A 55,673-nucleotide genomic window follows, 5' to 3' on the forward strand; every position below is an offset into this window, starting at 1 on the left:
CCATGGCTGCCGAGAGTGTGTGCATCGAGATCGGAGGAGCCCATGACGGCCGAAACTCCACCTGAGCAAATCCCAGAAGCAGCCTGACTTTTCTGGCCCCTGCTCCAACTTTTCAACCCAACCGTGAGCGCCTCGTCTGTGACGACACTGATGTGCGTCTGATCAGTCGACACACCTCTGCACCGTTCGTCAAGGTGCCCCGTAGGAGTCCCGCCTCACACCTGGACCAAATGGCCCCAGGGTTGCCACAAGCCAGACGCTTCAACCTTCCTCTTTCAGTCCCATTGCCAAGGAGATCCCCAAAGGCAACACGTACTGACTAGGTCGACTGCAATGCATAAACGAGCGAGCTAGGCCGTCTCTCCACCGGGAGGGGCGGCCTTCCTCTTTGTCGGTGATTGGGGTAGTCGTTGCTGTCAGTGATGTCGATGCTGGATCGCTGTTGATCGGTCAGTTTGGTTCTTCATTCACAAGAAAAAGCCTCCTCTTAGGAGTGGTCTTTCTGATTTTGTTAGCCTCAATTACTTTGGCTGTTTAGAGATCCAATAATCAGGAGCATCCTCTTGTTGGATGCAATACAATGATTGTGCTTACTCCCTTCTATTGCTTTTAACAGAGCCCGGTGGACATGTTCGAGAGCTGGTTAGGCAGCTTTCTCGTCTGCTAGGGCTGCAATAAGCAGCGCACGGCACTGGGCGGGTCGCAAATTGAACTCATTTATCAGCAGGTGCTTAATCGCGCCATGTTTTCTTCTCGTGCGCGCCAGCTCACGGGCACGTTGCATTTGTTCTAAGGAAAAGGTCATTTGTCCTACGGTTGCAAGTAAGCGGTAGTGAGTGACAAGCCCTTCAGCGCGTGATGACTTCAATTAGGGGATTTTGGTGACAATCAGGTCATGTCTCTTCTCAAGCAGTCTCTGGACATCCCGCATTCCTCTGACTACATGGCAGACGCCTGTGTGATCGCAGACTCTGTAGTACTCAAAGCCTTCTGGCGCGCTGGTCAGCTTGGTCGATCTCATCGCATTCATTCTGCTTTGGCCTGTGTTTCCTCTTCTTCCATGGCACGAAGGAAACGTTTGTGTTGAGGTGACTCAAGACCATCAATCTGAGTGCTCGGCCTTTCCAGAGATTTGACCTTGGCCTTGCGGTCTGGCTTGTCCAACCCAATCAACAGGGGATGCATTCCTCTTCTGCTCATTGTTGAGACCTCCTGTGCAGATCTCGCGTTGTGGTCTTTCGGCCCTCCCGCGTGGGACGAATCTCTCATCCATATGAGAAGCCTGATACCCCCATGCGGGGGTATTGGCATCTGTCAATCAGGAATTGATTGACCAGGCCGGTGGTGCCGTTAGAAGCTCCGCTGGTCGTCGAGCAAAAGCCCTGGACTTGAGACGACCAGAGCTTTTCCTTATCTTTCGTTAGCGCTTAAGGCATAAGCGTTATTAACGCCTTCCCCAGCAGTGCAATAACTCCTTGCTCCAGTAGTCGAGATGGGCTTCGGCGCTGGCCATGTCGTCGCAGTAAACACGGCTGCCGCTCAACTCGGCTAGGTGGCGGGGGTTGCTATCACCCACCAGCATATGAATTGTCCCGCCTAGAGTTGTTCTACGAACAAGTGAAGGAGCAAGAGACATGCTCACCTCCAATTTATTCAAAAGTGAAAATAAGACGATGGCTTGTAAGAGTCAAGCTTGTCATGAATGAAAATAAAGTATCTAGGTATTTATCCTCCAAGCTCGTTTCCCAAGTTTGGGTTAAGTACCTAGTCCCAAAAAAGAGACTTCCGTTCTAGGACGAAGTCAGTTCCAAATGAGAGGTTGTATGAAAGGTTTCCTGAAGTGGTTTGGAGATGCTTTCGCCCATGCCATGGGCGCGATTGATGCAGAGGAGAAGAGCTATGTTCCTCCCCCAATTGGCACGACTCCTTACCGAGACCAGCCGATGAAGAGGGGCCATGGTTACTAGGTCTATGAATTATTAGGTCTGAGCATTCCCGATGCCATTTCAGGGCATTGGATTGATGGAGATCAGACTTCCCTCCTGTTTTCTTTGATGCAGGAGGGTTTTTTGTGGGTAGGTTGAGCTGCTATTTGCTTTTCGCTCAGCAAATCGTTTTCAATTTCGACGATTTTGCCTCGTAAGGCAATGAGCGTTAAGACCGATTGCCTGATGCGTGTCCGCTGACGAGAGTGAGACCACTGAGATCGGAGGCGTCAATGAGAGACGACGGTCCAACCGAGCAGGTTTTAGAAGTCGCCTGACCTTTCGAGCATCTGCTCCACGAGTTTTCTCACCACCCATGGGCTTGCCCTAAATCTCGGCACCATCACTGCCGGGGGGCACTCATCATTGAGTCAGAAAGTCCATCACCTGGAACCTTGGCCCCAGGAGCTTGAAAGGCCCGACACTTCGCCTCTCGCCAGCAATGGCATGCGGCATGGCCCCTGTTCAGCAATCACAGGGGTGTCGGAAGCGAGCCATAGGAGAGGTCACCCCATTCCTGTCGTAGATGGGCTGGCCTCTCATCCCCCGATCGCATCGCGGGGTCAAGAATGAATGAACGAGCGAGCTGAGCCGTCTTTTCAGGGGGAGAGCGGCTGCCCCTGCCTCAATGCATTCCAGGAGAACCATGCAAACCCAATCGAAGTCTCTAAGCCAACAGCGCCTGCAGATGTCTGTGGGTGCAGCGATGGAATGCCGCATCCGCAATGACAGACAAAGCTATTTCGCTTTGGCCCGTGAGTTGGCCCGTGCACAATTCGTCCTTGCTGACTCGGAGTTGAGCTGTCGTCTTTGGCAAGACATCGCCGACCGGGAGTTGGATGTAGCGAGGCTTCTTCATCTGCTCTATGGCGGCTGGGATGTTGAAGACGATGAAGAGATGCTTGAAGCAGACCAGCATTTCCTGTCTCTCAAGGTGGCTTGATTGTCGGATACAGCTCGATTTAGCTGTTCTTCAACTCATTCAAAACAACATCAACAGGCCGTCTTCCTCTCATGGAGAACGGTCTTTTTATTGTCGCTTGTTGTCTGACTGCAACGTACCTCGGTTAATCAAGGCATCAAATCATCCTTGCACGCGTAGCTGAAGCCCCATTCGCAGAACATTCATTCGCTGTCAGTGCACTACTTGGGGAATGATAATCATTCAGGAGTTAATCCTCAGGCATTACTCATTTGTTTTTGATTAACCTAAGGAAGGGGGTGGGACCTTGTCCTTTAGTGTTTCCATAATGTCTGAGGGATGTGATGAACACGATTCCAGACTCCGTCAGCTTCAGTCAGCTCTGCAGCTTTCTCAAGGCAAAGGTATCGCAAGATGATTTCGCCCAAGAAGTTGCTCTGGATTGGGAGGATCGCTTAAGCGAAATTCTTTTTGAGTTTGAAAGTTCTTTGGACGACTCCACCCAGAACAAAACAGCCGACCAGCTCATGGCTCTTGGATCATTTCGAACCTATTTGATGCTGAGCCTGAGAGCCCTTAAATCCTCAGGGCTCTGAGTTTTAGAAGCCCTTTGCTGCCTAAAAGACTGTTGGGAGCAGAGGGACAGTAGACCTAAACCTCATGGCAATCGTAGAGACTTAGCGTCTTGTAGTTTGCACATCCAGAAAATCCCGGGCTGTTCAACAGGCTCGGATGAGTCGTTAAGGGATAGAGCCGTAATCCAATCCCAATCTGTAGCCTGATTTCGTGGGAAGATCACCAAGCCCAGGGATCAAATTGATCCCAGTGTGTTTTGGAGGGTCAATGTCTACCCTCCAGTCGCCGAAATAGCAAACATCTGCGCTTTCGCAGATCAAGGTTGGACAATCGCCGTGGGCGAGGGGCAAAATATGAATTGACATGATCATCCTCCTTTACTCGTCAAAAATTTTGCAAGCTGAAGCGTTTGGATCTATTGAGCAGCGATTTTTCCAGTAATCCTCTCTGCGATTGCGAAAGTGCCTCTCGGCCAGCTGCCAGGAGGGAGAGGGCTTTAAATTGTTAGGCCTCAAATAAACTGGTTTGATACGTTCAAGTGAGCACTGCTTAGGGCTAAAAGACATGCCGCTCCTTATCTTCTTTTCCGTATTTATCATCAAGAATGAAAAAAAGAAATAGGTACTTAACCAACCTCAATCATCTGGTCTTTTTCTCGTCCGTTGCTCTGTTGATGAGCAGAAAAGCTGATACCAAAAATTATCTTCCTAAGTAGACAGGAAACAGCTACTGATGAAGCGATGAAAAGACAGACTCCAGCACACCAGCTCAGGCGACGGATTAGTAGAGATGCCGAATTTGCCAAAGGGCTGCGTGCATTAACCAGCACCACTGAAGCTGCCTGGTACTGCAACCTCAACGGAATCGCTATTTCCGCAAAAGAGTTGTTCTTTGAGCGAGGTCGACTTTGCTCAGATGGAATTCCAACCTGGTCGGCTTAATCAGTCTCACTGAGTTGGCTGTAGGGGGGATGGGCGAGTAGCCATCCCTCACTGGCTTGGGTGGGTAAGCAAAGCCAAAGCTTCTTATTCCCGTTTCCGAGATTTTCTTGCTGCCAGTTTTGGAGGAGTTGTTCAACGGGGACGCCATGGCATCGGATCAAGATGAAGCCTTCATGCGGCGGGCGATTCAGGTGATGAGGGATGCCGGTGTGGTGTACAAAACCGGTGGACCCTTTGGCGCGGTGATCGTCAAGGACGCCCAAGTGATCGCCGCCGCAGGCAACAGCGTGATTCAGGACAAGGACCCCAGTGCCCATGCTGAGGTCAATGCCATTCGCCAGGCCTGCCACACTCTCGAGAACTGGGATCTCAGTCGTTGCGTGATGTATTCGAGCTGTGAATGTTGTCCGATGTGTTACTCCATCGCCTATTGGGCCAACATTCGCCAGGTCTTCTATGCAGCATCTTGAAGCGATTACGAGGATCTCTTCTCGGATCGGGCGATCAACGACGATATCCGCAGACCGGTGCCGGACAAGGAGATTCGTATGCAGCAGATCCTTCAGAGCGAAGCCCAGGCGGTGTGGGCCGAGTTTCGTCAGTTGCCTGACGGTGCTCGTTACTGAATCACCGATCCACTCAGAAGAAAAACCCCAGGAGTGAAGTGAAGTCTCCCAGGGTTGCTTTGGCTTCGAACACGGGAGACGGGGTCCAAGACGTCTCCCTCTTGCCAATCAACTCCTTTGAAGCACAACTCGATACCCCCATCTGGGGCTGTCATCGCAGCCAAGGGGATTGATCTGCCCTGCCGCAGTGGCTTTCTTGAAGGCAAACCTCACGATCCTGCAGTTTGTTTTCCGCAGACGTCGATTTCCATTCCCATTTCGAAGGCCATGGTCACTTCTTTGAATGTCGAGTTATAGACCCTGTACGTTCCCATGGTTTCTGTTGATTTCGTCATGGCTGAGACATAGGCGTCGAACTCATTCTTGAAACAGTATTGATCGACCCATCGACCATGAGCAACTTGCTTGTGAACACAGAACATCTCACTCACCCCAAGTACATTCACCAAAATGATTCAACTGTCACTGTGCCAGTTGAATCAGGACGGATTCACATCTGGCTGAGTTCAGGGTGTCTTTTTTTGACAGTGTGGCCTGCTAGGCATTTTTGTTTGTAACCACTCGATGCAGTCATGGAGGATTGTCTTAGAACTGAATTAGCCAATGGATGCCTATGGATGTTTATTCTTTGTTGCTGATTATCTGTGTCATTTACCTGCTTCTTGTTGACACGACTGGAGGTCATGGTTGGCATCGATAATTTGCTGATGTGTTATCGAGTTTGATCTGAGATTCGGGCGCTTCGTGGGTCGAGGCGCTTTTTTCTCTCGATCAGTGTTTGGAGCAACCCTCGCTTCAGCCAGCGTCAGGAGCGCAGAGCATCCCGACGGGTGGTATTAGGCAGCTGGTGTGACCATCCAGCAATGTGCGGGAATGGTTTGCCTGTCTTGAGAGGGATAATCGCCCTTTGAGGCGGGGAGGCATGGCGTTTTGAAAACCCATAACCGAGCACGCAGCCCACACGCTCATGAACACTGAATGAACCACGTTAAGCATTTTCAACGCTCTAAGAAGTCTCTGGCTTTGGCGCGCCACGGCACTGCCCCCATTTAGGAGCATTCGTGCGTAACCACCTTCAGGAATCCAGCCTCTTGTCGAGGCCATGCATGACCTGATCACCAGTGCGACAAATCTTGTTCCAACGGAATGGAGTTTCTGCAATCAACCAGTTACAGCAAAGCGACAGAATTGCTTGTTGATTCGCTGATTCTATGTAACAAACCTGCCTTTTCCCTTGGATCCGAAGATCATCGGATCTAGACCGGAAGTACCTCTTTGAGGAGGAGCAGATGTTTGAACCACTTGTGGCCCAACTGCTCATTGGTCTCTACATCCTGATGGTCAAGCTTGAGGCTGCTATAAAAGATGCATCCAGACAAAATAGTAAGGGATCATGATTGAACCTGTTGTTTTTTCATTTATCTGGTTGATTATTTTCCTTCTTATTGTTATCCACGATGCCGATCAACAAGAAGGCAGAAAACACCATCAGTGAACCTGAGGCAAACGAGTTGTTGTGTTCAGCGCTGGGTGGACCCCGGGCTTAATTTGTCATGGATCATCGAACAAAACGTTAACGTCCTGGCCCAGGTAAAAGCTCCTTGTTCGACTAGGAATTATCCCCGGTGCTTGATGTAACAGTCTCCTTGGTAGGTGAGGTGAATTTGTTTAATCGGAAGTGACCCAACCTGCCGGCATGTGTTGTAGTGCTCCTGCCTGTACGTGAGCTCCAAACAAGTCTTTGGCTTTGTTGTGGGCGCTTTGTAGGTGTGACCTCGATAGAGCAGATCATTCATGGGGATGTTCCTCGAAAAAGAAGGAGACTGTTGTTTAGACAGCTCAAGGGTCTTCCTTTCATATCAAGAGAAGCGTTCTGAAGCCTCTTTCGGTGTTGAAGATAAAAGCCCTGTTTGTTCGATTCAGGGCTTTGGCTCGCCGGCGAGTGGAGTTACCAGCAACCCCACCGGCATACCCATCCTCCAATACGATCACGACGGCGAAGGGCTTCAAACCCATTGGCTCGACTGTGCGCATGTACGAGGGCCTGATGCCGGAGGGCCACGACCGCAACGTTTATGGCCTGGCCTGCCTCGAGCTCGGTTGAATCGTGGAATCGAACAACCACTCCCTGAATTCCTGAGTCAACGCATAGCTGTCTTCATAGCGTTGCTCTTGATCAAGGGCAGCAATCCTGTGCATCACATTGCTCACAATTTTAGCCCTGATGGCATTAGCTTCGGTTGACATCATTTCTCTTTAGCTATCGGTCACTGACGAAAACTCGGCCTGGATCATCAATATCAACCGCTCGGGTGATTTGTATTGTCGAGGCAAGGAGCGGTGCAACAGGCGCAAACGATCCCAACAAAGTGTTCGCTCAAGTTCAGCACTTGTTTTCCCCTGCTTGATCAGTAGCTTCAAGGCCTTGCAGTACAGCGGATATTTGGCTTCGAGCTCTCCGATGCTGAGGTTGGATGTGCTCATGGAACCTTCACGCTGCCGAGCAGAACTGTGCAATAAACGAGGCTGTTTCATCGCCTCCCAAATGGGGACAATTTCTCTGTCCCCGGATGGGGGTAGCTCAATAATTCAGCCAGCGCGTTAGATGACTTCGATTGCAATTTTGAGCGTGGAATCAATTGAAACCCACATTGCCAAGGACCGTGAGGAACTGGCCAAGGCTCAAGCCAGAGGTGATGACGCCAAGGCGCGTCACTACGCCACCGAGCTTGAGGGACTCGAGACCTACCAAGGCCACCATCCAGGAGAGCACAAGGACCCCACCTCCCTAGAGGTGCATTGCGACCTGAATCCCGACGCTCCCGAATGCCGCGTCTATGACGACTGACGACGGTCGTAACCAGATGGGCAAGTGGCCCGCAAGGATGGATCAAAGATGCAGGCAAGCGCATGGATCTGACCCCATATCTGCTGAGCGTACCCAAATCTGCCGACGAAGAGCCCCTGCTTTCCGTTGTCATCAACGGAAGCATTGCTTTGGCAATGAAGGGGCGCTTCTTCCTTCGCTGCTTCTGCGAGAGTTTTAGCGAACGATCTCGCATCGGATGTGCTGTTACGGATGAACAGTCCTGCCTGAGTTACCTCAGAAAGACTTCATTTGAGCTGCTTCTCTGCACAGATCTACTTGAAAAAGGCAATGGTTTTGAGTTGGCGTGCAAAGCCCAAGAGCTTCAACCCGGCCTGAAGGTCGTGGTGCTGGCGTTAAGCGATGCCATTCCCGTGGAATACGACAACGCACCCTGGCTTGAAGCCGTGGTTGCCGAAGCCGACATCATCGAAGACCGCAAACCTCTAGAGGCGGCTGTGCTGGCGGTGATGGGACATCACTCCTATCGCAGCCCATCACTGCGCTCCGATGAACTTCCCTATCTCAGCTGCCCGAGACTGACACCTCGCGAATACGAAGTTCTCGACCGCCTCGCCCGCGGAATGTCCGACCGTGAAATTGCGGAAGATCTCATCGTCACCGAAGAAACCGCACGCACCTACACCAAACGGCTCCTGCGAACCCTCGAAGTGAACAACCGGGTTCAGGCGGTGCTGAAAGGAATGCGCTGCGGCATGGTTCAGATCTGAGCCTATGAATCACCCCAAATGGGGGTAGAGAGCAAGTCCCCAAAGAGGCATGAATGGATGGCGATAAGTGATATCGCGAAGAGATGGCTGCAATCACCTTCACCCATGAACCATCCCTCGCAGAATTGCGGGAAACGGAATCGGTATACACCCGCGCCATGGAATACTTGGTGGCGGATGGAGTGAAAGAAGGCGAAGCCAGCAAGAGCGTCTGCTGGCAACGCCTGTACCGACTGCATCAGGCTCTTCCAGACCGTTACGGCAATCCGCGCGCGCTGTTCCTTTCACTGCAGGCACATCAGCGAAGCCAGAAGGCGGCGTAGTTGTCTTCACTGAATCAGACCATGGACAGTGAACATCAGCCGTTCAGTCGGGTGGAACGGTTACTGGAAGCTCACCCCTGGTTGCTCAGGCCCAGGCCTGGAAACTGCTCAGCATTAAATACGTGCTGATGGGCTCAGACCTTATCATCCACAATCCCGATCACCTCGCACTGATCATGCAGGAGTGGACCGATCATCTTGTGGAGATGGATGACGCCGCACTGCGGCAAATGTGTGACTGGATCGATCGAAGCTGTCTGGAGGGTGAGCAGGGCGAGCTCTGACTCTCACCAAAGCAGCATGCGATGAACATCACCCACCAGGAAATTTCTCGGCACAGCTCGTGCGTTCTGCATTCGCTGCAATGCCGCTAGCGGCAGTCTCATGTGCGTTGTCGTTGTCCTAAGCCCAGTGGACAGCGGGTGACGCAGATTGACAACCGCTCGGGCGAGGCCGTTGACCGATCAGGAAGGTCGGCCCATCTCTTCGGCGGTGATTGGGTCAGTCGTTTCTTGCCGTGTCGTCCATGCCAGAACGCCCTTGATCGGACCCTTATTAAGATCTGCAGTCACAACAAAAAGCCCCCTCCGAGGAGGGGGCTTTCCGATTCAGTTGACCTGAATCGTTTTGCTGTTCAGATATGAACAGGTTGATTCCAGATCAACCGATGGCGGGAGCTTGCAGAGCCACAGGAGTGGACTCAGCAGCAGCCAGGTCGAGGGGGAAGTTGTGAGCATTGCGCTCGTGCATCACTTCCATGCCGAGGTTGGCGCGGTTCAGCACATCAGCCCAGGTGTTCAGGACGCGGCCCTGACCATCAAGGATGGACTGGTTGAAGTTGAAACCGTTCAGGTTGAAAGCCATGGTGCTGACGCCCAGGGCAGTGAACCAGATGCCGACCACAGGCCAGGCAGCCAGGAAGAAGTGAAGGCTGCGGCTGTTGTTGAAGGAGGCGTATTGGAAGATCAGGCGACCGAAGTAACCGTGGGCAGCCACGATGTTGTAGGTCTCTTCCTCTTGGCCGAACTTGTAGCCGTAGTTCTGGGACTCGCTCTCGGTGGTTTCACGCACCAGGGAGGAGGTCACCAGTGAACCGTGCATGGCGGAGAACAGGGAGCCACCGAACACACCTGCGACGCCCATCATGTGGAAGGGGTGCATCAGGATGTTGTGCTCTGCCTGGAACACCAGCATGAAGTTGAAGGTGCCAGAGATGCCGAGGGGCATGCCGTCAGAGAAGGAACCCTGACCGAAGGGGTACACCAGGAACACGGCGGAGGCAGCAGCCACAGGTGCGCTGTAAGCAACGCAGATCCAGGGGCGCATGCCGAGGCGGTAGGAAAGTTCCCACTCGCGACCCATGTAGCAGAAGATGCCGATCAGGAAGTGGAAGACAACCAGCTGGTAAGGACCGCCGTTGTACAGCCACTCATCGAGAGAAGCAGCTTCCCAGATGGGATAGAAGTGCAGGCCGATGGCGTTCGAGGAAGGAACAACAGCACCAGAGATGATGTTGTTTCCGTAGATCAGGGAGCCGGCGACGGGCTCACGGATGCCGTCGATGTCGACGGGGGGTGCTGCGATGAAGGCAACGATGAAACAGGTGGTGGCAGCCAGCAGGGTGGGGATCATCAGCACACCGAACCAGCCCACATACAGGCGGTTGTTGGTGGAGGTGACCCACTCGCAGAAGGACTGCCAGCCATTGGCGCCGGAGCGCTGCTGAATGGTGGTGGTCATGAGTACGGGGGAGAAAGCGTCAGGGAAAACCCGTCGGCGGTAAAGAAAGTCGGTTAACCGACCTTCACAATGTAAAGGGACTTTGCACAATGTGAATGCCGACCTACCCCCTGTGCACAACAGCGCTACTCATCCCTGCGATCAGCCCCGCTGATCAATAGCCATTTTGGGAGCGCAGAGCCTCGGCTTGGCGGCTGCTGCCACTTGGCTCTCAGGTGCAGGAATAGGTCTGAGGGGCTTATCCCAGTGTTGTCCCTGGGATTTTGTGCAACTGGGTGTGTTAATGAGCAACTCGCGGTAATGCGGAGGGTCGATTTAGTTCGCCTCCTATGCGATGAGGGGCCAGCTGTGACGAACAATCGAGGTCACTTCGTTTGTGGTTGCGTCAACCACCATGTAGGTACACATCAGCGCCTTCGACTTTGTGCGGGCACACAGGTAAGCCCTGAATTCCGTTTGGAAGTAGAGCTCCTTGGCCCAACGGTCGGGAGCTTCTTGCTTGATGACGTTATACACGGCTATTGCCTGGACCCTTGCTCTAGCAATGTCTTTGATGCGTCATTGCAAATCACGGAATTGCCGCTCTTTATGCACCAGCACTTATCCAACGAGTCGGTCATCTTCAGCCAGGATCGCTTTCCCTTTTGAAATCCTCAGCACCTCACCTGAGTTACCGAGACTTTCGTACATGACTCGATAGAGCCCGAAAGTATTCAGCGATTTGGTCCGGGCGTTGGTGAAAGCCTTGAACTCAGTCTCGAAGCACTGCTCCTGAAACCAAATGTCGGGCCCATCGCTTCGTTCAACGCAGAACATCATCTGTATCCCTTGGGGCTCTCAGCCTGGTGAGGGCAGAGCTGCTCGCTTGCTATCTCCAAATGAGCTTCGGGATCATGTTTTCAGTTGGCGACCAGTGAGCAAGGGAGCCAGTCAGCCTTAGGAGCCCAGCTCGTCAATGGCACTGATGTTTTTGGCTGAGCATGTGCATTGATCACCCTGACGAAATCGCTGTTCACATGGAAGACGGCAGGAATCCTGACTGGAGTGAAGCTGGCAACACTGGCAGCCGTACTTGGCCTTGCTCGTGCGGGGCTTCTTCCCCAGTGGTTTCCGCATTGGGGGTAGCCCGCTTCAGGATCTCAGCCCAATCCTTTTGGCAGGTTCGGAGCTGCCTCAGAGGCAAAAAGAAACCCCCGCCGCGGGCAGGGGCTTGGGATCTTCTGATTAAGCCTTGCTCACTTGGCGTAGGAAACGCCGCGGTAGGTCAGAGCAGGCTTGTCGGAAGCGCCAGCCACTTTTTGCAGGTCGTACTTCTGGCCGCGATAGGTCAGGGTCATTTGTGGTTCCTCAGAAATCCAGGTCCCCGTTCCTTGGCCTGGTGATCTGCGCCTCGCAGAAGCGAGGTGAACGTTGTTGGTAGCGGTTGCTACAGAGCTGTTATAGGGGGGGGGCGCCAGCCCCTTTCTCGTTCAGGCGGATACATAGCGCTTTTTGGGCTGTATTCCGCTCAGCTTTCTCGCTCCATTTCCAGGCAAGGTGAGCCCAGATCGATTGCAGCTCCGCCGCACCACCAGCTCTGCCAGTGCGGTGCGATTCTGTCGCAACCGTCCTGATCACGGCTGAACCGCATCACCTACCGCCGAATCTCAGGCAGGGTGATCCGCTGCAGCTCAATAGAGCCGATCACCTGAGCCAAAGCCACCACCCTCTCGTGGGGACGTGACTCTGTTGGGGTCATAGCCCTCATTGCCTTCATTGCGCCAGCGCATAATTTGCGACTGCATCAACTGGCTGGAGGCTTTGACTTGCAACCTCCAGCTGCAATGGGTTAGCAGCTGAAGCTACTGGAAACGGTGGCCCCGTCCTTGATGTGTAACTAAGGCCACAGTTTGTGTTGTTGAGTCCAGGACATTGCACTGCTTGGACCACGGCGTTTTCGAAATTCGTGCAGGGTTAATTAGTTCTACATTTTTTGGAGTGTGTTGTGGGCTATTCCTACCGTGATTATCCGAGCGAAGAGATTGAGATCCTTCAGTTAATGCTTTGCCGGGACGAGTTTGTTCAAGATCCCAGTGCTCGCAAGCATTGTGAACCTCTTTTGGATAAACTAGAAGTAGATGTAAAAGAGCTTTCTGATCTCGTCGCTCAGTTGGCTGCTTAGTTCCTATGAGCGATGGTTGTTTGGCACGGCATTGAAGAATTAGGGATAAGCATCCGGGGTGATTGGTGTGTCGATCGACCGCCGCTGTGTAAAGCAGCGTTAACCGTGAGCCACAAGCCATCACCTCGTTGTGGGAAGGCATGAGTGAAAACACAAAAGAGATTCCGGTCTGGGTCGGCGGAGAGTCAGGGCAGCGGAAGCGGTACTTGAAATCGCTGGAGAAGGACCTGGCAGCTGAGCTGGGTCCTGATTGGCGGAACGTGATAGAGCTGGCGAAGGACAGCTAACGCCTGCGCCTTGCTTTGACTTTTAAGGCTCGCTTGTTGCGCTATACGGCGAGATAGTCACCGAGACCTAAGCCAACCAGAAGAAGAAAATGGCTCATCTTTTGTGGGTCTTGCTCGCATCTGCATCTTGACGAAAATTGCAAGCTCCGGATTTAGCCATTTCCGGATCTGCAGAGCAAAGACGTCTCATCAGCTCATTCTGATCGTGCTCCGACAATGAGCCGTCAGTAGACCACTTCAAGCAAGTTCTACCGATACACGTTCGCGGAATGACGGACTGAGCCATAAAGCCCTCCTGTCTCGATTGTTGCAATCTCCCATCCGACACAAGCCCTTTGATACCCCTGCCTGGGGACAAAAGAAAAAAACTGGAGAGTGACGGCTCCAGGGGGGGCTCGAGGCAAAGTCGAAAACCCTGTCGTCTCAGGTCCAGGGCTTTCGCTCGATGACCGAAGGAGGTGCTGACACCCCTTTGATGTGTTGCTCATGCTCTCCGCTGCTCCAGTGCTGTGGGTAGGCAGCCGGGGCTTGAAGCTCCGAGATTGGGTTGTTGAGTTCTCTCGCTGGGTCCCCGGACCGAAGATCCTCTCCACAGTTGACCATCACCTACGCCTTCTGGTGAGGGAAAAGTGAATCTCTTGAATCACTACTGATGCTTCGCTCGGGAGAGGCCGTTGATCTAGCAGGAGGATCGGCCCATCCCCTTGGTTGCGTTTCTGTTGTTGGTGAGCTGGTGTCAACCGGCTTGGCGGGTGGTTCTCTTTTGCACCGTGGTGGGTGGTTTGACCCTGGCCTGAGCCATGCCTCTGCAGAATCACTGCATTGATGGGGAGTGTGGTGGCTGGAGCTGGTGTGAATCCTGCTGATCAGCGCTGGGGTTTCTGGCCGCTGCTGCCTCTTTACTCCCCTGTTCTGCAATGGATTTGAAGGGCTTATCTCTAAAATGTCCCTGGAATTTTGTGCAACTGGGTGTGTTTATAAGCAACTCGAGATAATGCAGAGAATCGATTTAGTTCGTCTCTTATGTGATGAGGGGGCTGCCGTGACGAACGATCGAGGTCACTTCGTTAGTGGTTGCGTCAACCACCATGTAGGTACACATCAGCGCCTTCGACTTTGTGCGGGCACACAAATAAGCCTTGAATTCAGTTTGGAAATAGAGCTCTTTGACCCAACGGTCGGGAGCTTCTTGCTTGACGACGTTGTACACGGCTCTTACCTGGACCCTTTCTATAGCAATGCCTTCGATGCGTCATTCCGAACCACAGAATTTCTGCTGCTTAGGCACCAGAACTTATCCAACGAGTCGGTCATCTTCAGCCAAGATCGCCTTCCCTTTTGAAATCCTCAGCACCTCACTTGAGTTGCCGGGGCTTTCGTACATGACTCGATAGAGCCCGAAAGTATTCAGCGATTTGGCACGGGCGTTGGTGAACGCTTTGAACTCAGTCTCAAAGCACTGCTCCTGAAACCAAATCTCGGGGCCATCACTTCGTTCAACGCAGAACATAATCTGAATCCATTCAGGCTCTCAGCTTGGTGAGGGCAGAGCTGTTTGCTTGCTATCTCCAAATGAGTTTCGGGATCATGTCTTCAGTTGGCGACCAGTGAGCAAGGGACCCAGTCAGCCTTAGGAGCCCAGCTCGTCAATGGCGCATGATGTTCTGTGGCTGAGTATGTGCTCTGATCAGCCGGTGATTGCCTCAGCTTTTGTGGACCTTGCTCAGATCTGCATCTTGACAAGTGTTGCAAACTCCGGATTTGGCCATTTCCGGATCTGCTGAGCAAAGACGTCTCATCAGCTCATTCTGATCGTGCTTCGACAATGAGCCGTCAGATGACCACTTCAAGCAAGTTCTACCGATGCAATTTCGCTGAATGACGGACGGAGCCATAAAGCCCTCCTGGCTTAATTGTTGCAATCTCCCATCCGGCACAAGCGATTTGATACCCCTGCCTAGGGACAAAAGAAAAAAACCTGGAGCTGTCACTCTCCAGGGTTCGGCTTCCCTTAGTCACAGGAGGAAAGCCTTGGCTGCAGCACCAAGGCCCTCGTTCGATGACCGAAGGAGGTACTCACGCCCCTTCGATCTGTTCAGTTGACTCCTTTTTGGCGTATGCCAATACCCCCGCATAGGGGTATCGGGCATCTCAAATACCTGAGAAGTTCATCTCACGCGGAAGGGCCGAGAGACCACAACGCGAGATCTGAATAGGAGGTCTCAGCAATGGCCGGAAGCGATATGCATCCCCTGTTGATGTGGTGGGAAGAGGAACGTCGCAAAGTCGAGAACAAAGCTCTGGAAAGGATCGACGCTCAGATGACTGGCCTTGAGTCACCTCAACGTAAGCGTTTCCTTCGTGCTGAGGCAGAAGAGGAAACACAAGCGAAAGCCGGATGAATGAGATGAGGCCGACCAAGCTCACCATTACTTGAGGCTTGGGAGGCGATGCAGAAGACGGGCTGGAGGCGCTTCCCGCCGCCGGCGCGATGACCAGAAGTGTTTCCGCGGTCAGCGACGCAATGGCCACTACTACCCTCGCTAAGAAGGGACCAGCACAACTGCACTTACGTGAGCTCAGAAGTAGCGTCGCCCATCGCTAGTGGTCTCCTCGGTGTAGTTCCTACCATGCATTTCGTTCCGGACATGATGCTATTGCCTCGCCGGTTTCTACAGACGTTTTCAGCCCTGGAGATATTCAGCGTCATCCTCCCGCAGCAAAAAAGACCCCCGAGGTGCATTCCCTCAGAGGTCCCATCCCTCTCGTTGTGACCTCTTTATCTTCCTCCAGGTGTTCTCCCATAAGGAGTAGGAGAACCGTCAACAGTTGTACGGTTCGCCTCCTTACAAGATGCGAAGTACCGAATGACTCCCAGGGTCACCATCAAGACGACACCTGCGTTCCAGATCGTCGAAGAAGAAGGCATTCGCATCAACACACTCCAATGAAGAAGGGGGCGTTGATCGCCCCCTTTGCCTCGGACCAAATGGGGCATCGCACTTCACTCATCCATCAGGTCTTATCGGGGTCTGAACTTTTTCTATGACTGCCTGCATGCCATGTCTATGGGGAGACCCCCCAAGCATTGATACCCAATGAGGAGTGATGAAGTCACCGCATCAATCACTCTCATCCGTCCTATGGAGAAGAGATGAATAGGTGGAGGCGCCAGCGTGGCAACGTTCCTAACACTCTTGATCCTGACCGGTTTTTCCTGCCTGATTGCGGCATACATCCATGAGGGAAGGCACTCTCAGCACAGGCGCCTCAGAGGCAGATAAGTAAAGGCGGCAGGGAATGCCGCCACTGAAGGGGACGAATGCGTCGAAAACGCTGGACTCGCCAGCAGTTCCACCATCTCCAAGCAAGACGGGGTGTCGAGAGCACTTTTTACAAACTGCCAAAAAAGTGGGGGTGTTCCCTAAGCACCCCCGCGTTCGACGCATCGCCCCCTTTCACCAAAAAGGAAGCAACTAGAGAATGACGCGAGGGATGACAACACAACGTCGCCATAACGACCGCACGACTACTTGGGTCACGGGACACACAAAAAAGGAGGGTTCCCTACTCCCTCCCAAGAAGACGCATTCACCCCTCCAGAGAGGGTTTATAGAACTTTCACAACCCTGGAGTGCTGCCGCCATCCGTAGAAGCGCGCATTTAAAAGGCGGGTGGGGAACCCGCCTGAAGGTCGTTGAGACCTGGTTTGTCGTCCTAATCGGTCTCTGACCTCATCCCTGTTCTAAAGCGATTCAGAGCAGCGGGGCATGAGAGGAACTACGCAGAGGAACGCCCTGGTTAAGCGTCCAGGCACCCAGGGCGTTCGCTCGACGACCGACAGAAGAAGTGACGGCTCCTGCCGATGGGATCAATCAACTCCTGTTGATCGCCTACAGATACCCCCATCTGGGATCCGGCCTTCGCTCCGAAGTGACTGTGATCTGTGCAATGCACGTTGAAAGCAATCTCAGTGATTTCAGCCTTGAAGGCAATGAGCGTTAACTCGGATAGCAATTAACCGCTGACGGGTGGAAAGTATGTCCATCGAGATCGGAGGAGCCCATGACGGCCGACACTCCACCTGAGCAAACAGCAGAAGCAGCCTGACTTTTCTGGCCCCTGCTCCAACTTTTCAACCCAAACGTGAGCACTTCGTCTGTGACGACATTGATGGTCGTCTGATCAGTCGATTCTCCTCTGCACCGTTCGTAGGTGCCCCGCAGGAGACCTGCATCACACCTGGACCCAATGGCCCCAGGGTTGCCAACAGCCAGACGCTTCGACCCTCTTTCTTTCCTGAAGTGACGGGTTGAATCATGCACAAACGAGCGAGCTAGGCCGTCTCTTCCACCTGGGAGGGGCGGCCTTCCTCTTTGAGATCAGGCCAATCGTCCCCAAATTGGGAATAGGCCAAAGGACGACTTCAGAAGTAGAAATGCATAATCAATTCAAGCGTCATGAAGCTCGATCTCGCTAACGCCCAAGCCATGGGAAGCCTCATTGTTGAGGGTGTGCACAAGCCGTTCCGTGCACTCGCCTGCGCGCTTCGTCCTTCTGTTATCCGAATTGGTAAGAAGAAGAAGATCGAGGCCTAGAGGTAGTCCAGGGGGTTTGCGCCCTACGCCTATTTAAAAAACAAAAAGCACCGCTGGATTCAGCGGTGCTTTTTGCTGAAAATCCTTGAACTTTTGCTCAATCAGCTGACACCAGCAGCGGAGACAGCGGGCTGCATCAATCCTCCTCCACCATTATTCGAATCGTCGTCGTCAGAATTACCAGCAGGCTGAGCAAGTGCATAGATCGCAATAGCGACAGAACAAACGATGCTGCTCAGTAGCTCGAGGGGAAAGGCAGTCGAACCAGTTGCGACAAAATCTCCCATTCCTGAGCCTGCTTAACTTTTCTAAATATAGCTGCAATACAGCTTTACGTCATAAGAGGTGCCCCTCGATCTCTGCCTAATCAACAAGGGATGACGTCGCCTCAAGCTCAAACAGAGATCACCAAAAAGCCAAGACAACAAAAAGCCCCCACCTTGCGGTGAGGGCTTTCCGATTCAGTTGACCTGAATCGTTTTGCTGTTCAGATATGAACAGGTTGATTCCAGATCAACCGATGGCGGGAGCTTGCAGAGCCACAGGAGTGGACTCAGCAGCAGCCAGGTCGAGGGGGAAGTTGTGAGCATTGCGCTCGTGCATCACTTCCATGCCGAGGTTGGCGCGGTTCAGCACATCAGCCCAGGTGTTCAGGACGCGGCCCTGACCATCAAGGATGGACTGGTTGAAGTTGAAACCGTTCAGGTTGAAAGCCATGGTGCTGACGCCCAGGGCAGTGAACCAGATGCCGACCACAGGCCAGGCAGCCAGGAAGAAGTGAAGGCTGCGGCTGTTGTTGAAGGAGGCGTATTGGAAGATCAGGCGACCGAAGTAACCGTGGGCAGCCACGATGTTGTAGGTCTCTTCCTCTTGGCCGAACTTGTAGCCGTAGTTCTGGGACTCGCTCTCGGTGGTTTCACGCACCAGGGAGGAGGTCACCAGTGAACCGTGCATGGCGGAGAACAGGGAGCCACCGAACACACCTGCGACGCCCATCATGTGGAAGGGGTGCATCAGGATGTTGTGCTCTGCCTGGAACACCAGCATGAAGTTGAAGGTGCCAGAGATGCCGAGGGGCATGCCGTCAGAGAAGGAACCCTGACCGAAGGGGTACACCAGGAACACGGCGGAGGCAGCAGCCACAGGTGCGCTGTAAGCAACGCAGATCCAGGGGCGCATGCCGAGGCGGTAGGAAAGTTCCCACTCGCGACCCATGTAGCAGAAGATGCCGATCAGGAAGTGGAAGACAACCAGCTGGTAAGGACCGCCGTTGTACAGCCACTCATCGAGAGAAGCAGCTTCCCAGATGGGATAGAAGTGCAGGCCGATGGCGTTCGAGGAAGGAACAACAGCACCAGAGATGATGTTGTTTCCGTAGATCAGGGAGCCGGCGACGGGCTCACGGATGCCGTCGATGTCGACGGGGGGTGCTGCGATGAAGGCAACGATGAAACAGGTGGTGGCAGCCAGCAGGGTGGGGATCATCAGCACACCGAACCAGCCCACATACAGGCGGTTGTTGGTGGAGGTGACCCACTCGCAGAAGGACTGCCAGCCATTGGCGCCGGAGCGCTGCTGAATGGTGGTGGTCATGAGTACGGAAAGAAGCCGGTGGGACGAATCCCGGTGGCAGATAAGAAAGGTCGGTTAACCCAACAGCGGTAATGTAAAGGAAGTTTGCGGCACCGGCACGACACCCGGCCCGAGCACTCCTGATGAGATCGATAGGTCCGGCTTATCAGTTGTCTGACGATGAGCGTTCAGCAGGCGATTTGCGTGTTGTGTGCATCCGACTCCGACTGCTTGCCGTGATGGGCATAGCGATGTGGGAAGAAGTGATCGGCCTGATGAATGACCTGATCCATTCCTCTGCAGAATCACTGCATTGATGGTGAGTGTGGTGGCTGGAGCTGGTGTGAATCCTGCGGATCAGCGCTGGGGTTTCTGGCCGCCGCTGCCAATTAGCTCCCAGTTACAGGAACAGGCCTGAGGGGCTTGTCCCTGAGTTGTCCCTCATTTTTTGTGCAATTGGGCTGAATGATGTGCAACTGAGAGCTAACCGAACAACTCCGGCTGACAAGCCAGGAGTTCATTGAGCGCCACGTAATTAATGGTGGTGCTGCTGTGCTGGCAGCTATGCCTTTGGCTGCAAGCGTGCCCGAAATCGGCTGTGCCCTAAATCAATTCGTCCCACTCCGCTGGGTAGAGCCTTGTCTTGGTTGCGGTTAGGCCAGGCGTGTCCTCTACGAGGTGCTGGGCTTCCCACATGCCTTTGACTACACGGCATACGCCTTCGTCGTCGCAGACCCGGTAGTACTCGAGGCCAGTTGGAGTGTTGGTGAGTTTGGTTGGTCCCATTTCATCTATTCCTGCTGCTCTAAGAGCTAGGCGATAAATCGAGTCCTGCCTGAGCAAGGCGAGACAAAGCCTTCAGCTCGTCACAAAACCTTGGGTGGCTTAACGATGCGGGTTGCGACAGGTAAAGCTGCTCGCTCTAGCGAGGGTCAACCGCACTTCAATCGTCGGCTTTGCCCATTGCAGTTCACTAGTACTAGTGCTTACCTGTTGGGGCGCGACGAGAGAATTGGATGTCTGTTGATCATTCGGTCGTCACAGAGCGGCCAAGTCGCGACCCACTGTTCCTGCATGTCAAAGCAGGCATGACCGTGATCGTTGAAGAGAACGGTGATTGGTGGATGGCTGACGTGATTCACGTCATTGGCAGCGTCAAAAACCCAAAGCACCCAAGTTTTTTCCAGGTGGCAGACGTGGAAACACGTGTTGTCCGTTGGATCAAAGCTGATCTGGTGACTCATGTCGTCCCCAGAATCCACGAACCAGTCGCGGCTTAGCTGTCCCCATGAAGGGGTATCAAAAGGCTTGTGCCGGATGGGAGATTGCGACAATCGCGACAGGAGGGCTTTATGCCTCCGTCCGTCATTCAGCAAACTTGTATTGGTAGAACTTGCTTGAAGTGGTCTTCTGACGGCTCATTGTCGGAGCAGGATCAGAATGAGCTGATGAGACGTCTTTGCTCTGCAGATCCAGAAATGGCTAAATCCGGAGTTTGCAATGTTCTTCAGGATGAAGATCTAAGCAAGACCCACAAAAGGTGAGGCGATCTATGGCTCTCGATCAACTAAAAGCTTTTCTCTTGCATCTGCAGGCCGACGAAGCCGTGAAGCAGTCGGTGCTGGCGGCCTCAACGGCTGACGATGTGGCCAAAATCGCTTCTGGAATGGGTTATTACTTCAGCGGGGACGAATTGCTGCGGTTCTCCGGCAACAAAGTGGGCCGGGTGACAGTGTCCAAGCAGGAGACGCCTGGCGAATACAACTGATTAGGAGGCAGTCGCCAGGTCAGTCAGGACATAGGGTTTGGTGGTTTTGCACGCATCTATTTCAAACCTGAGCGAGCATTTATCTGCGGCAGTCTTGACTAGTTCTTGGCGTGTTGCCTAACTGTCCCCATGCAGGGGTGTTGGCACGCGCCAAACAGGAGTTGATTGATCCCATCGGCAGAATCCACCGTTACTTCTGTCGGTCGTCGAGCGAGGGCCTTGGTGCTGCAGCCAAGGCTTTCCTCCTGTGACTAAGGGAAACCAAGCCCTGGACTGGATACTTCAGGGTTTTTTCTTTTGTCCCTATGCGGGGGTATTGGCGCGATCCAAACAGGAGTTAATTGATCGCATCGGCGGGAGTCGTCATCCTTCTGCCGTTAATCGAGGGAAGGCCTTGTTACTGAGCGGCAAGGCTTTCTTTCAGGACAGTAGACATTCTGGAGCCGCCCCTCTCCAGGGGGGGCTTTGGCCTGGTGACTCAGATCGTTCCGAGGGTCCAAGCCTTGGCCTCAGCCTTTTGCGGGCTGCGTCAGCTTGTAGAGGTTCAGGGCTACGAGAGCCACCCCGAAGCTGCAAAAGAAGACGATCAGGTCTTGGCTGGAGATGGACATGAGGACCCAAAAGCGAGTTCGTGACGGAATGTAACGAATTCTTGTAAGATGGCGGTATGGGTCAAATCAAAAAAGTTCCAGCAGGCTTCGCCTTTTGGGGTGGCGGCGTGATCGTTGCGGTCATGTTTTTGGCTGTCTTTGTTGGCGGTGCCAACGCTGGTGACTGCCCTCGCAGCAAGTCAGCTGAAGCAACCTCTGTTGAGACCCATCACAAGTCGAACGAAAAAGCTGAGGTCGAAGCCTGACGATGTCTATCGACGCCCGATGCCGTGAACAGCGGTCAGTCGCTGATCGCATGTTCATGGACTTCAAATACACCCGCCCTGGCTCGAAAGAGCAGCTACAGGCCTTAAGCACTCTGAGCTTTCTCATAGGGATGTGGGCCGATTTCCTCACTGCCGAGGAAAAGAGAATGGATCGAGTGTTGGTCCTAGAAGTCGGTCACTCATAGGGACTGGACGGCGATCACGCTGGGTGTTCCACCCTCCAACTGAATCGATGACCCACATCGTTCGCACGGGTGCCTTGGTGTTTGGCGTCGCGAATGTGGTGCTCTCTTTGCTGGAGTAATCGCTGGTGCCCAACGGTTGGATTGACCTGCAGCAGTTTCTCGTGGGTGGTCCTCTTCTGCTCCGGGGTGTGTGGTTTGACTCTGTTCTGATCCACTCCTCTGCAGAATCACTGCATTGATGGGGAGTGTGGTGGCTGGAGCTGGTGTGAATCCTGCTGATCAGCGCTGGGGTTTCTGGCCGCTGCTGCCGCTCTACCCCTATGGCCGGCGAGCCACGCATGCCGAAGAGCTGATTCCCGGTGAGGTCTGGAGCTTTGAGCAGCTTCAGGGGGTGTATTACGTGGCCGTGCCGATTCGACTCACGGTGGTGAAGGTGCCGGGTGGGTTGATGCTGGTGAATCCTTTGCCTCCCACCCGGGAGCTGCTGAAGAAACTCGAGGCTCTGGAGGCTGTCCATGGCCCCGTGCAGACCATCGTGATGCCGACGGCCTCAGGGTTGGAGCACAAACTGCCTTTAGCGCCCCTGGCCCGCGCTTTCCCGAAGGCCGATCTGTGGGTGTGTCCGGGCCAGTGGAGTTTCCCCGTGCAATTACCCCTCAGCTGGTTGGGGGTACCGGAACGCCGCACCCGGGTTCTGCTCGACGACGGGGTGCCCCACCCAGAGATCTGCGATTGGTTGTCGCTCGGTCCACTGGATCTCGGTGTGGGTCGGTTCCAGGAGATCAGCTGTTTTCACCGTCCTTCCGGGGCCCTTCTGGTGACCGATGCACTCGTGGGGATCAGCGCTGAGCCTCCCGCGGTGTTCGATGCAGACCCCACCCCGCTGTTGTTCCATGCCCGCGAGCGGGGCGATGAACCTTTTCTGGATTCAGTTGAAGCACGCCGTCGCGGTTGGGCCCGGCTTGTGCTGTTCGCCTCTTACCTGAGGCCGGAACCGCTGGACGTTCCTTCGTTACTTCAGGTGCTGCGCCAGTCCTTTCGTCCGGGTTTGCGTTCCCCCCGTGGGCACTTCGGGCTGTATCCCTTCTCCTGGAAGGACGGCTGGCATCAGGCAGCATCGGCTTTGATGGGGGATTCGGCCCCGCGTCTGCAGGTGGCTCCTGTCTTGGAGCGGTTGGTGCTGCCGCGGGCCCGCCAAGCCTTGCTCCTTTGGTTGGATGAATTGGCCAGCCTTGGGGCCATGCGTTGGCTGGTGCCAGCGCACTACAGCGCTCCTCTCGCGTTCACACCCGAGGTGGTCGCTGCTTTCAAAGAGGAGCTCGTGCAGAGGCCCTGGGCTCCAGATCAGGGCAACTGGGATTTTCTTGCTGAAATCGACAAAACACTGGTGCGGTACCGGCTGGTGCCGCGCAATCCGTTCACAGATTGAGTTCTTCGTCAGGGCCGATCGCCATGTCATCGTCGCCGAACATCGCGTCCTCCAGCTCCTTGCGTTGCTCCATCTGACGCAGGAAGTACCCCGTCATCATTGCCGAGGCGAGCATGTTCGCCAGGTTGTCGCGATGGGCGGTGACCTTCACCTCGAACTGTTCGCTGGGAAGCATTCCCAGAAGCCCCTGCACGTTGTGACGGATCACATCTTGGATGTCGTTGCTCGCGGATTTCGCGACGCGCTGGAGAACATCGGGTGATTGATCCTGCAGGTACTGAATCAGTCCGTTAACGGGTTGTCCGTCTTGGCTGTCCGTGGTCAGGAACTCAGGATTGAACATCCCGCCGCTCTCCGTCAGGACCCTGAACTTATCGCAGCTGTGTGCTGCGTCACAGTTGAATCCGGTTGTGAGAACCGAATCGGACCGAACCGTGTGAGCGGCCAGTACCGCCAGACAGCCGTTCCGATCACCAGATTGTCCGGCAGGGAGCCCCACAAGTGGGAATCAAGACTGGCATTGCGGTTGTCACCCATCACCCACAACGCTCCATCCGGCACGGTGACGCTCGGCATGGCGTAGTCGATCGCTTCATCCAGCCAGGGCTCGTTCACCACGCTGTTGTTGCGCAGAAGCTGTCCATCGCGGACCTCGAGCTGATCGCCTGGCAAACCCACAACCCGTTTGATCAGCGCGGCATTCGGGTCGTAGCCCGCCGCCACGAGCTGGGGGGGAACGGCGAAGACCACGATGCTGTTCAGGGGCAGCGCCTGGTGCGTGGCGCGATCGAACCGCGGCCTCAGCTTCTCCACCAGAATTCGATCTTGAAGCTGCAGTGTTGGCAGCATCGATCCCGATGGAATCCAACGGGGTTCCAGCACTTGCCATCGCAGCAGCAGTGCCAGAACAACCCACAGGAGTAGGGAGGTCCAGCCACTGCGGCGTGAGTCGGACTGATCGGGTTGGCTGGGCATCGAGGGTAAAAACCCAGGGGCAGACGCTGCACGAGGATCGCATCAGCGCCGCCGACCGGTCTGAGCCACGCCATCGCCAATCTCAGGGCCGCTGTCAGTCTCTTGGCCCATCTGCAGCAGCAGGGACTTCAGCAGGTTGTTCTCTGCCCTGGCAGCCGCTCCGCTCCTCTGGCCCTGGCGGCCGGTGGCTTGGCCAGGCGTGCTGGGCTGACGCTCGTGACCGCGATCGATGAGCGCTCAGCTGGTTTTCATGCCCTCGGGCTTGCCCTGGCGTCCGGTCGTGCCACAGCGGTGATCACCACCTCCGGCACAGCCGTCGCCAATCTGTTGCCTTCCGCCGTCGAGGCTGATCGTTCCTGCATTCCTCTGCTGCTGCTTACGGCCGATCGGCCGTCACGCCTGAAGGACTGCGGCGCCAACCAAACCGTGAATCAGGAGGATTTTCTCAGCTCTGTTTGCCGCGCGTTTCTGACCACCCCCGGCGATGGGCTGCATCTCCAGGACGATGCTCAGCTGCAGACCCTGGCAGCGACACTCTGGGAGAAGGCGATGGGATCGGCAGGGCCCGTGCACCTGAATGTGCCGTTCGAGGAACCACTCCATCCCAGTGGGGCTGAGCAGCAGGTGTTCTGGTCGGCATGGCAACCCCGCTCTGGCAGTGGTGAGGAGGCGCTCAGGCTGCAGACGCTTCCCACACCATGGGGTGGTCCAGTTCTGGATTGGTCGCATCCGGGCGTGGTGGTGGCGGGACCCTGGCGTGGTCAGGCGGCAGACCTCCCGGCCTACCAAGGGGCGTTGCAGGCGTTGGCCTTCACCACCGGCTGGCCTGTTCTGGTGGATCCTCTGGCCGCCGCACCCCGGGATCTACCGGGCATGATCCGCCACTGGGACCTGATGCTGCCGGCCGGTTTGCCCAAGCCGGAGGCATCGCTTCAGGTGCTGCGTCTTGGCCCTCTCCCGGCCAGCCGCCGGCTTGAAGCCTGGTTGCGCACGCTGGGGCCCGGCCAATGGCTCATCAGCGAAGGAGACGGCCGATGCCTCGACCCTCTTGGCCTGGCCAGCCAGTGCAGCCAGGGGCTCTCCAGCTGGTGGCACGGCGTCTCTCCCCAGCACGTGTGCTCTGAAGAACGTCCCAGCGCCTTGCTCAAGGCCTGGCGTGCTCTGGATGCGGCCGTGGAGCGTGCGCTTGCCCAGCAGTTGCCCCAAGTCGGCCCCGTCAGTGAACCGGCCTTGATGCGGTGTCTGCCTCAGCTGTTGCCTCCAGCGATGCCGGTGATGCTGGCTGCCAGCAGTCCCGTTCGGGACTGGCAGGCCTTTGCAGCTGCTGATACCGGCCATCGCCGTTGCTTCAGTTTCCGCGGATCCTCTGGCATCGATGGGACCCTCTCTCTGGCCGTTGGACTTGCACGGGATCTCGGCCCCCTGGCTCTGCTCACGGGCGATCTCGCACTCCTGCACGACAGCAATGGCTGGCTGCTGGCGGCGGCCTCAGCACCGCCCTTGCTGGTGCTGTTGATTGACAACGGCGGCGGCGGCATCTTCGGGCAGCTGCCGATTCCTGCCGGTTCGGCGGCTGAGTTCGACCATCTCTTCGCCATGCCTCAGGCAGTGGATCCGCTGGCGTTGGCCAGGGCCCATGGCGTGCCCTCCCGTCAGCTGGCCTGCCTCGAGGATCTTCCCCATGCCCTGGAGTGGGGACTGGACCAGAGGCGACCGGTGCTGCTGCGGGTCTGCACGGACCGAATTGCTGATGCAGCCTTGCGGCAGACGTTGCGGCGAGAGGTGGAGCAGGTGCTCCGCTGTGATCAAGGCAGTACAAAAGAACACTGATCCCCACCGTCTCCATGGCCGATCCGACCTCCAGATCCGTGCTTCCTGGTGATCCGGGAGTGGTGTGGCAGCCCTGGGGGGATTACAGCGATGTGTTGCTGCATCGAGCCCAGTCGGGCATTGCGCGGGTGGCCATCAATCGCCCGCACAAGCGCAACGCCTTCCGGCCTCGCACGGTGGTGGAACTCTGTGATGCCTTCACGCGCATCCGCGACGACAGCAGCATCGGTGTGGTGCTGTTCACCGGTGTCGGTCCTGCGGACGACGGTGGCTACGCCTTCTGCGCCGGCGGTGACCAGAGTGTGCGCGGTGATGGCGGCTATCTCGATGAGGACGGGCTGCCCAGGCTGAATGTGCTCGATCTGCAGCGGATCATCCGCAGCCTGCCCAAGGTGGTGATCGCCCTGGTGGCTGGGTATGCCATCGGTGGTGGACAGGTGCTGCATCTGCTCTGTGATCTCAGCCTTGCTGCAGAGAATGCCGTGTTCGGTCAAACCGGCCCGCGGGTCGGCAGCTTTGATGGCGGTTTCGGTGCGGGGTATCTGGCCCGGGTCGTGGGTCAGCGCAAGGCCAGGGAAATCTGGTTTCTCTGCCGTCGCTACGGAGCGGAGCAGGCCCTGCAGATGGGACTGGTCAATGCCATCGTTCCGCTGCACAAGCTTGAAGCCGAAGGCGTGCGTTGGGCTCAGGAGGTGCTGCAGCACAGCCCCACGGCGATCCGCTGCCTCAAGGCGTCCTTCAATGCTGAAACTGATGGCCTGGCGGGCATTCAGGAATTGGCGGGTCAGGCCACCCATCTCTTCTACCGAACGGAGGAGGGGCAGGAGGGGCGTAACGCTTTCCTTGAGAAGCGGGACCCTGATTTTTCAGCCTCCCCCTGGCTCCCCTAGCTAAAAAAGTTGCATCGTTCACTTCGTTTCGGCGCCGCGATGCTCCAGCGCATCCTTCCAGCAACCATCGGATTGCTTGCCCTGGCTGCGCTTCCGCCGCTGCCCTGGCTGCGGCCTGTGCATGCTGCGGATGTTCCCAAGGCTGAGGCGACTGAGGCTCCAACGCAACGGGAACCGGATCCGATTCCTCCGCTCGCGGCACCGGTCAGCGATGCCGTTTCGATGGCCCGTGTCCCAGCGGATCTCCTGCAGCGTGTGGGTCTGCAGCTCGTGCTTGATCGTCAGCACCGGCAGCTACTCGTGCTCCACGATGGTTTGCTCACGCGTCGGTTCCCTGCGGCCGTGGGCACGGTCGGCTGGGAAACCCCTTCCGGACGGTTCCGGGTGATGCAGATGGTGAAGGAGCCGGTGTGGACGCACCCTGTCAGCGGCGAATTGCTGGGCCCCGAGGTGGCTAACAATCCTTTGGGATCGCGATGGATTGGTTTTCATCGCGATTGCAAAGGCCGTAAAGGCTGGGATGGTGAGCAGTACCTCGATATTGATGGCTGCACAGTGGCGGGGTTTCACGGCACCCCTTACCGCTGGACGGTGGGACGTGCGGTATCCCATGGGTGTGTGCGTCTCTACGAGGAGAACGTTCAGGAGATCTTTGAGATGGTGCGGATCGGTACTCCAGTGACAGTGCTTCCCTGACTGAACTCAACCCAACTGATTGCGCTTAAAGTCGCGCCTCACAATCGGTTGAACTGACCATGCGCGTGCTCTTTGCTGCCGCTGAATGTGCACCGATGGTGAAGGTGGGCGGCATGGGCGATGTGGTCGGCTCACTTCCGCCCGCCCTGTCGGAGCTTGGTCACGATGTGCGTCTGATCTTGCCCGGCTACGGCAAGCTCTGGAGCTCTCTGGATATCCCTGCAGAACCGATCTGGCGGGCCCAGACCATGGGCACGGAATTTGCTGTCTTTGAGACACGACACCCTACAAATGGTTTGCCGCTCTACCTCGTGGGTCACCCTGTTTTCGATCCCGAGCGGATCTACGGCGGCGAAGACGAAGACTGGCGGTTCACCTTCTTTGCCAGCGCGACGGCGGAATTTGCCTGGAATGTTTGGAAGCCCCAGGTTCTTCACTGCCACGACTGGCACACCGGCATGATTCCGGTGTGGATGCATCAGGATCCTGAGATCAGCACGGTGTTCACGATCCACAACCTCAAGTACCAGGGTCCCTGGCGCTGGAAGCTGGATCGCATCACTTGGTGCCCCTGGTACATGCAGGGAGATCACACCATGGCGGCAGCACTGCTCTACGCCGACCGGGTGAACGCTGTGTCGCCCACCTACGCGCAGGAAATCCGCACCTCTGAATACGGCGAGAAGCTTGAGGGCCTGCTCAATTACATCTCCGGCAAGCTGCGCGGCATTCTCAACGGCATCGATCTCGAGGCCTGGAATCCTGCAACGGATAAGGCTTTGCCTGCGACCTTCAGCCCCTCCAATTTTGCTGGGAAAGCCACCTGCAAGCTTTTGCTGCAGGAACGGATGGGTCTGGCTGTGAACCCCGACACCTTCCTGCTGGGCATGGTGAGTCGTCTGGTGGATCAAAAGGGTGTGGATCTGCTGCTTCAGGTGGCCGACCGTCTTCTGGCCTACACCGACACGCAGATTGTCGTTTTGGGAACCGGGGATCGCGGACTCGAATCCGGCCTTTGGCAACTCGCTTCACGCCATCCAGGTCGCGTTGCGGTGTTCCTCACCTATGACGACGCCCTGTCTCGTTTGATCTACGCAGGCAGTGATGCCTTCCTGATGCCCAGCCGCTTCGAACCCTGCGGTATCAGCCAGCTCTATGCCATGCGCTACGGGAGCGTGCCTGTGGTGCGCAAAGTGGGTGGCTTGGTCGACACCGTTCCGCCCCACGATCCCCGCCACAAGACCGGGACGGGCTTCTGCTTTGACCGGTTCGAACCTGTGGATTTCTACACCGCTTTGGTTCGGGCCTGGGAGGCCTTCCGTCATCAGGAGAGTTGGACGGAGCTTCAGCGGCGGGGGATGGAGCAGGACTACAGCTGGGCCCGTTCAGCACTGGAGTACGACCTCATGTACCGCGACGTCTGCGGCCTCAAGGAGCCCAGTCCTGATGCCGCTGCGGTGGAGCAGTTCTCCCAGGGTCAGGAGGCCGATCCCTCCCGTCACGGTGCAGCCCCTCCGGCTCTCTCCTCCTCCGACGATGGCCCGATCGAGAACAGCGAGTCGTCCGGTTCTTCAAGGCCGGTACGCTCCAGCCGCAACCCTCTTGCCAGGCTGCTCGGTAAACAGCGACGCTGAGTGTGGATGGCTGATCCTCAGGCGGAACCCCAGGACAAACGTTCGCTTCCAGCTCCTTACCAGAGTCCTTGGGAGGCCTTGAGCCGTGATGTTCCCGCTGCATTCGCCGACCTCCGTCTTCGGTTTCAGGAACTCTGGCGGCGCAACCGTGAGGGAGATCTCTCCACCCCGGGGTTCTGGCCCCAGGATCTGGCACCGCTGTTCTGGCCGCTGCTTCTTGCCCTTGGCACCGCAGTGTTGCTTCTGGGTGTGATCCAACTCAGAGGAGCGCTCACGCCCGTGGCGGATCCAGAGCCACAAGGCGTCGAGCGCATCGTCACCACTCCGCTGCCCGAGGCCAGACCTCTGGCAGCGATTCCGGAGCCCGTGCCGTCTGAGCCTGTTGCTGCTGAACCTATTGCTGCTGAACCGGTGGCCGCCGAGCCGGAGCTCCCGCTGTTGCAGGTCACCCCCCTCCTGAAACTTCTCGCTGAGGTGGATCGTGATTCCGCTATGCCGGAGGGTCTGCTGCTCACGGCTCAACCGCTTCCGGAGCGCAATGGGGCTGTGCTGACGCTTGATGCGAAACAGTGGAGGGAACTGCCGCCGTCCCAACGCCTCAATCGCACGGAAGCCTGGTGGGAACAGCTTCAGGAGGAGGGTTACGACGATCTCACCCTGGAAGATACCGACCACCATCTGCTGGCACGGCCATCCCGCGTCGGGAACGGCATGATCATGTTCGATCCGCAGACAACACCGTGACGCTGCAGCTTTCCCAGCTGGTGCAGCTCTGGGGGCAGCCCCTCTGGGCAGGTGGTCCTCGACCAGACCTTTCCGAGGCCGTCGGACCGGTCTGCACCGATAGCCGGACCCTGGAGCCTGGGTCCTTCTTCATTCCGCTGCGAGGGGAACGTTTTGATGGGCATCGCTTTCTCGCGAATGCTGTGGAGAGGGGAGCCCAGGCCGCTTTCGTGGCCAGGGATTGTGCCCATGCTGTGCCCGACGGTTTGCTGCACTGGCGAGTGGAGGACACGCTTTTGGCCTATCAGCAGCTCGCCACCCTCCATCGCCGGCAGCTGAGCGCTGCCGTGGTGGCGGTGACCGGATCAGCCGGAAAGACCACCACCCGCGAATTGATCCGCTCAGCGTTGGCTCCCCTGGGCGATGTTCAAGCCAGCGACAGCAACAACAACAACGACATAGGCGTTCCCCTCACCCTTCTGGGTGCTCATCGCGAGCATGCGGCCGTGGTTGTGGAGATGGGAATGCGCGGAGCCGGTGAGATTGAGCGTCTTTCGCGCTGTGCTGAACCGCAGATTGCAGTGATCACGAACATCGGCACCGCTCATATCGGCCGGTTGGGGAGTCGGGCGGCCATCGCCTCAGCCAAATGCGAGATCACTGCGGCTTTATCGCCCCTCGGGATTGTGGTGATCCCAGCTGGTGATGCTCTTCTTGAGGATGCACTGTCGCGGTGCTGGACAGGACGCATTCTGCGTGTGGCTCTCGATGGGGATGAGCCTGAGAATGGCCCTGAGGTCAGTGGGCTGACCTCAGGAGACCTTCCTACCCCCGATCTTGTGGGTCATTTTCTGCCGGAGGATCAGTCGCTGGCATTCAACGGCCTGCGCTTTCACTGTCCTCTCGAGGGACGACACAATGCCCGCAACTTCATGTTGGCCCTGGCGGTCGCCCAAGAACTCAAGGTCTCTCTGCAAACCATTCAGGCCTTGGATGTGCAGGTGCCAGGAGGTCGGAACCGGCGACTGTCCTTTGGGGGAATCGCCCTGCTCGATGAGACCTACAACGCATCACCGGAAGCGGTGTTTGCCGCTTTGGAATTACTTGCTCATCAACCGGGACGTCGTTATGCGGTTTTAGGAACCATGCTGGAACTTGGCAGTCGCAGCGTTGATCTGCACCGGAGGGTGGCACAGAAGGCCGTCGATCTGCAGCTTGATGGATTGGTGGTCGTCGCGGGCGGTGAGGAAGGCGAAGCGATGGAGGTCGCTGCAGGCTCCCTCAGTCGTTTTGAACGGGTTGAGACCCCTGAACAGGCGGTCCTTCCTCTGGCGGGATGGCTGAAGCCTGGAGACACAGTGCTTCTCAAGGCCAGCCGTGGTGTGGAGCTGGAACGCCTGATTCCTTCCCTGGAGAACACACTGATCGGGTGATCAGGCGGCAACCAGGCTGGAGTGGCCTTCTTCGCAGCGGATCAGATCGATGGCGTTGGGATGGTCTTTGATGTACTTGATCATCTCCATGGCCAGCACTCGAGCCTCAAAGGCATCGCCGGCGTAGTAGCACCCTTCAATGCGATTGCTGTTGGCATCGCGGTAGCGCACAGTGTAACGCTTTCGGTCGTACATGAATCCAGAGGATTGATACCACCAACCTCACGCATGAATGGCCTTTTGCCATCATCGCGAAGTGAAGAGAATCTGGTGATTTGAATAAGTTTCTTGGGGGTTAATTCTTCCTTGATCTTTCCTTCTCAAGGGCGCAATTTGATGGTGATCCGCTGACCATTGCATCAGAACAATCCAGTTTCTTTCAGGAGTTCCAGCCCTCTTTCACCCATTGTTTGGCACGGCCCAGGGCGAGGGAACCATCAGGGACATCCTTGGTGATGGTGGAACCAGCACCGATCGTCACATCGTTGCCGATGGTGATAGGGGCGACCATGACGGAGTTGGCTCCGGTTTTGCTTCGGTCTCCAATCACGGTGCGGTGCTTGTTGACACCGTCGTAATTCGCCGTGATGGTGCCCGCACCCACATTCACATCAGCTCCAAGCTCAGCATCACCGATGTAACTCAGGTGATTCACCTTGCTGCCTGCGGCCAGGGTGCTCTTCTTCACTTCAACGAAGTTGCCGATGCGGCACCCTTCACCGATGTCAGCCGCCGGCCTGAGATGAGCAAAGGGACCAATGGCCACATCCCGGGCCACCTTGGCGCCGCGGACCACTGAATGCAGCACGCTCACATTTTCGGCCAGCTCGGAATCCTCCAGCAGGCTTCCAGGTCCGAGGCGGCAGTTGTCGCCAATGCTGCAAACACCACGCAGGTGGGTCTGGGGTTCGATCACAACGTCGCGTCCAAACCGGCATGACTCACTCAATGTGCAGCTGGATGGATCCACGAAGGTCACACCCTGATCCATCCAATGGTCGCGAAGACGCTGTTGGAGGAGGGTTTCGCACTGGGCCAGCTGACGACGGTTGTTGATTCCGTTCACTTCATCGGCGTCGGCCACCTCCACATGCATGGCGCGCTCCAGCATGGAGACGGTATCTGTGAGATACAGCTCACCCTGATCGTTGTCGGTGCTGAGGTTGGGCAGTACGGCCAGGAGCTTGTCCCAGTTGAAGCAGTAAATCCCAGCGTTGGTGAGGGAATTGCGTCGCTGCGCTTCATTGCAGTCACGATGTTCAACAATGGCGCTCACTCGCCCGTCGTCATCGGCGAAGACGCGGCCGTAACCGGTTGGATCCTCAAGGCGGGCGGTGAGCAGTGTCACGTCGGCACCGCTGTCGCGGTGCGTTTCCACCAGCTGCTCAATGGTTGCGGCCCGAAGCAAGGGAACGTCTCCATTGAGAACCAGCAATTCTCCGGTAAAGCTCTGGAGGGGAGCGATCAATTGCTGAACGGCATGGCCGGTTCCGTTCTGCGGTTGCTGGAGAACGAATTCCAGGCCTTCAACGTGATTCAGCTGCTCTTCCACGCGTTCGGCTTGATGCCCCACGATCAGGATTCGGCGTTCTGGTGCCAGCGTTCGCGCACTGGCCAGAACCCGTTCCACCAGCGTGGCTCCTGCCAGGGGCTGCAGCACCTTTGGCAGAACACTCTTCATTCGAGTGCCTTTTCCTGCGGCCAGAACGGCAACGGCGAGCATGGTCTGCAGAACGAACCCGAGGGAATCTACCGGGATCAGCGGGTGGGGTCCTGCCGCCAGCGCCGCTGCCAGGCGTTGGTCGCCTCGAGGTTGCAATGCTCCTGCTCCAAGCTCCGTCGCCGCAGGATCGCAGCGCTGTCGTCAGTGCTGAGGGGGTCACGGAAAGGCACGGCGGCGCGGGTGTGGAGGTGCTCTTCCTCCATGGTCGAGAGTGCTCTCCAGCCCGGTCCTGCACTGGCGATTGCCGCCTCAGGACGAACGGCCAGCGTGCCGCTGCTCCAGCCTGGTCGTTCACCGGGAGCTGGCAGGAGTGAGAACAGCTTCAGACCGCTCCGTTGCAGTGTGGCTCTCACCGCGGCGGAACGGCTGTAGGTCAGGAGTCTCCCCTGCGGTTTCAGGCGGTGCGCCAGAGCTCCCAGGAATTCCTCACTCCACAGTTCCGGACAGCGCTGGGGCGAGAAGGCGTCCAACAGAACCAGATCGAAGCGAACGTGCTCAGGAATCTCCTGGAGCATGGATCGGGCATCCCCCCAGAGCTGGATCCCCTGGCTGTTGGGCTCCTCCCATCCGTTGTGGTTGCGGATCGCTTCAAGCTTCGCCAGCACAGGGGTTGGCCAGAGGGATTGGAAACTCGCCTGGTCCAAGGCTTGTTCCAAGGGGCGGCGGTCCAACTCAAGTCCCCACCACTGCAGCTTCGGCCCAGCCGTTGGTAGGGCCTCCAGCACAGCGGCCGTGTTGTAGCCGAGCCCCAGGCAGACATCCAGGATCTTCAATTCAGAATCGGTGCTGAAGCGCTGCAGTTCAGCGGGTTGGACGAACTTCGCCCGGGCCTCATTCAGGGCACCCGCCGAGTTGTGAAAGGCCTCCCCGAAGTGATCGCTGAGCAGGCTGAAACTCCCGTCTGCAGTCGGGTAGGCGTGCAGCGCTCCGAGGTCAGGTTCGCAGTCGTGCAAGGTCATCCCAGAACGATGGGTAAGACACTGCTGCTGCTTCGCTTCGCTCGAGCGTGGAGTCACCACTTGCCAGCAGCGATGCCACCGCCAGGCTCATGGCCACGCGGTGATCCGTTTCACTGTCCAGGGCGGTCCCGCGCAGGGAACGGCCACCACGAATCACAAGCCCATCGGGGTGTTCATCGATGTCAGCGCCCATGGCTTTGAGTTGTCGGGCCATCACCGCCAGACGATCCGTTTCCTTTACCCGCAGCTCGGCGGCTCCGCTGATGTGGCTTTCGCCGTCGCAAAAACAGGCCGCCACCGTGAGGATCGGCACTTCATCCACCAGCCTCGGCATGATCTCTTCACCGAAGCGGAAGGGTTGCAGCGGTCCGTAGGTCACGTGCAGATCGCCGACGGGTTCTCCGGCGACATCACGGGGGTTGAGCACCTCGATCTTCGCGCCCATCTGCTCCAGCACATCCAGAACGCCCGTCCGAGTGGGATTCAACCCCACGTTTTCCACGGTGAGGTCAGCGCCGGGGACCAGGGCACCGGCCACCAGCCAGAAGGCTGCTGAACTGATGTCTCCAGGCACCACCACGTGCTGTCCTTTCAGTCGAGCTCCTGGTCGCACCATGATGTGGCGCCCCATTTCACCGCCCACGGTGAGATCGGCTCCAAATGCTTTCAGCATCCGTTCGCTGTGGTCGCGGGACGGCGCCGGCTCAATCACCGTGGTGGTTCCCTCGGCGGTGAGGGCTGCCAGCAGCAAGGCTGATTTCACCTGGGCACTGGCCACGGGCGTTCCCACCACAGCCCCCCGCAGCCGGCGCCCCTGCACCGCCAGAGGGGCATAGTTGCCATCGCCCCGACCCCGGACTTCGGCGCCGAGGATGGCCAGGGGATGACCGACACGCTGCATGGGGCGTCGACGCAGTGAGTCATCTCCAGTGAGGATGAAGTGTCGGTCGTGGCGGCCTGCAAGCAGCCCGAGCATCAGGCGCATGGTCGTGCCTGAATTGCCGCAGTCGAGCACGGTGTCCGGCTCCTGCAGTCCATCGAGTCCGACGCCCTGAACACGGATCAGGGCACCCTCGGCAATGGGGCTGATCTCTGCTCCCATTGCCCTCAGGCAGGCGGCGGTGCTGATTGGGTCTTCCGCAGGGAGAAGGCCCTCGATCGTTGTTTCCCCGTCGGCGATGGCTCCGAAGAGCAGGGCCCTGTGGGAGATCGACTTGTCTCCAGGGACACGTACACGCCCACTGAGTCCCCCTCCTGCCTTGAGATCACGAGGGGGCTTTGGCGCTGACGTCACTAGGTGGTGAGGTGGACTCTTTCGTTGATCCTATTGGCCCGCTTTGCCCAATTGATAAAAATATACTTGATATTACGTTTCAATTTTTTGATTGGATTGTTATCGATAAATCTGTGATTTTAACTGTCTATATATGATACGCTTTCACTATTTCAGTGATTGTTGTTTGATTGATGACTGTTAAATGATTGATGCGGTGAACAAGTTGTTGCTATTCATTATTCATCAGCGGAGTGAATTTGGTTACTTCTTAACCGGTTTTATTAGAAGTATATTAAACATATACTCATTATTCATAAGTTAGTGCCTTGGGACAAGAGGCGCTTGTCCAGCAGTAAAGTTGTGACTTTGCACTGGGCCCAAAACTTCACCCTCAGGAGTGAGACCTATTAATATTTAATTGGTTGTTTAAAGATCAATGTGCGAGCTGCCGGCAAGAAGTATTGGTCTTTTGTTTAAATGATAATCGTAAATGATTAATCCGGTAGTTGGCAGCACTAAAAGATTTTATTGTTTGTCACCAAAAAACCAATCTTTTATAATTATTATCAATAGATAATCTTTAAACTTGCTAAAGCTGAAATTATAAGCAAGGAAGCAGGAGCATGCTTAAAACTTATTAAAAGTTTCTCGATAAGTAATTGCAAAAGGCTGAAAGTTTCTATGCATAGGAAATCCAGGAGGCATTTGGTGATACGCGTGTGACATTGACAAAAGATTAGAAGTTAGAAAGTTAAAAGTGTGTAATTAAGCAATTATTGATAATATCAGGCATGTCCACATTTGCATTTTCCACCCTTCCATTTGGAACATTTTGATTTTTTGCACCCCTTTTTTCTGGAGTGATGTGTAATGGCTGCGAATTTTCTTTTTATTAGATCAACTCCTGTTAGGTCTTGAGCAGGGCCTAATGCACTCATCAAAAGCACCAATTAATTTTTAGATCAGGTTGAACTTTAGCCTATTCATTCTGCATATGCGCATCATTTGATACTTGACATAAGCTCAAACAGTACTCATGCTGAAGGAATAATTTTTTAAATAATGGTTGGTTTTCCTTCCTCATCCACTCCTGAAATTGCCACCCAAGGTCCTTCAGGTCGGGTGATTGCTGAATCAATGTCTCAGGAGCTTGTTGCTGCCATACAACAACACATCAATCTAGAGCTAGAAGCATCGATGACTTATTTGTCGATGTCGATTTGGTGTGCTGAAAGAGAACTCACTGGATTTCATAAGTTTTTTAGTGAAGAATCTGTCGAGGAGCGTGGTCATGCCATTCAGTTCTCTGACTACCTCATCGCGCGTGCACAATGTAATGACCTTCAACCTCTTCAAGCACCTTGCCAGATCTGGGCAAAATTAGAAGATCTTTTATACAACGCTTTTAGATTGGAGGCAGATACAACAAGCTCTATTCAACATTTGTATTCAATCTCCGATCGCGAGAATGATATTAGAACAACGGTTTTTCTAGATCCCATTTTGGAACGGCAAATTGCATCAGAGGATCAGTATGCCTACTTGTATGGAAGAACTAAATTTGCATGCAACGATCCGACGGCTTTGCTTGTTATTGATGGCGAGGTTCGTTCCGGTCAGACAAGTCGTTAAAATGTACAGACCTGGATAAGACCTCTAAAGTAAATTGAACCTCAGTGTTTGAAGTCTTTTTAGAGTTGCAAATAGTATTCTTTATGATTTCTGATATCAAGTGAAGCTCCTTGCTGAGTCTTTCGTTCAGCTTTGAGCTGATACTTCGACGAAGTCTCTCGCGGATTTTTTGATTCTTTTGAATAAGTCCATAAATGCTCATTGTTTTAACTTATGATTAAAATGTTAGAGGGCTAGTATTAACAAGCTGGGGTGAAAGCCGCATTTCTGAATCTCCCGACGCCGTCTCTAGCATTTTTCCATTTCTTAATTTCGACATCAAGCGAGTTGAAGTCACTCGTGTTGAGCCGATTAATTCTCCGATCCGTTCATGGGTCAGTCGGAAAGGCAGGTTGCACCATTCTCCGTAACGCTTTCCAAGTCGGTTCACCAGCAGGCTAAGTAATGCGTGAAGTCGTTGCTCGGCTTGGCCTAGATGGCGAATGCGGAGTAGCTGAAGTGTCCACTCGTTGACTGAGTCATAGCCATGTTCTGCCGTTTCTTCTGCTTTGGTTTCAAGTCGCAGGCTTGTTAGCGCTTCAACACATACTCCTTCACTGCAGAGGCAATCGGTGCGCAGTTGATCACCGTCTTGCAAGAAGGCAAGGGTCATTCCTTGGGTCTCTTCGCATGGGCAGTACACGCGTGCAATCCCTTCAAGAACGTTGAGTTTCAGGCACTCGGAGTGGTCGCGACTGTTGATCAACACAGTTTGACCAGGAGGGACCCGGATTGATCCGTTGGGTTCATCGGGGAGAAATCGGAAATCCACGCAGAACTCAATAGCTAATGAGAATCGTTAGCAATATAACCAGAAAGCGGGTTTTTGTAAACGATTCTCATTTGCGATAGCTTATTGAGAACTGCTGGTCTGTGTTTTGAGGCTTTTGACCGACCCCTTTGATGGCCGCTGCGCTCCTGGGATCACGGATTGTTTCTCCTTGATCGTTTGGTTCCAATTTTCCTTTGGCTGCTACGAGGCCTGTGATGACAAGACCTGTAAGACTGATTTGCAAAAGTCTGATCATTGGTTTGTGTTAGTTGATAGGTAACCATTCGTTCAGTGTGGACAGGCCTGTTCTCTGCGTCGTATCAATTGATCGCTCGTGTCTAATTTTTTGATTCACTCGATTCGCTCAATTGTCGGGTTGCTTTGTGACCTAATACAGATTTTTCATTTTTAAAGCCAATAATTTTTTGTCAGGCCTCCGTGTCTTTTTGTGAGGAATCGAATGAAACTGTTCCAGCAACTTCTGGTGGCACCTGCTGCCCTGGGCCTTCTGGCTCCCGTGGCCGCCAACGCCACTGAGCTGAACATCAATGGTGTGTCTGATTACGCCGCAACCGGCGAGCAGGTCACCAGCATCACTCAGTTCTCTGATGTGTACCCCACCGACTGGGCGTACCAGGCTCTGAGCAACCTGATCGAGCGCTACGGCTGCGTCGCTGGCTACCCCAACGGCACCTACCGCGGCAACCGGGCGATGACCCGCTTTGAAGCGGCTGCCCTGCTGAACGCCTGTCTCGACCGCGTCACCGAAGTGACCGACGAGCTCAAGCGCCTGATGAAGGAGTTCGAGAAGGAACTCGCCATCCTTAAGGGCCGTGTGGACGGTCTGGAAGCCCGCGTTGGCGAACTGGAAGCGACTCAGTTCTCCACCACCACAAAACTGAGGGGGAAAGTGGACTTCGTAACTGGAGGTGTTAGCTATACCGGCGGGGGTTACGATTTGGGGAAAGGTTCTGCCTATCAGGGGCAGGATGCGTTCACGTTCAACTACCGAACAACCCTAAATCTCAACACCAGCTTTACTGGTAAGGACCTGCTCTACACCCGTCTACGCGCGGGTAATTTTGGCAGGGGGGCCTTCTCCGGCAAGGGATACACAGGCAACCAAACTCAGTTGGATGTCGCCAAAGAAACTGCCAACAATCTCACGGTCGACAAGCTCTGGTATCAATTCCCGGTTGGTGACGATCTGAAGGTTTTTGCTGGTCCTCTGATTGAGAACTATTACATGCTTGGTGCTGCTCCGAGTGTGTATCGCCAAATTCTCAAACAGTTCAAGCTCGGTGGTTATTACGGTGTTTATGGTGCTTCGACAGCTCCTGGTGCTGGTGTTGTCTGGAAACCAAACAGCAAAGTCAATCCTCTAGATCCTAAGTTCAGTATTTCACTGAACTACACAGCGAAAGGCGGCAATAATTCGGACCCACAAGAGGGGGGTATTGGTACAGATAATTCTAGAGGAAAGTTTTTGGCTCAGGTTGGTTATGGGGGGCCACAGTGGTCTCTTTCGGCAGCCTACGCATACATCCAGAACGGAGCAACGGTTGGCTTCGGTACTCCTCTTGGTGCTTCGACCACCGTTGTTGGTGGTGGTGATTCCTCATTCTCCCGCGGTTTCAAAGATGCTAGTGCAGTTGCTTTGCGTGCTTGGTGGCAACCTGAGACATCGGGCTGGATTCCCAGCATCAGTGCCGGTTGGGGCCTGACTTCTTTCAACAGCAACGACTACGACCTGACGGAATTCGAAATTCCTAAAAAAGAGACATCACAAGATTGGATGGTGGGTCTCGGTTGGAAGGATGCCTTCGTAAAAGGCAACTTGCTCGGCTTTGCTATTGGCCAGCCTCAGTTTGAAACGGCTCGCGTCAGCGGCACTCCCGATGATGGCAACTACGCGATGGAACTGTTCTATCAGTTCCAGGTGACAGACAACATCTCTGTGACTCCGGCTGCCTTTTATGTTTCACGTCCCTTTGGTGAACTGACAGGTGCCAATGACACCTATGGTGGCACTGGTGCTGAGTCTTTTGGAACCTTTGGCTATCTGGTGAAGACCTCCTTTAAGTTCTGATCGGTAGGTTCTTGCATTTGTTTTCATAGCCCCCTTGTTTAAAGGGGGTTTCTCGTGTGCAAAAAATAGTTGAACTCCATTTTTTTTGATTGAGCGTGGTTCATCGAATTACCAGCAATTCTCGCCTTCTCCGATCGGAATGCAAATATCCTCTTCATCTGCTTTGTCTGCTGCCCGTTGAGCATCAGCATCCTTCACTGCCTCGGCATCAAGATTCTGATCGGTGTTCCATTCTGTGAGGCCTCCACCAATGGCCCCGGTGTCAGCAAGACTGGTAGGAGTTGTCAATGTACTGCTGAGTACGGCGGTACTCGCTAGGAAAATGGATAGTGTTGTGGAGCGGTTCATGTTTCAACTTTGGTTTGAATTAATTATTCTAGGGTTGGAGGTGACTTCTTATGTTCCTAGTGACCTCAGTAAATTGGTATATGCGAGAAAAACTTGATCTAACTCATCACTTCGTCCGTGTTTGGCTAGCAGCCCACGAGCACCACTGTCGAGTTGAAACAACGTAACTCGATCAGTCTCGCTTTTAATGTAACTTTCGATCCAGCCAACGCAAACAATTCTTTCACCGCTGGTGACCGTATTGACCCGATGTAATGTCGTGCTGGGGTAAATCACGATCTCACCCTGCAGCAGCTTCCATTCGGTTGAATCGCTGATGCTGTCAATTTCCAGGCTTCCTCCTTCGAAGCTCTTGGGATCGGAAAGACAGACCGTGAAGGAGAGATCGCTTCTCCCGTTGCTCATGTAGGCGTTATCGACATGGCTTTCGTAACCTCCACCTTTGCTTGTTTTGCTGATTTGAAAACGATGAAGTTTTCGAGGCAAGCAGAAGCTTTTAATGGCTGGTTGATTCCACATTGCTGCTTGGACGATGTTTTGTATTTCGATGAGCTGAGGGGATCTTTGCTCAACTTGTTGATTGATCTTTCCCCTGCTTGCTTGAGCCCCCGCCGTTGTACGACCATCGACCCATTCTGCTTGATTGAGAAGGCTGATGATTGATCCGCATTGCTTCCGTGAAAGAAGTGTAAGTTTGAGATGGTTCATTGTCCAGCAAGGATTGGTATCAAATGATCATTTGGTGCGTATCTTTTGTATGCCATGTATGGTTGTGACGATGTCACGATAGTGCAGGTTTTTTTGTTCTATGAAGTGTATTGCTGCCGCTCTTTTTGCATCAATCACCTTTACGCAGTTCTCGGTTCATGCTCGGGAAGTTCGTGTTTATTCTGGGCGTCATTACAATGCAGACAGGCAGAGTTATAAGGACTTTTCTGAGCAAACGGGTATCAATGTTCGTTTGATTGAGGCATCGGGGATCTCGCTTGTTGAACGGCTCAAGCGTGAAAAGTCCAATACAAATGCAGACGTGATCATCCTTGTGGACGCTGCTCGCATCAACAATGCTGCAACAGCTGGTTTATTTCAGCCCATATCATCGACCGTACTCAAATCAAATGTTCCTTCCCGTTATCGAGATCCAGCTAATCGCTGGTTCGGCTTGACTCGAAGAGTTCGTGCGATTCTCGTTAATCCACAGTTGGTCAATCCGGCCAGGGTGCAGACCTATGCGCAGCTGGCATCCCCAGATTTGAAGGGTAAACTTTGCCTCAGGAATCGCAGAAATGTTTACAATCAATCTTTGGTCGCCGACCAACTTGTCCTGAAGGGTGAGGTTTCAACCAAGGTTTGGTTGAGTGGGGTGACAGCGAACGTCACACAGCCTTACTTTACTGGTGATATTGGCCTTATTCGTGCTGTTGCTCAAGGTAAGTGTGGTGTGGGTGTTGTCAATCATTATTATCTGGCCCGCATGTTATCGGGAGTGAATGGATCCAAAGATCAGCAGCTGGCTCGCAAGGTGTCGATCGTGATGCCCAAGCCTGCCCACGTGAACATCAGCGCGGCTGCAGTTTCGCGTTTCGCTAAAAATAGAATGGAAGCGATTCAGCTAATTGAATTCCTAACATCCCCGAAAGGCAGTGCCAAATTTGCCGGGCCGACGTATGAATTTCCTCTCCGAGGAATCGGATCTTCGGTTTATCTGAAGGGCATGACTAACTTTACGCCCGATAGCGTTAGCATTTCTCAACTGAGTGCTTTCATTCCACTGGCAATACAGCTTATGACTCAGTCCGGTTGGAAATAAGTTGATCCAACAAATAGCCGAATAACTCAGGATTCGGGTCCTCGTTACCGATGTCGTCCAAACCGAGTTCTTCCAACCTTTCTGTCACCCGTTGTTCGAGATCGTCGGGTCTGCTCAGGGGCTTCCCCCACTCATGGTTTTTCTCAGGGCCGATCTTGGTGGTGGCATCGATGGCCATCCGTCCACCTAAACCCAGTTGCTCGCTGGCGAAATCAAGGGTGTCAAACGGCGTGTTCTCGAGCACGAACAGATCGCGTTGGGGATCCACCTGAGCGGCGATGGCCCACACCACCTGCCTGGGATCGCGCACGTTCAGATGGCTGTCGATCACCACAACAAATTTGGTGTAGGTGAACTGGGGCAGTGCACTCCAGAAGGCCATGGCCGCACGCTTTGCTTGCCCTGGATAGGCCTTGTCGATCGAGATCACCGCCAGCTTGTAGCTGAGCGCTTCCATGGGCAGGAAGAAATCCTTGATTTCAGGAATTTGCTGCCTCAGGATCGGCGTATAGATCCTGTTGAGAGCGATGGCCAGCATCGCTTCCTCCTTCGGTGGCCGGCCGCTGAACGTTGTGAGAAAGATCGGATCGCGGCGCTGGGTCATGCAGTGGAAGCGCACCAGTGGTGAGTCTTCGACGCCGCCGTAGAACCCCATGTGATCGCCGAAGGGGCCATCGGGCAGCACCTCTCCGGGGGTGATCGTTCCCTCCAGCACCACTTCGCTGTGGCTGGGGACCTGCAGATCCAGGGTCTTGCAGGGTGAGAGCCGCACCCCTTCGCCGGCGTAAATCCCCGCAAACAGCCACTCGCTCAGTTGCACGGGAATCGGCGTGGCTGCTGCCATCACCAGCAGAGGATGGACGCCGATGGCCACGGCTACCTCGAGTTTTTTGCCCATGGCCGCTGCCTTGCGCAGGTGGCGCGCACCACCGCGCACGCTCAGCCAGTGCACCGTCATGGTGTTCACCGATTGTCTTTGCAGTCGATAGACCCCCACATTCGGAACCCCGGTTTCCGGGTCCTTGGTGATCACAAGTCCAAGGGTGATCACGCCACCGGCGTCACCTGGCCAGGGCCTGATCAGTGGGATCTGGCCCAGATCCACCTCATCACCCTTGAAGATTTCCTGCCGGCAGGGAGGCAGCAGATCCCGATCGGGGCGCGCCTTCACCAGATCCCAGAACACCCTCGCGAACTTCTTGGTTTCCCCGAGACCTTTGGGGGGACGCGGCTGTTGCAGCAGGGCCAGCCGTTCTCCAAGGTCTTCCAGTTGCTCCGGCCGCTCCAGGCCCATGCTCCACACCACCCGTTCCACCGTTCCGAGCAAATTCACGGCCACCGGCATGGAGGAGCCGATGACGTTCTCGAAAAGAAGTGCTGGTCCGCCACTGGCCAGAACGCGATCGGCGATGGCGGCCAGTTCAAGATCGGGATCAACGGGGGCCTGGATCCGCTTCAGTTGTCCACGCTCCTCCAAGAGTTGAATGAAGGAACGCAGATCCCGGGTGCCGGGGCCTGGTCGGAACAGAGCCATGAAGACGACACCTCATTGGTGGGTGGTCTCGGTACTGTGACGCACGCGGATCAAGAGCGTGGCCATGCAGGTTTCCTATTTCCAAGTGGCTGCTGATGTTCCCGATGCCATCGGCACACCGGATGGGCCCGATGCAGCTGTGGTGATCGATGTGCTGCGCGCCACCACCACCATCGCCTGGGCTCTTCACAACGGGGCCGAGGCGGTTCAGGCCTTCGCTGATCTGGATCAGCTGCGCCTTCAGTCACAAAACTGGCCGGAGCAATCCCGCTTGCTTCTTGGAGAGCGGGGTGGTCGCATGCTCGAGGGATTTGATCTCGGTAATTCTCCTGTGGCCGTGACTCCTGAGGTGGTGCAGGGAAAACGTCTGTTCATGAGCACCACCAATGGCACGCGTGCTCTGCAACGCGTGCGCGAGGTTTCTGTAGTGATGACGGTGGCTCTCCCCAACCGAGACGCTGTGGCTCAGCGACTCCTTCGGGACAAGCCGGAGCGGGTGTGGATGGTGGGCAGTGGTTGGGAGGGCACGTATTCCCTTGAGGATTCCCTGGCGGCAGGAGCGCTGGCCGAGCAGTTGGCGGCTTCTGGTGCAGAGATATCCAACGATGAAATGCAGGCCGCCCTCGCCCTCTGGTTGCAGTGGAAGCACGACCCTGAGGCCTGTCTGCGTATCGCGTCCCATGGGCAGCGCCTGACGCGGCTGGGAAATCACGACGCCGATTTCAGTTGCTGCGCCGCTCTGGATCAGCTGAATGTTGTGCCAACCCAGACCGAACCAGGGGTCTTGAAGGCCATCCGGGTCTGAACAGCCATACCATTTGCTTCGATCGCATCCCTATCTGTGAGTGATTTTCTGGCGGCTGCCGTGCAACTCACCAGCACTTCCGATCCAGAGACCAACTTCAGTGCTGCTGAGGAACAGATTGATCTGGCGGCCCGTCGGGGCGCCGAACTGATCGGACTTCCTGAGAATTTCGCCTTCATCGGTGAACCCGACCAGCGTCTGGCGATCGCACCGGCACTCGCCGATCAGGCGTCCCAGTTTCTGATCACCATGGCGCGTCGCTACCAGGTGGTGATTCTCGGCGGGGGATTTCCTGTTCCGGTGGGAGATGGTGCTCACACCTGGCAGAGAGCTCAGCTGGTGGGACGGGATGGTCAGGTCCTGGCCAGTTACGACAAAATCCACCTGTTTGATGTGGATCTTCCTGACGGGAGTTCCTACCGGGAATCCAGCAGTTTCATGCCGGGTTCCTCACCGCCTCCAGTCGTGGATGTTCCTGGACTGTGTCGGGTGGGGGTGTCCATCTGCTACGACGTGCGCTTCCCTGAGCTGTATCGCCATCTCGTCGGCGCTGGCGCCGAGTTGCTGATGATTCCAGCTGCCTTTACGGCTTTCACGGGTAAAGATCACTGGCAGGTGCTGCTTCAGGCCCGCGCGATCGAGAACACGGCTTACGTGTTGGCTCCGGCTCAGACGGGGAGCGATGTCGGACGTCGTTTCAGTCATGGTCATTCCATGGTGATCGATCCTTGGGGAACCGTTCTGGCAGATGCCGGGGTGTCCCAGGGGGCTGCCGTCGCTCCTGTCGATCTGGATCACCTCGCCCGTATTCGCAGTCAGATGCCCTGTCTGCAACACCGCCGATCCACGGTGTTCTGAGCTTGCTCATGCCACGGCTGCCTCTCCGTTTCAGTGCCTTGCTGATCGCCGCTGCTTTGCAGTCGACAGGATGGTTGATGGGATTACCCGCAAGGGCGGCCAGTGCCCTAGCGGCATGGTCCCTTGGCAGAGATGGTGTCCTGCAGCTGCGCACGGCCACCGGGGCGCGTCTGGACGCGTTCTTTGAGGCTGGTGATCGCCGTCAGGGCCCTCGGGTTTGGATTGATTTTCCTGGTGAGCTCAGTCGTCCCAGGCGGATTCTTGGTTCGGGGCCTGTGCGTGAAATCCGCCTTGGCAAGCCAACGCCTGGCGCTACCAGGTTGGTGATCGAGTTTCAGCAGGGGGTGACGCTCGACCCGGGAAATCTGCGGTTGGTGGGGACGGCGCCGGACCGATGGAAGCTGATGTTCGAGGGACTTCCCACCCAAGGTCTGCGGGCGATCGGTGAGGGAGATCTCAACCGCGCCAGCACTGGGCGATGGGGAGGCGTACGTATCCGGCCGACGCAGACTCCGGTCAATGCTGCAGGCCTGCCTGAAGTGGCCAGAGGCCGGTACAGGGTTGTGGTGGATCCAGGGCATGGAGGGCCTGATCCCGGTGCGGTCGGTATCAACGGAATTCGTGAGGCTGAGATCGTTCTCGATATCTCCTTGCAGGTTGCCCGCCTTCTGGAAGCCAAAGGTGTCCAAGTGACCCTGACGCGCACGGCGGAAGTGGATGTGGACCTGCCACCACGCGTCTCACTCGCGAATCGCATCGGCGCCACGGCGTTCGTCAGCATTCATGCCAACGCCATCAGCATGTCGCGCCCGGATGTGAATGGCATCGAGACTTTCTACTTCTCTGATCCCCGATCGGCGCGTCTTGCGGCTCATATCCAGCAGCAGGTGCTCAATGTGTCGCCAGGCAGCCCAAACCGAGGTGTCCGTCGCGGCCGGTTCTTCGTGATCCGACGAACCACCATGCCCGCGGCGCTGGTGGAAACGGGATTCGTGACCGGAAACATCGACTCACCCCGTCTGGCTACGGCATCGCATCGCCGCAGGCTGGCGCTTGCCATCGCAGCAGGCATTCTTGAGTATCTGCAAGGGGTTCGTTGACCATCCGTCTCGGTTTGTTCGACAGCGGCCTGGGGGGGCTGACGGTGCTGCGGCGTGTGCTTGAGCGTCATGGCGCAGTCCCCACGATTTATCTCGGAGACACGGCCCGGGTGCCCTACGGCAGCCGTTCTCCATCCGAGATCCGAGTCATTGCCTCCGAAGTGGTCGCTTGGCTTCGTCACCAGAAGGTGACCACAGTGGTGATGGCTTGCAACACCACCAATGCTCTTGCCCGTGATGTGGCTGAGGGTCAGGCTGGGGTTCCAGTGGTCGGCCTGATCGGAGCCGCTGCCGCCATGGTGCGGGAGTCGCGGGTGGGTGTGCTGGCCACTCCAGCGACCGTTGCATCCGGGGCCTATCGAGACAGCATCGAAGCTCTTCACCCTGGAACGCTTGTGGTGCAGCAGGCTTGTCCGGACTTTGTGCCCCTCATTGAGGCAGGGGACCTGAACTGCGACGAGCTGTACAGAGCAGCGATCCGCTACCTCCAGCCTCTCCTGGAGGCATCCGTGCAATCGATCGTGCTCGGTTGCACCCATTACCCGCTGCTTCTTCCTCTCCTCTCAAACCTCTTGCCGGAGTCGATCCGGCTGATCGATCCGGCTCTCGGTGTTGCCAGCCAGCTTGACGTTCTCCTTGGGCAGCCGCTGCCGGGTGGACTCGATCAGCCGCTAGCTCTGGGGGCTACCCATATCTATGTGACTTCCGATCCGCAGGGATTCGCCGACCGTGCGACTCCCTGGCTAGGGCAACGCCCCCGGGTCGAACAAATTGCTCTGCAGTCGCCGGTCGATGCCTTCTAGGATCCCGGCACCGAGAGGACCCATGGCCACCGTCACCGAGTTGTTGCAGCCGGTCGAGGCGGATCTTGAGATCCTGCTCAGCGATCTTCGCAGCCTGATCGGTGCAGGGCACCCGATTTTGCAGGCAGCTGCCGAGCATCTGTTCAGTGCCGGTGGCAAACGGCTGAGGCCAGGAATTGTTCTGCTTGTGTCACGAGGCTTATCTCCAGAAGGTGAGCTCTCCCCCAGGCATCGGCGTCTGGCAGAGATCACTGAAATGATCCACACCGCATCCTTGGTTCACGATGATGTGGTGGATGAGGCTGGGACCCGCCGAGGTGTGGAAACGGTCCATAGCCGTTTCAACCATCGCGTCGCTGTCCTTGCTGGCGACTTTCTGTTCGCACAGGCCAGCTGGCACTTGGCCAATCTGGACAACCTCGATGTGGTGAAACTTCTCAGCCGAGTGATCATGGATCTGGCTGATGGAGAGGTGAAGCAGGGGCTGTTCCGCTATGACACGGGTCAGACCTTTGAGACCTATCTCGAAAAGAGCTACTGCAAAACAGCCTCCCTGATTGCCAACAGTGCCAGGGCGGCCGGAGTTCTCAGTGGGTGTACCGAGCCTCAGTTGGAATCCTTGTATCACTACGGCAGGCAACTGGGCTTGGCCTTTCAGGTGGTTGACGACATTCTTGATTTCACAGGAAGTGATCAACAGCTCGGCAAGCCTGCTGCCAGTGATTTGTCCAGCGGTTATCTCACCGCTCCAGCGCTGTATGCGCTTGAAGAGAATCCTTCCTTAGGTGTGCTGATTGAAAGGGAATTCAGCAACGAAGGTGATCTCGATGAAGCCCTTCGGATTGTGCGCCAATCCGATGCGATCGCTCGAACCCGTCAGCTTGCTGAACGCTTCGCTCAGGAGTCCCGTGAGGCTCTGAGCTGGCTTCCTGAATCACCTTCCCGTTCGGCATTGCTGGAGCTGCCAGATTTCGTGTTGAGTCGTCTCTACTGAACGGATCGTCGTAATTGGGTTTCCAATTCGGAGAGTGCCTTGATAGTGATCACTGCTTGATGGCTGTACGGCCTCGCGAATTCAACGGGTTGCATCAGTCGCCAGACGTTGCAACCGGCTTCTGCCGCTGATTGGCATCCGGCATCGGAATCTTCGATTGCCCAGCAATCCTGAGGGTTCACATTCAGTTTTGAGGCTCCCAGCTTGTAAGGATCAGGAGCTGGTTTTCCAGCCTTCAGGGCGCTGTCGTCTCCACACACTTGGACCTGCAACAGATTCACCCAGGAATGGTGACCGATTTTGTGTTGCATCGAAGTTCGCTCACTGCTGGTGACCAGGGCCATCGGCAGATTCAAGGAGTGGATGTACCGCACGAGGGATTCGGCTCCCGGCATCGCCCGGGCTGAGGCCATCAGGTCGGCGGCAATCGGTTGACGCACCGCGAGCAACTCCTCTGGAGTGATGGGTTGACTGATCCATGAACAGACCTGCCGGGAATTCTCCAGCCGGCGCTTGCCCTGCAGTAGCGCAAGCTGCCCATCAGTGAGATCGGTTCCGAAGTGCGTCGCCGCCTGGCGCCAGGCGATGGCATGCAGAGGTTCGGTGTCCAAGAGGACGCCGTCCAGATCGAAGAGAAATGCCTCAGGTCTGACTGTTCGAACGCGAGTGGACCCCGGCTCTGGCATGGTGCCCCTTACCCCCTCAAAGCATTCTGCAGGCCATGCCTCCGGGATTCAGTGACGGAAAGAAGAACCTGGCAACGCTTGGCAACGACCCGCTGTCTCTGGAGCTGCACGCTGGATAACCTTGCGGTGACACTGCAAGCGGCTGCTGGCGATGAGCGAAGGTTCCACGATCGAAAGCGTGCTCAAGGAACAGCGCGTTTTTGCTCCGCCCATAGAGCTCACTCAGTCAGCACGGATTGGTGGCATGGATGCCTACCAAGCCATGGCCGATGCAGCCAGGAACGATCCGGAAACGTTCTGGGGCAATGCGGCTCGCCAGGAACTCGATTGGTTCACGCCGTTTGAGCAGGTGCTCGACTGGACCAACCCTCCCTTCGCTCGCTGGTTCCAGGGAGGCACCACCAACCTCTCCCACAATTGTCTTGACCGGCATCTTCACGGTGAAACGGCCGACAAGACGGCTCTGATCTGGGAAGGGGAACCGGGCGATGTCCGCCGTTTCACTTACAGAGAACTGCATGCCGAGGTGTGCAAGGCAGCCAATGCGCTGAAGTCCATGGGCATTGGCAAGGGGGATCTGGTGGCCCTCTACATGCCGATGGTTCCGGAAGCGGCCATCGCCATGCTGGCCTGCGCCCGAGTCGGTGCTCCCCATTCAGTGGTGTTCGGAGGCTTCTCTGCAGAAGCGCTTCGGGACCGGTTGATCGATGGTGAGGCCAAAGCTGTGATCACCGCCGACGGCGGCTTTCGCAAGGACAAGCCCGTTTCTCTGAAACCTGCCGTCGATGCTGCTCTCGCCGATGGTGCCTGTCCATCGGTGACCTCCGTGCTGGTGGTGCAGCGCACCGAGCAGCCGGTGGACATGGTGCAGGGCCGTGATCAGTGGTGGCATGAGCTGGTGGATGGTCAGTCCAGCGACTGCCCGGCTGAGCCCATGGAGAGTGAAGACCGGCTCTTCGTGCTTTACACCTCTGGATCCACCGGCAAACCCAAAGGTGTGGTGCACACCACGGCGGGTTACAACCTCTGGGCTCATCTCACGTTTCAGTGGATCTTTGATCTCCGTGATGACGACGTGTTCTGGTGCACAGCGGATGTGGGCTGGATCACCGGTCACAGCTACATCGTGTATGGCCCGCTGTCGAATGGGGCCACCACCGTGATGTATGAGGGAGCGCCACGACCTTCCAACCCTGGGGCTTTCTGGGAGTTGATCCAGAAGCACAGGGTGACGATTTTCTACACCGCTCCCACCGCGATCCGGGCCTTCATGAAGAACGGCCGGACCGTGCCTGACCAGTTCGATATGAGTAGCTTGCGACTGCTCGGAACCGTTGGCGAACCCATCAATCCCGAAGCCTGGATCTGGTATCAAGATGTGATTGGTGGTGGTCGCTGCCCGATCATCGACACCTGGTGGCAGACCGAAACAGGCGGCGTGATGATCAGCCCGCTCCCTGGGGCCACACCCACCAAGCCGGGTTCAGCCACCCTGCCGCTGCCCGGGATCGAGGCCGATGTGGTGGACGCCGATGGCAACAGTGTGGGGGCCAATGAAGGGGGATATCTGGTCGTGCGTCGTCCCTGGCCGGGGATGATGCGAACGGTGCATGGCAATCCGGAGCGCTTCCGCCAGAGCTATTGGGAGTACATCCGTCCTGAGGATGGCAGCTACATCTACTTCGCCGGTGATGGTGCTCGACGGGATGCGGATGGTTACTTCTGGGTGATGGGACGCGTGGACGATGTCATCAACGTGTCTGGCCATCGCCTTGGCACCATGGAAATCGAATCAGCCCTGGTCAGTCACCCTGCGGTGGCGGAGGCCGCTGTGGTCGGTCGTCCTGATGAGCTGAAAGGCGAGGGCATCGTGGCGTTCGTCACCCTTGAGGCCGATCGCGAATCCAATGACGCCCTGATCGCTGAGTTGCGGGCTCATGTGGGCACCGAAATCGGTCCGATCGCTCGCCCTGATGAAATCCGCTGCAGCGATGCCCTTCCTAAAACGCGCAGCGGCAAGATCATGCGCCGGATTCTCAGGGCACTGGCTGCCGGAGAGGATGTGACAGGTGACACCAGCACCCTGGAAGATCGCTCCGTGCTGGATCGTTTGCGGGCCTGATTTCAGGCCCAGGTAAGCAGAAGGTCGACTAAGCGGCGGATGCGTCGACTGCGGCCTTGGTCATCAGCCCAGCCGCCGAGAAGTCCCTGCCGCAGTCCCGCACTCGCTGGGGTGAGGTGGTCGCCTGTGGTCTGCACAAAGCGGCTTTGGTCTCCAGGTCTGCGCTGGAGTGCCTGAATCAGATCGTCACTTTGATCGAGGGCATCGTCTCCGAAACGCACGACCAGATTGCGGTCCTGCCTGTAGAAACGCTCGATCATGTTGAGCGTTTCTACAGGCCCTGGGCTGAACTCGGTGACCACACCGAGTTTTGGAGCGAGGGTCCCGAGCAGGGGAATGGACCGTTCGGCTGTGAAGTTGTTGAAACTGAGTGCTGCCAGACCACTGCAGCCGCGCCCATCATCCGGAGCCAGGAGATGGAGTTTGCAACCGAGACTGTGACCCAGCCGCATCGGCGTGATCGGTCTGTTCAGCCGCTCCTCTAGGAGCCGGCGGCACTGCCTCAGTTGCTGCCAGCCTTCGCGGGCCTGGAGCTGGTGGTCGAATCCCGGAACGTAACTCCAGGCGTGAATGGCATAGCCCTCATCCGCCAACCATTCCAGGAGGCGTCGGTAGCTGATCTGGGGACTGGTGGCGAGATAACTGCCACCAATGAAGTCCACGAGACCTCGAACGGAGTCCTTCGGCCACAGACACCAACACTGTTCACGACGCTGCCAACGGTTCACCCTGCGGCCAGAGTGCGCACAACCGACTCCGCCTCCTTCACATGGGCTGGTCCATCGAGGAGGTTGTTGAAAACGAGTTTGATCACGCCCTTCTGATCAATCACGTAGGTCACCCTTGCGGGGAGGAGTCCGAAGGTTTTGGGCACACCAAATGACCTTTTCAGGCTTCCAGTCTTGTCGCTCAAAAGCGGATACGGCAATTGGTAGCGTTCAGCGAAACGCCTGTGGCTCACTGCGTCATCCCCGCTCACTCCCCAGACTTCTGCTCCCAGTGCCGTGAGATTGGCGTGGTGATCCCGGAACGTGCAGGCTTCCGCTGTACAGCCTGGAGTGTCGTCCTTCGGATAGAAGAACAGCACAAGAATCCGATCCTTCACGTCATCCAGCCGGCGCATCTGACCGTCTTGGTCTTCGAGAGCAAAGCTCGGGGCCACATCGCCGGTCTGCAGAGCCATGGGTGTTCAGCGCTCGATTCACCCTAGGAAGCTGGGGTTGATGACGAGAGAATGGATCCGCTGAGATCTCACGGCCCCTTCCCATGACTGACAGTGCTCTGGAGTCCGGTCAATTGGATCTGCTGCAGGGTTTTCAATCACCTTCCTCTGCTTCGCGACCAATCGAGCAGCCGTCCATCACTGAACCCTCTCCAGACGTGCAACCGTCCCGTTTGCTGATTGTTGATACGGAAACGACAGGGCTCGATGCCGATCGTGATCAGTGCCTTGAACTTGGAGCGATTCTGTTTTCCGTCCCCCATCGTCAGGTGCTGGCGCAGATGTCATGTCTGTTGCCTGTCGACAGCAATCCTGCTGAGTCGATCAATCGAATCCCAGCTGAGGTCAGCCGCGTTGAGCAGCCTTGGGGTGATGGGCTTGCTTGGTTTGAGCGAATGATGATGAGCGCGGATTATCTGGTGGCTCACAACGCAGCCTTTGATCGCCAGTGGTTCGGTCGCGGTGCTTTGCCAGAGGCGAAGCGTCCCTGGCTTTGCACCCTTGAAGACATCCGTTGGCCTGAAGCGCGCAATCTGAAAGCCAGGCCTTCGGTGATTGACCTGGCCCTGGCCTACGGAATTCCTGTGTGGTCAGCGCATCGGGCTCTCACGGATTGCATTTATCTGGCTGAGGTGTTTCAGCGCTGCGACGACCTGGAGGAGCTGATCACCCATGCCTTGGAACCGCGTCGACTTGTGCGTGCCCAGGTGTCCTACGACCAACGCCATCTCGCCCGCGAAGCAGGGTTCCGCTGGAATGAACCCGTCAAGGGGGCCTGGGCCCGGCGGCTTTCGGAGCGGGAGGAGCGGGAGCTTCCCTTCACCGTGGTGCCGGTGGACGCTGCGTTGCCACGGGCATCCTGATTTGCTTCAGCAGTCCGAAGTCTCACGGGTTTTTTGACCGATGGTTGCGCTGCCTCGGCCACCCTGATGGCATGAAATCGTCGACGCATCGCCAATCTGTTCGTTTACGCCTGCAGCGCTGGCAGCAGGTTCGAACTTGGGCGCGTCTGATTCGAGAAGCTGAAAGTCTTTGGCATGTTGATGTACGGGAGCTCAAACGATTAGGAGCCTTGGAACTTTCCCAGCTCCTGAACGAAGTTCCCTCGTGTCAGCGCAGTCGGGTGAACCGTTGGCTGACCCGCTACAGCGTTTCGACCCGTCTCCCCTTTGAAACGGGTGCAACCCGTTCGCGTTCTTGCAGCTCGTCTTGGAACAAAGATGAGTCTCGTCGGCCCTGAACAGGCTTTGCGATCACCCTTAACCTACTGCTAACGACCAAATCCGTATTGGTTAGCTACTCCTAGGACGCCGATTTCTCCCAGGCTTCTCATGAGCTTCGCCAAGAAGGCTCTCATTATTTCCTCTTTGCTGGCTCTCGGAGCCGGCGTTTCCGCATCCGCCGCTGATCGTCTGAACGGTGCAGGTGCATCATTCCCCGCCAAGATCTATCAGCGCTGGTTCGCTGAGCTGGCCAAGGCCGGTGGTCCTCAGGTCAACTATCAGGCGGTTGGATCCGGTTCCGGTCGTAAGGCTTTCATCGACCAGACCGTGAACTTCGGCGCTTCTGACGATCCGATGAAGCCCAAGGACATGGCCAAGGTGAAGCGTGGTGTTGTGCAGATCCCCATGGTGGGTGGCACCATCGCTTTCGGTTACAACAAGCCTGGTTGCAACCTCAAGCTGACCCAGAAGCAGGCAGTTCAGGTGGCGATCGGCAAGATCACCGATTGGAAGCAGCTTGGCTGTGCTCCCGGCAACATCACCTGGGTGCACCGTTCTGACGGTTCCGGCACCACCAAGGCCTTCACCAACTCCATGCAGGCCTTCTCCTCCGAGTGGACTCTGGGCACCGGTAAGTCCGTCAAGTGGCCCGGTAAGAACGCTGTTGGTGCCAAGGGCAACTCCGGCGTCGCTGGCACCATTCAGAACAAAGTTGGCGCCATCGGTTACGTCAACCAGTCCTACATCAAGGGCAAGGTTGTGGCTGCAGCCCTGCAGAACAAGTCCGGTGAATTCCTCAAGCCTTCTGTGAAGGCCGGTGCCACTGCACTGAACGGCATCAAGCTGGATTCCAACCTGGCTGGCAAGAACCCCAACCCCACCGCCAAGGGCGCTTACCCCATCGCCACCCTCACCTGGGTGCTGGCTTACAAGACCGGCAACGGCAAGAACACCGCTGCCATCAAGGAAGCCTTCAACTTCATGCTGAGCAACAAGGCTCAGGACCAGGCTCCCAGCCTCGGTTTCGTTCCCCTGAAAGGCGGCATCCTCAGCAAGGCCAAGGCTGCTGTGAACAAGATCGGTAATTGATTCTCTGAATCAACTTCACTGATCGCATGAACGAGGAGGGGGCAACCCCTCCTTTTTATGTTTCCTTTATCTTTCTGATTTTTTAGGAGAGTCTTAAAGCGCTGATCCCCATCCCTTTGCCTGCTAGGGATGTTGTGCTCCATACACTTCGTTGTATCGAGAGCTTCAACAATGGTCTCTTCTCCTCAGTCCGTTTCCAGCCGTCGAGAAGGTTTCCGTGAGCTTTTAGAAAACAGTTTTCAGAAGCGCAACCTTGTGCATCTCTCCTCTGGAAGCGTGGTGCCTCTGCTGAAAAACAGCCTTTGGCTTGTGGTGAGAGGCATGGTGAAGTTGGGTGCTGTTTCTGTTCATGGCGACGAGCTTTTGCTCGGACTGGCTGGTCCCAATGAGCCGTTTGGTGAGCCTCTGAGCACCGTGGAGGCCTATGAAGCCGTCACCCTCACGGATTGTGATCTCCTTTGCGTGACCCTTGCAGAGGTGCATGAATCGGCGGAGTTGGCTAGGGCACTGCTTGATGCTGTTGTTCTGCGATACCGCCAATCTGAATATCTCCTCTCACTTCTCGGTTTGCGTCGCGTGGAGGAACGGGTTCGGGGCTTTCTGGAACTGCTTGCCCAGGATTATGGTCAGCCCTGTGATGAAGGATTGCGCCTGAATCTTCGTTTAACCCATCAGGAGATGGCGAGCGCTTTAAGCACCACGCGCGTGACGGTGACCCGAGTGATCGGCCTTCTCAAGGATGAGGGTTGGCTGAAGATTGATTCCCAGCGTCATCTTGTGATTACCCACCTTCCCAAGAAATAAGTCAACGCGCTTGTCAG

At 56.0% G+C, this 55,673-nt stretch carries 56 protein-coding genes; 36 read left to right on the forward strand and 20 right to left on the reverse strand.

The annotated features are described in order from the left end of the window. Positions 1 to 1,444: 1,444 nt before the first annotated feature. Positions 1,445 to 1,576 (reverse strand): hypothetical protein, encoded by a 132-nt coding sequence (locus ACLM45_RS01715; protein WP_415410283.1) that lies wholly within the window; start codon positions 1,574 to 1,576, stop codon positions 1,445 to 1,447. Positions 1,577 to 2,631: 1,055 nt separating this feature from the next. Here ACLM45_RS01715 and ACLM45_RS01720 point away from each other — a divergent pair. The 4 genes from ACLM45_RS01720 to ACLM45_RS01735 all read left to right on the forward strand — a co-directional run bounded on the left by ACLM45_RS01720 (position 2,632) and on the right by ACLM45_RS01735 (position 7,154). After that, the gene (locus tag ACLM45_RS01720; RefSeq protein ID WP_415410284.1) at positions 2,632 to 2,928 is read left to right on the forward strand and encodes a hypothetical protein; all 297 of its coding nucleotides are present in this window, start codon (positions 2,632 to 2,634) and stop codon (positions 2,926 to 2,928) included. Between the two features lie 320 nt (positions 2,929 to 3,248). Beyond that, entirely contained in the window at positions 3,249 to 3,503 is a 255-nt protein-coding gene (locus ACLM45_RS01725) for a hypothetical protein (protein WP_415410285.1), read from the forward strand. A 1,067-nt stretch (positions 3,504 to 4,570) separates the two neighbouring features. Beyond that, complete coding sequence (locus ACLM45_RS01730) at positions 4,571 to 4,894, forward strand: nucleoside deaminase (protein ID WP_415410286.1); 324 nt, start codon at positions 4,571 to 4,573, stop codon at positions 4,892 to 4,894. 2,083 nt (positions 4,895 to 6,977) lie between these two features. Next, entirely contained in the window at positions 6,978 to 7,154 is a 177-nt protein-coding gene (locus ACLM45_RS01735; protein WP_415410287.1) for a hypothetical protein, read from the forward strand. Positions 7,155 to 7,306: 152 nt separating this feature from the next. On the opposite strand, the gene ACLM45_RS01740 is transcribed toward ACLM45_RS01735, so the two are convergent. Continuing rightward, positions 7,307 to 7,534 (reverse strand): DUF3136 domain-containing protein, encoded by a 228-nt coding sequence (locus ACLM45_RS01740; RefSeq protein ID WP_415410288.1) that lies wholly within the window; start codon positions 7,532 to 7,534, stop codon positions 7,307 to 7,309. Positions 7,535 to 7,679: 145 nt separating this feature from the next. Here ACLM45_RS01740 and ACLM45_RS01745 point away from each other — a divergent pair, with 145 nt between their 5' ends. From ACLM45_RS01745 to ACLM45_RS01760, 4 genes are all read left to right on the forward strand, one after another. Continuing rightward, positions 7,680 to 7,898 carry a CP12 domain-containing protein gene (locus ACLM45_RS01745; protein WP_415411321.1) on the forward strand — a complete coding sequence of 73 codons (219 nt, stop codon included), beginning with the start codon at positions 7,680 to 7,682 and terminating at the stop codon, positions 7,896 to 7,898. A gap of 62 nt (positions 7,899 to 7,960) precedes the next feature. Then, positions 7,961 to 8,647, forward strand: coding sequence for a DNA-binding response regulator (locus ACLM45_RS01750; protein ID WP_415410289.1), 687 nt, complete (start codon positions 7,961 to 7,963; stop codon positions 8,645 to 8,647). Positions 8,648 to 8,730: 83 nt separating this feature from the next. Continuing rightward, positions 8,731 to 8,970 carry a DUF3136 domain-containing protein gene (locus ACLM45_RS01755; RefSeq protein ID WP_415410290.1) on the forward strand — a complete coding sequence of 80 codons (240 nt, stop codon included), beginning with the start codon at positions 8,731 to 8,733 and terminating at the stop codon, positions 8,968 to 8,970. Between the two features lie 128 nt (positions 8,971 to 9,098). Beyond that, complete coding sequence (locus ACLM45_RS01760) at positions 9,099 to 9,254, forward strand: hypothetical protein (RefSeq protein ID WP_415410291.1); 156 nt, start codon at positions 9,099 to 9,101, stop codon at positions 9,252 to 9,254. A 376-nt stretch (positions 9,255 to 9,630) separates the two neighbouring features. Here the strand turns inward: ACLM45_RS01760 and psbA (ACLM45_RS01765) are convergent, their stop codons facing one another. Both psbA (ACLM45_RS01765) and ACLM45_RS01770 read right to left on the reverse strand, forming a co-directional pair. Beyond that, positions 9,631 to 10,710 (reverse strand): photosystem II q(b) protein, encoded by a 1,080-nt coding sequence (gene psbA / locus ACLM45_RS01765; RefSeq protein WP_006040880.1) that lies wholly within the window; start codon positions 10,708 to 10,710, stop codon positions 9,631 to 9,633. A 1,235-nt stretch (positions 10,711 to 11,945) separates the two neighbouring features. Further along, the gene (locus ACLM45_RS01770; RefSeq protein WP_415410292.1) at positions 11,946 to 12,047 is read right to left on the reverse strand and encodes a DUF4278 domain-containing protein; all 102 of its coding nucleotides are present in this window, start codon (positions 12,045 to 12,047) and stop codon (positions 11,946 to 11,948) included. Between the two features lie 1,763 nt (positions 12,048 to 13,810). On the opposite strand from ACLM45_RS01770, the gene ACLM45_RS01775 reads away from it, so the two are divergent. Next, positions 13,811 to 13,984: a hypothetical protein gene (locus tag ACLM45_RS01775; protein WP_415410293.1), complete on the forward strand. Its 174-nt coding sequence runs from the start codon at positions 13,811 to 13,813 to the stop codon at positions 13,982 to 13,984. A 195-nt stretch (positions 13,985 to 14,179) separates the two neighbouring features. Here the strand turns inward: ACLM45_RS01775 and ACLM45_RS01780 are convergent, their stop codons facing one another. Further along, entirely contained in the window at positions 14,180 to 14,368 is a 189-nt protein-coding gene (locus ACLM45_RS01780) for a hypothetical protein (protein WP_415410294.1), read from the reverse strand. Between the two features lie 1,018 nt (positions 14,369 to 15,386). Between ACLM45_RS01780 and ACLM45_RS01785 the strand changes: the two genes are divergently transcribed. The 3 genes from ACLM45_RS01785 (at position 15,387) to ACLM45_RS01795 (ending at position 17,756) form a co-directional block, all read left to right on the forward strand. Further along, the gene (locus tag ACLM45_RS01785; RefSeq protein ID WP_415410296.1) at positions 15,387 to 15,560 is read left to right on the forward strand and encodes a hypothetical protein; all 174 of its coding nucleotides are present in this window, start codon (positions 15,387 to 15,389) and stop codon (positions 15,558 to 15,560) included. Between the two features lie 1,447 nt (positions 15,561 to 17,007). Beyond that, the gene (locus ACLM45_RS01790) at positions 17,008 to 17,163 is read left to right on the forward strand and encodes a hypothetical protein (protein ID WP_415410297.1); all 156 of its coding nucleotides are present in this window, start codon (positions 17,008 to 17,010) and stop codon (positions 17,161 to 17,163) included. 455 nt (positions 17,164 to 17,618) lie between these two features. Beyond that, complete coding sequence (locus ACLM45_RS01795; RefSeq protein ID WP_390128595.1) at positions 17,619 to 17,756, forward strand: hypothetical protein; 138 nt, start codon at positions 17,619 to 17,621, stop codon at positions 17,754 to 17,756. Between the two features lie 513 nt (positions 17,757 to 18,269). Here ACLM45_RS01795 and psbA (ACLM45_RS01800) read toward each other — a convergent pair. After that, a complete protein-coding gene (psbA, locus tag ACLM45_RS01800) occupies positions 18,270 to 19,349 on the reverse strand; it encodes a photosystem II q(b) protein (RefSeq protein ID WP_006040880.1) in 1,080 nt (359 codons plus the stop codon). Positions 19,350 to 19,471: 122 nt separating this feature from the next. Here psbA (ACLM45_RS01800) and ACLM45_RS01805 point away from each other — a divergent pair, with 122 nt between their 5' ends. Further along, positions 19,472 to 19,645: a hypothetical protein gene (locus ACLM45_RS01805; RefSeq protein ID WP_415410299.1), complete on the forward strand. Its 174-nt coding sequence runs from the start codon at positions 19,472 to 19,474 to the stop codon at positions 19,643 to 19,645. A gap of 286 nt (positions 19,646 to 19,931) precedes the next feature. Here ACLM45_RS01805 and ACLM45_RS01810 read toward each other — a convergent pair whose 3' ends face one another. Beyond that, positions 19,932 to 20,114 (reverse strand): hypothetical protein, encoded by a 183-nt coding sequence (locus tag ACLM45_RS01810; RefSeq protein ID WP_415410300.1) that lies wholly within the window; start codon positions 20,112 to 20,114, stop codon positions 19,932 to 19,934. A gap of 230 nt (positions 20,115 to 20,344) precedes the next feature. Here ACLM45_RS01810 and ACLM45_RS01815 point away from each other — a divergent pair, with 230 nt between their 5' ends. The 4 genes from ACLM45_RS01815 (at position 20,345) to ACLM45_RS01830 (ending at position 23,587) form a co-directional block, all read left to right on the forward strand. Then, on the forward strand, positions 20,345 to 20,608 hold the full coding sequence (locus ACLM45_RS01815) for a DUF3104 domain-containing protein (RefSeq protein WP_415410301.1): 264 nt from the start codon (positions 20,345 to 20,347) through the stop codon (positions 20,606 to 20,608). 272 nt (positions 20,609 to 20,880) lie between these two features. Further along, positions 20,881 to 21,096: a Nif11-like leader peptide family natural product precursor gene (locus ACLM45_RS01820; protein WP_415410303.1), complete on the forward strand. Its 216-nt coding sequence runs from the start codon at positions 20,881 to 20,883 to the stop codon at positions 21,094 to 21,096. Positions 21,097 to 21,763: 667 nt separating this feature from the next. Continuing rightward, positions 21,764 to 21,952: a hypothetical protein gene (locus ACLM45_RS01825; RefSeq protein ID WP_415410304.1), complete on the forward strand. Its 189-nt coding sequence runs from the start codon at positions 21,764 to 21,766 to the stop codon at positions 21,950 to 21,952. Between the two features lie 444 nt (positions 21,953 to 22,396). Continuing rightward, positions 22,397 to 23,587 carry a DUF4336 domain-containing protein gene (locus ACLM45_RS01830; RefSeq protein ID WP_415410305.1) on the forward strand — a complete coding sequence of 397 codons (1,191 nt, stop codon included), beginning with the start codon at positions 22,397 to 22,399 and terminating at the stop codon, positions 23,585 to 23,587. Here ACLM45_RS01830 and ACLM45_RS01835 read toward each other — a convergent pair. Continuing rightward, positions 23,577 to 23,930 carry a DUF760 domain-containing protein gene (locus tag ACLM45_RS01835; RefSeq protein WP_006041174.1) on the reverse strand — a complete coding sequence of 118 codons (354 nt, stop codon included), beginning with the start codon at positions 23,928 to 23,930 and terminating at the stop codon, positions 23,577 to 23,579. The two genes, ACLM45_RS01830 and ACLM45_RS01835, sit on opposite strands and share 11 nt — an antisense overlap. A 14-nt stretch (positions 23,931 to 23,944) precedes the next feature. Then, positions 23,945 to 24,562, reverse strand: coding sequence for a signal peptidase I (gene lepB, locus ACLM45_RS01840; RefSeq protein ID WP_006041175.1), 618 nt, complete (start codon positions 24,560 to 24,562; stop codon positions 23,945 to 23,947). A 102-nt stretch (positions 24,563 to 24,664) separates the two neighbouring features. Here lepB and menD point away from each other — a divergent pair, with 102 nt between their 5' ends. The 6 genes from menD to ACLM45_RS01870 are packed head-to-tail and all read left to right on the forward strand — an operon-like array spanning position 24,665 to position 31,768. After that, a complete protein-coding gene (gene menD, locus ACLM45_RS01845) occupies positions 24,665 to 26,392 on the forward strand; it encodes a 2-succinyl-5-enolpyruvyl-6-hydroxy-3-cyclohexene-1-carboxylic-acid synthase (protein WP_415410307.1) in 1,728 nt (575 codons plus the stop codon). 14 nt (positions 26,393 to 26,406) lie between these two features. Beyond that, positions 26,407 to 27,282 (forward strand): 1,4-dihydroxy-2-naphthoyl-CoA synthase, encoded by an 876-nt coding sequence (gene menB, locus ACLM45_RS01850; RefSeq protein ID WP_006041177.1) that lies wholly within the window; start codon positions 26,407 to 26,409, stop codon positions 27,280 to 27,282. 39 nt (positions 27,283 to 27,321) lie between these two features. Further along, positions 27,322 to 27,978 carry a L,D-transpeptidase gene (locus ACLM45_RS01855; RefSeq protein WP_415410308.1) on the forward strand — a complete coding sequence of 219 codons (657 nt, stop codon included), beginning with the start codon at positions 27,322 to 27,324 and terminating at the stop codon, positions 27,976 to 27,978. A gap of 59 nt (positions 27,979 to 28,037) precedes the next feature. Then, positions 28,038 to 29,612 carry a glycogen synthase GlgA gene (glgA, locus tag ACLM45_RS01860; protein WP_415410309.1) on the forward strand — a complete coding sequence of 525 codons (1,575 nt, stop codon included), beginning with the start codon at positions 28,038 to 28,040 and terminating at the stop codon, positions 29,610 to 29,612. A 6-nt stretch (positions 29,613 to 29,618) separates the two neighbouring features. Then, positions 29,619 to 30,356: a hypothetical protein gene (locus ACLM45_RS01865; RefSeq protein ID WP_415410311.1), complete on the forward strand. Its 738-nt coding sequence runs from the start codon at positions 29,619 to 29,621 to the stop codon at positions 30,354 to 30,356. Then, the gene (locus ACLM45_RS01870) at positions 30,353 to 31,768 is read left to right on the forward strand and encodes a UDP-N-acetylmuramoyl-tripeptide--D-alanyl-D-alanine ligase (protein WP_415410312.1); all 1,416 of its coding nucleotides are present in this window, start codon (positions 30,353 to 30,355) and stop codon (positions 31,766 to 31,768) included. Before ACLM45_RS01865 ends, ACLM45_RS01870 begins: the two co-directional genes overlap by 4 nt. Here ACLM45_RS01870 and ACLM45_RS01875 read toward each other — a convergent pair whose 3' ends face one another. The 4 genes from ACLM45_RS01875 to aroA all read right to left on the reverse strand — a co-directional run bounded on the left by ACLM45_RS01875 (position 31,769) and on the right by aroA (position 35,744). Beyond that, on the reverse strand, positions 31,769 to 31,963 hold the full coding sequence (locus ACLM45_RS01875) for a hypothetical protein (protein ID WP_415410314.1): 195 nt from the start codon (positions 31,961 to 31,963) through the stop codon (positions 31,769 to 31,771). A 184-nt stretch (positions 31,964 to 32,147) separates the two neighbouring features. Further along, the gene (gene glmU, locus ACLM45_RS01880; RefSeq protein ID WP_415411322.1) at positions 32,148 to 33,491 is read right to left on the reverse strand and encodes a bifunctional UDP-N-acetylglucosamine diphosphorylase/glucosamine-1-phosphate N-acetyltransferase GlmU; all 1,344 of its coding nucleotides are present in this window, start codon (positions 33,489 to 33,491) and stop codon (positions 32,148 to 32,150) included. A gap of 35 nt (positions 33,492 to 33,526) precedes the next feature. Next, on the reverse strand, positions 33,527 to 34,450 hold the full coding sequence (locus ACLM45_RS01885) for a tRNA (5-methylaminomethyl-2-thiouridine)(34)-methyltransferase MnmD (protein WP_415410315.1): 924 nt from the start codon (positions 34,448 to 34,450) through the stop codon (positions 33,527 to 33,529). Beyond that, positions 34,425 to 35,744: a 3-phosphoshikimate 1-carboxyvinyltransferase gene (aroA, locus tag ACLM45_RS01890; RefSeq protein WP_415410316.1), complete on the reverse strand. Its 1,320-nt coding sequence runs from the start codon at positions 35,742 to 35,744 to the stop codon at positions 34,425 to 34,427. The genes ACLM45_RS01885 and aroA overlap by 26 nt, the downstream gene beginning before the upstream one ends. Before the next feature lie 1,044 nt (positions 35,745 to 36,788). Between aroA and ACLM45_RS01895 the strand changes: the two genes are divergently transcribed. Then, positions 36,789 to 37,358 (forward strand): ferritin, encoded by a 570-nt coding sequence (locus tag ACLM45_RS01895; protein WP_415410317.1) that lies wholly within the window; start codon positions 36,789 to 36,791, stop codon positions 37,356 to 37,358. 217 nt (positions 37,359 to 37,575) lie between these two features. Here ACLM45_RS01895 and ACLM45_RS01900 read toward each other — a convergent pair whose 3' ends face one another. Next, positions 37,576 to 38,169 (reverse strand): Crp/Fnr family transcriptional regulator, encoded by a 594-nt coding sequence (locus ACLM45_RS01900; protein ID WP_415410318.1) that lies wholly within the window; start codon positions 38,167 to 38,169, stop codon positions 37,576 to 37,578. Positions 38,170 to 38,629: 460 nt separating this feature from the next. Between ACLM45_RS01900 and ACLM45_RS01905 the strand changes: the two genes are divergently transcribed. Further along, the gene (locus ACLM45_RS01905; RefSeq protein WP_415410319.1) at positions 38,630 to 40,258 is read left to right on the forward strand and encodes an iron uptake porin; all 1,629 of its coding nucleotides are present in this window, start codon (positions 38,630 to 38,632) and stop codon (positions 40,256 to 40,258) included. Between the two features lie 108 nt (positions 40,259 to 40,366). On the opposite strand, the gene ACLM45_RS01910 is transcribed toward ACLM45_RS01905, so the two are convergent. Both ACLM45_RS01910 and ACLM45_RS01915 read right to left on the reverse strand, forming a co-directional pair. Further along, positions 40,367 to 40,606: a hypothetical protein gene (locus ACLM45_RS01910; RefSeq protein WP_415410320.1), complete on the reverse strand. Its 240-nt coding sequence runs from the start codon at positions 40,604 to 40,606 to the stop codon at positions 40,367 to 40,369. 48 nt (positions 40,607 to 40,654) lie between these two features. Then, positions 40,655 to 41,314, reverse strand: coding sequence for a Fe2+-dependent dioxygenase (locus ACLM45_RS01915; RefSeq protein ID WP_415410321.1), 660 nt, complete (start codon positions 41,312 to 41,314; stop codon positions 40,655 to 40,657). Between the two features lie 100 nt (positions 41,315 to 41,414). On the opposite strand from ACLM45_RS01915, the gene ACLM45_RS01920 reads away from it, so the two are divergent. After that, the gene (locus ACLM45_RS01920) at positions 41,415 to 42,416 is read left to right on the forward strand and encodes an extracellular solute-binding protein (RefSeq protein WP_415410322.1); all 1,002 of its coding nucleotides are present in this window, start codon (positions 41,415 to 41,417) and stop codon (positions 42,414 to 42,416) included. Here ACLM45_RS01920 and ACLM45_RS01925 read toward each other — a convergent pair. Continuing rightward, positions 42,391 to 43,950, reverse strand: coding sequence for a UbiD family decarboxylase (locus ACLM45_RS01925; RefSeq protein WP_006041193.1), 1,560 nt, complete (start codon positions 43,948 to 43,950; stop codon positions 42,391 to 42,393). The genes ACLM45_RS01920 and ACLM45_RS01925 overlap by 26 nt on opposite strands. A gap of 64 nt (positions 43,951 to 44,014) precedes the next feature. Here ACLM45_RS01925 and ACLM45_RS01930 point away from each other — a divergent pair, with 64 nt between their 5' ends. The 5 genes from ACLM45_RS01930 to sds are packed head-to-tail and all read left to right on the forward strand — an operon-like array spanning position 44,015 to position 48,510. Then, positions 44,015 to 44,755, forward strand: coding sequence for a 2-phosphosulfolactate phosphatase family protein (locus tag ACLM45_RS01930; RefSeq protein WP_415410324.1), 741 nt, complete (start codon positions 44,015 to 44,017; stop codon positions 44,753 to 44,755). A 36-nt stretch (positions 44,756 to 44,791) separates the two neighbouring features. Beyond that, entirely contained in the window at positions 44,792 to 45,613 is an 822-nt protein-coding gene (locus tag ACLM45_RS01935; RefSeq protein ID WP_415410325.1) for a carbon-nitrogen hydrolase family protein, read from the forward strand. Positions 45,614 to 45,621: 8 nt separating this feature from the next. After that, positions 45,622 to 46,713, forward strand: coding sequence for an N-acetylmuramoyl-L-alanine amidase (locus tag ACLM45_RS01940; RefSeq protein WP_006041197.1), 1,092 nt, complete (start codon positions 45,622 to 45,624; stop codon positions 46,711 to 46,713). After that, positions 46,710 to 47,516 carry a glutamate racemase gene (gene murI / locus ACLM45_RS01945; protein ID WP_415410326.1) on the forward strand — a complete coding sequence of 269 codons (807 nt, stop codon included), beginning with the start codon at positions 46,710 to 46,712 and terminating at the stop codon, positions 47,514 to 47,516. Before ACLM45_RS01940 ends, murI begins: the two co-directional genes overlap by 4 nt. 22 nt (positions 47,517 to 47,538) lie before the next feature. Then, positions 47,539 to 48,510: a solanesyl diphosphate synthase gene (gene sds / locus ACLM45_RS01950; protein ID WP_006041200.1), complete on the forward strand. Its 972-nt coding sequence runs from the start codon at positions 47,539 to 47,541 to the stop codon at positions 48,508 to 48,510. Here the strand turns inward: sds and ACLM45_RS01955 are convergent. Further along, the gene (locus tag ACLM45_RS01955) at positions 48,504 to 49,196 is read right to left on the reverse strand and encodes an HAD family hydrolase (RefSeq protein ID WP_415410327.1); all 693 of its coding nucleotides are present in this window, start codon (positions 49,194 to 49,196) and stop codon (positions 48,504 to 48,506) included. The genes sds and ACLM45_RS01955 overlap by 7 nt on opposite strands. Before the next feature lie 151 nt (positions 49,197 to 49,347). Here ACLM45_RS01955 and acs point away from each other — a divergent pair, with 151 nt between their 5' ends. Next, positions 49,348 to 51,318 carry an acetate--CoA ligase gene (gene acs, locus ACLM45_RS01960; RefSeq protein WP_006041202.1) on the forward strand — a complete coding sequence of 657 codons (1,971 nt, stop codon included), beginning with the start codon at positions 49,348 to 49,350 and terminating at the stop codon, positions 51,316 to 51,318. Between the two features lie 2 nt (positions 51,319 to 51,320). On the opposite strand, the gene ACLM45_RS01965 is transcribed toward acs, so the two are convergent. Further along, entirely contained in the window at positions 51,321 to 52,046 is a 726-nt protein-coding gene (locus tag ACLM45_RS01965; protein ID WP_415410328.1) for a DUF1350 family protein, read from the reverse strand. After that, positions 52,043 to 52,501, reverse strand: coding sequence for a peroxiredoxin (locus ACLM45_RS01970; RefSeq protein ID WP_006041204.1), 459 nt, complete (start codon positions 52,499 to 52,501; stop codon positions 52,043 to 52,045). The genes ACLM45_RS01965 and ACLM45_RS01970 overlap by 4 nt, the downstream gene beginning before the upstream one ends. An 83-nt stretch (positions 52,502 to 52,584) precedes the next feature. On the opposite strand from ACLM45_RS01970, the gene ACLM45_RS01975 reads away from it, so the two are divergent. The 4 genes from ACLM45_RS01975 to ACLM45_RS01990 all read left to right on the forward strand — a co-directional run bounded on the left by ACLM45_RS01975 (position 52,585) and on the right by ACLM45_RS01990 (position 55,656). After that, a complete protein-coding gene (locus tag ACLM45_RS01975; RefSeq protein WP_415410329.1) occupies positions 52,585 to 53,403 on the forward strand; it encodes a 3'-5' exonuclease in 819 nt (272 codons plus the stop codon). A 71-nt stretch (positions 53,404 to 53,474) separates the two neighbouring features. Continuing rightward, complete coding sequence (locus tag ACLM45_RS01980) at positions 53,475 to 53,780, forward strand: hypothetical protein (protein WP_415410330.1); 306 nt, start codon at positions 53,475 to 53,477, stop codon at positions 53,778 to 53,780. 91 nt (positions 53,781 to 53,871) lie between these two features. After that, entirely contained in the window at positions 53,872 to 54,852 is a 981-nt protein-coding gene (gene pstS / locus ACLM45_RS01985) for a phosphate ABC transporter substrate-binding protein PstS (RefSeq protein WP_415410331.1), read from the forward strand. Between the two features lie 171 nt (positions 54,853 to 55,023). Next, positions 55,024 to 55,656, forward strand: a complete 633-nt coding sequence (locus ACLM45_RS01990) for a Crp/Fnr family transcriptional regulator (protein WP_415410332.1) — start codon at positions 55,024 to 55,026, stop codon at positions 55,654 to 55,656. The last annotated feature ends 17 nt before the right edge of the window (positions 55,657 to 55,673 follow it).

The organism is Synechococcus sp. A10-1-5-9 (genome assembly GCF_047716785.1).
Classification (GTDB): Bacteria; Cyanobacteriota; Cyanobacteriia; order PCC-6307; family Cyanobiaceae; genus Synechococcus_C.

Bases quoted from the DNA above. Each gene is read 5' to 3' on its own strand.
- ACLM45_RS01720 (WP_415410284.1), top strand. From the start codon at position 2,632: ATGCAAACCCAATCGAAGTCTCTAAGCCAACAGCGCCTGCAGATGTCT.
- ACLM45_RS01730 (WP_415410286.1), top strand. From the start codon at position 4,571: ATGGCATCGGATCAAGATGAAGCCTTCATGCGGCGGGCGATTCAGGTG.
- ACLM45_RS01740 (WP_415410288.1), bottom strand. From the start codon at position 7,534: ATGAGCACATCCAACCTCAGCATCGGAGAGCTCGAAGCCAAATATCCG.
- ACLM45_RS01750 (WP_415410289.1), top strand. From the start codon at position 7,961: ATGGATCTGACCCCATATCTGCTGAGCGTACCCAAATCTGCCGACGAA.
- ACLM45_RS01755 (WP_415410290.1), top strand. From the start codon at position 8,731: ATGGCTGCAATCACCTTCACCCATGAACCATCCCTCGCAGAATTGCGG.
- ACLM45_RS01760 (WP_415410291.1), top strand. From the start codon at position 9,099: ATGGGCTCAGACCTTATCATCCACAATCCCGATCACCTCGCACTGATC.
- psbA (WP_006040880.1), bottom strand. From the start codon at position 10,710: ATGACCACCACCATTCAGCAGCGCTCCGGCGCCAATGGCTGGCAGTCC.
- ACLM45_RS01770 (WP_415410292.1), bottom strand. From the start codon at position 12,047: ATGACCCTGACCTATCGCGGCCAGAAGTACGACCTGCAAAAAGTGGCT.
- ACLM45_RS01775 (WP_415410293.1), top strand. From the start codon at position 13,811: ATGCTTCGCTCGGGAGAGGCCGTTGATCTAGCAGGAGGATCGGCCCAT.
- ACLM45_RS01785 (WP_415410296.1), top strand. From the start codon at position 15,387: ATGGCCGGAAGCGATATGCATCCCCTGTTGATGTGGTGGGAAGAGGAA.
- ACLM45_RS01795 (WP_390128595.1), top strand. From the start codon at position 17,619: ATGAAGCTCGATCTCGCTAACGCCCAAGCCATGGGAAGCCTCATTGTT.
- psbA (WP_006040880.1), bottom strand. From the start codon at position 19,349: ATGACCACCACCATTCAGCAGCGCTCCGGCGCCAATGGCTGGCAGTCC.
- ACLM45_RS01805 (WP_415410299.1), top strand. From the start codon at position 19,472: ATGAGATCGATAGGTCCGGCTTATCAGTTGTCTGACGATGAGCGTTCA.
- ACLM45_RS01810 (WP_415410300.1), bottom strand. From the start codon at position 20,114: ATGGGACCAACCAAACTCACCAACACTCCAACTGGCCTCGAGTACTAC.
- ACLM45_RS01815 (WP_415410301.1), top strand. From the start codon at position 20,345: ATGTCTGTTGATCATTCGGTCGTCACAGAGCGGCCAAGTCGCGACCCA.
- ACLM45_RS01820 (WP_415410303.1), top strand. From the start codon at position 20,881: ATGGCTCTCGATCAACTAAAAGCTTTTCTCTTGCATCTGCAGGCCGAC.
- ACLM45_RS01825 (WP_415410304.1), top strand. From the start codon at position 21,764: ATGGGTCAAATCAAAAAAGTTCCAGCAGGCTTCGCCTTTTGGGGTGGC.
- ACLM45_RS01830 (WP_415410305.1), top strand. From the start codon at position 22,397: ATGGGGAGTGTGGTGGCTGGAGCTGGTGTGAATCCTGCTGATCAGCGC.
- ACLM45_RS01835 (WP_006041174.1), bottom strand. From the start codon at position 23,930: ATGTTCAATCCTGAGTTCCTGACCACGGACAGCCAAGACGGACAACCC.
- lepB (WP_006041175.1), bottom strand. From the start codon at position 24,562: ATGCCCAGCCAACCCGATCAGTCCGACTCACGCCGCAGTGGCTGGACC.
- menB (WP_006041177.1), top strand. From the start codon at position 26,407: ATGGCCGATCCGACCTCCAGATCCGTGCTTCCTGGTGATCCGGGAGTG.
- ACLM45_RS01855 (WP_415410308.1), top strand. From the start codon at position 27,322: ATGCTCCAGCGCATCCTTCCAGCAACCATCGGATTGCTTGCCCTGGCT.
- glgA (WP_415410309.1), top strand. From the start codon at position 28,038: ATGCGCGTGCTCTTTGCTGCCGCTGAATGTGCACCGATGGTGAAGGTG.
- ACLM45_RS01865 (WP_415410311.1), top strand. From the start codon at position 29,619: ATGGCTGATCCTCAGGCGGAACCCCAGGACAAACGTTCGCTTCCAGCT.
- ACLM45_RS01875 (WP_415410314.1), bottom strand. From the start codon at position 31,963: ATGTACGACCGAAAGCGTTACACTGTGCGCTACCGCGATGCCAACAGC.
- glmU (WP_415411322.1), bottom strand. From the start codon at position 33,491: ATGCTCGCCGTTGCCGTTCTGGCCGCAGGAAAAGGCACTCGAATGAAG.
- ACLM45_RS01885 (WP_415410315.1), bottom strand. From the start codon at position 34,450: ATGACCTTGCACGACTGCGAACCTGACCTCGGAGCGCTGCACGCCTAC.
- ACLM45_RS01895 (WP_415410317.1), top strand. From the start codon at position 36,789: ATGGTTGGTTTTCCTTCCTCATCCACTCCTGAAATTGCCACCCAAGGT.
- ACLM45_RS01905 (WP_415410319.1), top strand. From the start codon at position 38,630: ATGAAACTGTTCCAGCAACTTCTGGTGGCACCTGCTGCCCTGGGCCTT.
- ACLM45_RS01910 (WP_415410320.1), bottom strand. From the start codon at position 40,606: ATGAACCGCTCCACAACACTATCCATTTTCCTAGCGAGTACCGCCGTA.
- ACLM45_RS01915 (WP_415410321.1), bottom strand. From the start codon at position 41,314: ATGAACCATCTCAAACTTACACTTCTTTCACGGAAGCAATGCGGATCA.
- ACLM45_RS01920 (WP_415410322.1), top strand. From the start codon at position 41,415: ATGAAGTGTATTGCTGCCGCTCTTTTTGCATCAATCACCTTTACGCAG.
- ACLM45_RS01925 (WP_006041193.1), bottom strand. From the start codon at position 43,950: ATGGCTCTGTTCCGACCAGGCCCCGGCACCCGGGATCTGCGTTCCTTC.
- ACLM45_RS01930 (WP_415410324.1), top strand. From the start codon at position 44,015: ATGCAGGTTTCCTATTTCCAAGTGGCTGCTGATGTTCCCGATGCCATC.
- ACLM45_RS01940 (WP_006041197.1), top strand. From the start codon at position 45,622: ATGCCACGGCTGCCTCTCCGTTTCAGTGCCTTGCTGATCGCCGCTGCT.
- sds (WP_006041200.1), top strand. From the start codon at position 47,539: ATGGCCACCGTCACCGAGTTGTTGCAGCCGGTCGAGGCGGATCTTGAG.
- ACLM45_RS01955 (WP_415410327.1), bottom strand. From the start codon at position 49,196: ATGCCAGAGCCGGGGTCCACTCGCGTTCGAACAGTCAGACCTGAGGCA.
- acs (WP_006041202.1), top strand. From the start codon at position 49,348: ATGAGCGAAGGTTCCACGATCGAAAGCGTGCTCAAGGAACAGCGCGTT.
- ACLM45_RS01970 (WP_006041204.1), bottom strand. From the start codon at position 52,501: ATGGCTCTGCAGACCGGCGATGTGGCCCCGAGCTTTGCTCTCGAAGAC.
- ACLM45_RS01975 (WP_415410329.1), top strand. From the start codon at position 52,585: ATGACTGACAGTGCTCTGGAGTCCGGTCAATTGGATCTGCTGCAGGGT.
- ACLM45_RS01980 (WP_415410330.1), top strand. From the start codon at position 53,475: ATGAAATCGTCGACGCATCGCCAATCTGTTCGTTTACGCCTGCAGCGC.
- pstS (WP_415410331.1), top strand. From the start codon at position 53,872: ATGAGCTTCGCCAAGAAGGCTCTCATTATTTCCTCTTTGCTGGCTCTC.
- ACLM45_RS01990 (WP_415410332.1), top strand. From the start codon at position 55,024: ATGGTCTCTTCTCCTCAGTCCGTTTCCAGCCGTCGAGAAGGTTTCCGT.